Origin of the sequence: Rudanella paleaurantiibacter (assembly GCF_009184635.1) — a bacterium.
Classification (GTDB): domain Bacteria; phylum Bacteroidota; class Bacteroidia; order Cytophagales; family Spirosomataceae; genus Rudanella; species Rudanella paleaurantiibacter.
On sequence record NZ_WELI01000002.1, the window covers coordinates 1 to 57,671 of the forward strand.

Annotated in this window: 39 protein-coding genes and 1 tRNA gene (1 of these 40 running past the window's edge); 27 read left to right on the forward strand and 13 right to left on the reverse strand. The window is 54.9% G+C overall.

Translation table 11 applies throughout. From position 1 onward, the window contains the following. Positions 1-222: 222 nt before the first annotated feature. Positions 223-654, reverse strand: a complete 432-nt coding sequence (locus tag F5984_RS04825; protein WP_152123179.1) for a hypothetical protein — start codon at positions 652-654, stop codon at positions 223-225. A gap of 364 nt (positions 655-1,018) precedes the next feature. On the opposite strand from F5984_RS04825, the gene F5984_RS04830 reads away from it, so the two are divergent. The 5 genes from F5984_RS04830 (at position 1,019) to F5984_RS04850 (ending at position 6,595) form a co-directional block, all read left to right on the forward strand. Next, positions 1,019-1,747 carry a hypothetical protein gene (locus F5984_RS04830; protein WP_152123180.1) on the forward strand — a complete coding sequence of 243 codons (729 nt, stop codon included), beginning with the start codon at positions 1,019-1,021 and terminating at the stop codon, positions 1,745-1,747. A 50-nt stretch (positions 1,748-1,797) separates the two neighbouring features. Next, positions 1,798-2,709: a helix-turn-helix transcriptional regulator gene (locus tag F5984_RS04835; protein ID WP_152123181.1), complete on the forward strand. Its 912-nt coding sequence runs from the start codon at positions 1,798-1,800 to the stop codon at positions 2,707-2,709. A gap of 147 nt (positions 2,710-2,856) precedes the next feature. Continuing rightward, positions 2,857-3,621, forward strand: a complete 765-nt coding sequence (locus tag F5984_RS04840) for an SDR family oxidoreductase (RefSeq protein WP_152123182.1) — start codon at positions 2,857-2,859, stop codon at positions 3,619-3,621. 149 nt (positions 3,622-3,770) lie between these two features. Further along, a complete protein-coding gene (locus F5984_RS04845) occupies positions 3,771-4,499 on the forward strand; it encodes a hypothetical protein (protein WP_152123183.1) in 729 nt (242 codons plus the stop codon). 59 nt (positions 4,500-4,558) lie between these two features. Continuing rightward, the gene (locus tag F5984_RS04850; RefSeq protein WP_152123844.1) at positions 4,559-6,595 is read left to right on the forward strand and encodes a glycosyl hydrolase family 95 catalytic domain-containing protein; all 2,037 of its coding nucleotides are present in this window, start codon (positions 4,559-4,561) and stop codon (positions 6,593-6,595) included. 37 nt (positions 6,596-6,632) lie between these two features. On the opposite strand, the gene F5984_RS04855 is transcribed toward F5984_RS04850, so the two are convergent. After that, the gene (locus tag F5984_RS04855; protein WP_152123184.1) at positions 6,633-8,018 is read right to left on the reverse strand and encodes a DUF4403 family protein; all 1,386 of its coding nucleotides are present in this window, start codon (positions 8,016-8,018) and stop codon (positions 6,633-6,635) included. Between the two features lie 73 nt (positions 8,019-8,091). Then, positions 8,092-9,267 carry an alpha/beta hydrolase family protein gene (locus F5984_RS04860; protein ID WP_152123185.1) on the reverse strand — a complete coding sequence of 392 codons (1,176 nt, stop codon included), beginning with the start codon at positions 9,265-9,267 and terminating at the stop codon, positions 8,092-8,094. 241 nt (positions 9,268-9,508) lie between these two features. Here F5984_RS04860 and F5984_RS04865 point away from each other — a divergent pair, with 241 nt between their 5' ends. The 4 genes from F5984_RS04865 (at position 9,509) to nhaA (ending at position 14,421) form a co-directional block, all read left to right on the forward strand. Beyond that, on the forward strand, positions 9,509-10,411 hold the full coding sequence (locus tag F5984_RS04865; protein ID WP_152123186.1) for an HAEPLYID family protein: 903 nt from the start codon (positions 9,509-9,511) through the stop codon (positions 10,409-10,411). 18 nt (positions 10,412-10,429) lie between these two features. Then, the gene (locus F5984_RS04870) at positions 10,430-11,119 is read left to right on the forward strand and encodes a response regulator transcription factor (RefSeq protein WP_152123187.1); all 690 of its coding nucleotides are present in this window, start codon (positions 10,430-10,432) and stop codon (positions 11,117-11,119) included. After that, positions 11,116-12,486 carry a sensor histidine kinase gene (locus F5984_RS04875; RefSeq protein WP_152123188.1) on the forward strand — a complete coding sequence of 457 codons (1,371 nt, stop codon included), beginning with the start codon at positions 11,116-11,118 and terminating at the stop codon, positions 12,484-12,486. The genes F5984_RS04870 and F5984_RS04875 overlap by 4 nt, the downstream gene beginning before the upstream one ends. 600 nt (positions 12,487-13,086) lie before the next feature. Beyond that, positions 13,087-14,421, forward strand: a complete 1,335-nt coding sequence (gene nhaA / locus F5984_RS04880) for a Na+/H+ antiporter NhaA (RefSeq protein ID WP_185155423.1) — start codon at positions 13,087-13,089, stop codon at positions 14,419-14,421. A 22-nt stretch (positions 14,422-14,443) separates the two neighbouring features. Here nhaA and F5984_RS04885 read toward each other — a convergent pair whose 3' ends face one another. Next, complete coding sequence (locus F5984_RS04885; protein WP_152123189.1) at positions 14,444-14,893, reverse strand: GNAT family N-acetyltransferase; 450 nt, start codon at positions 14,891-14,893, stop codon at positions 14,444-14,446. An 874-nt stretch (positions 14,894-15,767) separates the two neighbouring features. On the opposite strand from F5984_RS04885, the gene F5984_RS04890 reads away from it, so the two are divergent. Beyond that, on the forward strand, positions 15,768-17,072 hold the full coding sequence (locus F5984_RS04890; RefSeq protein WP_152123190.1) for a serine hydrolase: 1,305 nt from the start codon (positions 15,768-15,770) through the stop codon (positions 17,070-17,072). Positions 17,073-17,153: 81 nt separating this feature from the next. On the opposite strand, the gene F5984_RS04895 is transcribed toward F5984_RS04890, so the two are convergent. Both F5984_RS04895 and F5984_RS04900 read right to left on the reverse strand, forming a co-directional pair. Then, a tRNA-Gln gene (locus F5984_RS04895) sits at positions 17,154-17,224 on the reverse strand. A gap of 165 nt (positions 17,225-17,389) precedes the next feature. Beyond that, a complete protein-coding gene (locus F5984_RS04900) occupies positions 17,390-18,622 on the reverse strand; it encodes an ROK family transcriptional regulator (protein ID WP_152123191.1) in 1,233 nt (410 codons plus the stop codon). 331 nt (positions 18,623-18,953) lie between these two features. Here F5984_RS04900 and F5984_RS04905 point away from each other — a divergent pair, with 331 nt between their 5' ends. The 9 genes from F5984_RS04905 (at position 18,954) to F5984_RS04945 (ending at position 36,586) form a co-directional block, all read left to right on the forward strand. Further along, on the forward strand, positions 18,954-21,020 hold the full coding sequence (locus F5984_RS04905; RefSeq protein WP_152123192.1) for an alpha-L-fucosidase: 2,067 nt from the start codon (positions 18,954-18,956) through the stop codon (positions 21,018-21,020). A 48-nt stretch (positions 21,021-21,068) separates the two neighbouring features. Then, complete coding sequence (locus F5984_RS04910; protein WP_152123193.1) at positions 21,069-22,214, forward strand: glycoside hydrolase family 18 protein; 1,146 nt, start codon at positions 21,069-21,071, stop codon at positions 22,212-22,214. A gap of 17 nt (positions 22,215-22,231) precedes the next feature. Then, on the forward strand, positions 22,232-23,200 hold the full coding sequence (locus tag F5984_RS04915) for an ROK family protein (protein WP_152123194.1): 969 nt from the start codon (positions 22,232-22,234) through the stop codon (positions 23,198-23,200). Positions 23,201-23,254: 54 nt separating this feature from the next. Continuing rightward, a complete protein-coding gene (locus F5984_RS04920) occupies positions 23,255-24,916 on the forward strand; it encodes a beta-N-acetylhexosaminidase (RefSeq protein WP_246168832.1) in 1,662 nt (553 codons plus the stop codon). A gap of 540 nt (positions 24,917-25,456) precedes the next feature. Continuing rightward, on the forward strand, positions 25,457-28,561 hold the full coding sequence (locus tag F5984_RS04925; RefSeq protein ID WP_152123195.1) for a SusC/RagA family TonB-linked outer membrane protein: 3,105 nt from the start codon (positions 25,457-25,459) through the stop codon (positions 28,559-28,561). A 7-nt stretch (positions 28,562-28,568) separates the two neighbouring features. After that, entirely contained in the window at positions 28,569-30,164 is a 1,596-nt protein-coding gene (locus F5984_RS04930; RefSeq protein WP_152123196.1) for a SusD/RagB family nutrient-binding outer membrane lipoprotein, read from the forward strand. A 95-nt stretch (positions 30,165-30,259) separates the two neighbouring features. Beyond that, positions 30,260-33,607 (forward strand): VCBS repeat-containing protein, encoded by a 3,348-nt coding sequence (locus F5984_RS04935; RefSeq protein ID WP_246168833.1) that lies wholly within the window; start codon positions 30,260-30,262, stop codon positions 33,605-33,607. Between the two features lie 79 nt (positions 33,608-33,686). Further along, positions 33,687-35,006, forward strand: a complete 1,320-nt coding sequence (locus F5984_RS04940; protein WP_152123197.1) for a vanadium-dependent haloperoxidase — start codon at positions 33,687-33,689, stop codon at positions 35,004-35,006. A gap of 143 nt (positions 35,007-35,149) precedes the next feature. Next, positions 35,150-36,586, forward strand: a complete 1,437-nt coding sequence (locus tag F5984_RS04945; protein ID WP_152123198.1) for an alpha-L-fucosidase — start codon at positions 35,150-35,152, stop codon at positions 36,584-36,586. 207 nt (positions 36,587-36,793) lie between these two features. Here F5984_RS04945 and fabD read toward each other — a convergent pair whose 3' ends face one another. Continuing rightward, a complete protein-coding gene (gene fabD / locus F5984_RS04950; protein WP_152123199.1) occupies positions 36,794-37,678 on the reverse strand; it encodes an ACP S-malonyltransferase in 885 nt (294 codons plus the stop codon). Between the two features lie 368 nt (positions 37,679-38,046). On the opposite strand from fabD, the gene F5984_RS04955 reads away from it, so the two are divergent. The 3 genes from F5984_RS04955 (at position 38,047) to F5984_RS04965 (ending at position 41,566) form a co-directional block, all read left to right on the forward strand. Continuing rightward, a complete protein-coding gene (locus tag F5984_RS04955) occupies positions 38,047-38,745 on the forward strand; it encodes a succinate dehydrogenase cytochrome b subunit (protein ID WP_083940593.1) in 699 nt (232 codons plus the stop codon). A 24-nt stretch (positions 38,746-38,769) separates the two neighbouring features. Next, positions 38,770-40,707 carry a fumarate reductase/succinate dehydrogenase flavoprotein subunit gene (locus F5984_RS04960; RefSeq protein WP_152123200.1) on the forward strand — a complete coding sequence of 646 codons (1,938 nt, stop codon included), beginning with the start codon at positions 38,770-38,772 and terminating at the stop codon, positions 40,705-40,707. 106 nt (positions 40,708-40,813) lie between these two features. Continuing rightward, a complete protein-coding gene (locus F5984_RS04965; protein ID WP_019989658.1) occupies positions 40,814-41,566 on the forward strand; it encodes a succinate dehydrogenase/fumarate reductase iron-sulfur subunit in 753 nt (250 codons plus the stop codon). Positions 41,567-41,671: 105 nt separating this feature from the next. Here the strand turns inward: F5984_RS04965 and F5984_RS04970 are convergent, their stop codons facing one another. The 5 genes from F5984_RS04970 to F5984_RS04990 form a co-directional block, all read right to left on the reverse strand. Continuing rightward, on the reverse strand, positions 41,672-43,756 hold the full coding sequence (locus tag F5984_RS04970) for a glycoside hydrolase family 3 protein (protein ID WP_246168834.1): 2,085 nt from the start codon (positions 43,754-43,756) through the stop codon (positions 41,672-41,674). 139 nt (positions 43,757-43,895) lie between these two features. Continuing rightward, a complete protein-coding gene (locus F5984_RS04975) occupies positions 43,896-45,179 on the reverse strand; it encodes an ABC transporter permease (RefSeq protein ID WP_152123201.1) in 1,284 nt (427 codons plus the stop codon). 2 nt (positions 45,180-45,181) lie between these two features. Further along, a complete protein-coding gene (locus F5984_RS04980; protein ID WP_152123202.1) occupies positions 45,182-45,613 on the reverse strand; it encodes a GNAT family N-acetyltransferase in 432 nt (143 codons plus the stop codon). Positions 45,614-45,625: 12 nt separating this feature from the next. After that, complete coding sequence (hemC, locus tag F5984_RS04985) at positions 45,626-46,549, reverse strand: hydroxymethylbilane synthase (RefSeq protein ID WP_152123203.1); 924 nt, start codon at positions 46,547-46,549, stop codon at positions 45,626-45,628. A 10-nt stretch (positions 46,550-46,559) separates the two neighbouring features. Continuing rightward, a complete protein-coding gene (locus tag F5984_RS04990; RefSeq protein WP_185155424.1) occupies positions 46,560-47,255 on the reverse strand; it encodes a polysaccharide deacetylase family protein in 696 nt (231 codons plus the stop codon). Positions 47,256-47,497: 242 nt separating this feature from the next. Between F5984_RS04990 and F5984_RS04995 the strand changes: the two genes are divergently transcribed. Then, entirely contained in the window at positions 47,498-47,920 is a 423-nt protein-coding gene (locus F5984_RS04995; RefSeq protein ID WP_152123205.1) for an Hsp20/alpha crystallin family protein, read from the forward strand. Positions 47,921-48,025: 105 nt separating this feature from the next. Here F5984_RS04995 and F5984_RS05000 read toward each other — a convergent pair whose 3' ends face one another. Then, complete coding sequence (locus F5984_RS05000; protein ID WP_152123206.1) at positions 48,026-48,844, reverse strand: glycosyltransferase family 2 protein; 819 nt, start codon at positions 48,842-48,844, stop codon at positions 48,026-48,028. A gap of 313 nt (positions 48,845-49,157) precedes the next feature. Here F5984_RS05000 and F5984_RS05005 point away from each other — a divergent pair, with 313 nt between their 5' ends. The 4 genes from F5984_RS05005 to F5984_RS05020 all read left to right on the forward strand — a co-directional run. Next, positions 49,158-50,201, forward strand: a complete 1,044-nt coding sequence (locus tag F5984_RS05005; protein ID WP_152123207.1) for a ribonucleoside-diphosphate reductase small subunit — start codon at positions 49,158-49,160, stop codon at positions 50,199-50,201. A 206-nt stretch (positions 50,202-50,407) separates the two neighbouring features. Then, positions 50,408-52,459, forward strand: coding sequence for an OPT family oligopeptide transporter (locus F5984_RS05010; protein ID WP_152123208.1), 2,052 nt, complete (start codon positions 50,408-50,410; stop codon positions 52,457-52,459). A 77-nt stretch (positions 52,460-52,536) separates the two neighbouring features. Continuing rightward, positions 52,537-53,085: a hypothetical protein gene (locus F5984_RS05015; RefSeq protein WP_152123209.1), complete on the forward strand. Its 549-nt coding sequence runs from the start codon at positions 52,537-52,539 to the stop codon at positions 53,083-53,085. 89 nt (positions 53,086-53,174) lie between these two features. After that, positions 53,175-57,671, forward strand: the 5' portion of a protein-coding gene (locus F5984_RS05020; protein WP_152123210.1) for a LamG-like jellyroll fold domain-containing protein. The gene runs 177 nt beyond the window's last position; only the first 4,497 of its 4,674 coding nucleotides appear in the window; it begins with the start codon at positions 53,175-53,177; the stop codon falls past the right edge of the window.

Below are 57,671 nucleotides of genomic sequence, written 5' to 3' on the forward strand. Positions count from 1 at the left end.
TGCTGTTTGAGGATGGCCACCATTTGCGATTCGGTGAATCGGTTTGCTTTCATTTCCCTTTTGTTTACCGTGAAAATTAAGATTTTTGCTCTATTTTTCACTGGCTCACTTTCAGGGGTTCAAGACAGGTAGGGATGATAAAAATGAGTTGCCGTTTTAACAGAAAAGGGCCTAACGGATAGCCAACTACTGCCCCGTTAGGCCTCTCTTCATCATAGCTGTTTAATGATTATTCATGATGTTTTGAACCTCGTGTACATACGATACTTCTACGGGTTCAATGATTTCGTCAGTTAAAAATACAGGGCGACTAGCCATTGGTAGTTGAGACGGTGTTTGACCTCCTACAAGAATACTAACTTCCTTGTTAGACCATGACAAAGTCCATTTACCCATTTTGAATGTCCAGTTATCTATCCGCTCAAATCCTAACTCATTCAGTATTTCTACAATAGAAGGTTCTGTACTGAGTAGTATGCCGCTTATTGAACTGGATGTTTCTTCTTTCGGCTGGCCGTTCTTTAACACTCGATAAATGTATTTCTCCAAACATCTCCCTGTATTGGAGAGAGAAATTTTTTGCTTTAAAATACCCTTTTCCTTTTGTCCTCTCTCGTCTTCGAATGAAGCCCAATTACCAATTTTAAAAATCATGTGGTTTTTTTATATTAAAAATTACAAATAATTAAATTAACTAATCATAAAATTACAAAATTTTCAACAAAAACAAAATAATGCTCCTTTAAAGATAAAGCTCGCTCGAGCAGGATAATTACATCGTCGGGTAGCTATCAGGATAGAACACCTCTACAGAACACGTACCCCTCCCCTGCCACGGCGCTCACCCGACCGCCCGCACCCGTAAGGGCGCCGTGGCGCAGAAGTAAAAATGGAATTAAATCATCACCGACAGCCCCAACGAGCCGGGTCGGTCTGATTTTTTGATAGTACCTTTCGCGCAGCCTCACCTTCATACAGGGTGAGGCTGTTCGTTTTTACACAAAGCTGCGTTTATTCCATGCAACGTCTCTCGCTGTTCGGTTTGCTTCTCTCGGTGTTCGTTCTGGGGATTGCTCCGGGTACCCTGCACGCTCAGCAAAGCCTTTTCAACGTACCATCGTCTGATATTACTACCCCGCACAAGCTGTTTGTTCAGCAGCAGATCAATTTTAGCGGCATCGTGCAGGCCAATACCACCCTCGATTATGGGCTTCCGAAAAACTGGGAAGTCGGTCTGAATCTCCTGGGTGCCGACTACTCCAAAGCCGATCACCGATTCATTCGGAACGATCAGTTCGACGGCCATTCGCTGGCTCCGCTTCTGCTGCTCAATGCCCAGAAGGGAATTAACTTCAATGAGCACTGGAAAATGGGTTTGGGTACCCAGCAAGGCCTCAACCTTACGCCCAATCAGAAGTCGCACTACGCACAGTTTAGTTATGCCAACGTAGCTTACACCTCGGCCCACGAGCGGGTGCGGCTCAATGGAGGGCTGTACGCAGGTAACGCCGACTACCTGGGCGAGGGCAAACGGGAAGGTGTTATGTTCGGGGCCGATATTGCGCTGGTTCATCACAAAGCCCACCTCATGGGCGACTGGATTCTGGGTAACCATGACCTGGGTGTGGCCGTACTGGGTGCCGTTTACTACCCAACTCCCCACTTCCCCATTTCCCTCGGCTTACAAATCCCGAACGACCCCAAGGGCTCAAAAGCACTCGTTGTGGAGCTTACGTGGGTTCCCTGATGTTTATACCCATGCCTTGGTGCTATATTTGAATTTTACAAGCAACCAGCATGAACATCACGACGCTCGACGATTTTTACCGAGATACCGCAGCCCTGATGCCTGCCGGCATCAATAAAGAGATTGGTCACTTTAATGTGTTCAACATCGCGGATTTGGCCGCTATAAACGCCCGAAAACATGCGATGCAGATGCCTTACAACCGGCGGACATATTATAAAATCAGCCTTATTCGTGGACGTAATCGGGCCGAGTATGCCGATAAGGTGATCGAAATCGACAAGAACGCCCTGCTGTTTGCTTCGCCCAAAATTCCGTACCACTATGTACCGCAGGATGAGCATCAGTCGGGGTTTTTCTGTGTATTTACCGACGAGTTTATGGTGCAGGCCAAAAGTGGCGTTGTGCTGGATGAGCTGCCTATCTTTCTGCCGGGGGGCTACCCTGTTTTCCAGCTCAGCGACGCCGACGCCGAGGAGATTGCGTTCATTTTCAGAAAAATGAACAAAGAGATTGCGTCGGACTACGCCTACAAATACGATCTGCTACGAACGTATGTGCTTGAGCTGATTCACTACGGGCAGAAACTACAACCGGCTGCCTCACTTTACCCAACACACACGGCTTCGGCCCGTATATCTTCTTTGTTTATCGAACTTCTCGAACGCCAGTTCCCCATTGAATCCACTCAGCAAAAGGTTCGTCTGCGTACGGCTAACGATTACGCCCAACAGTTAGCCGTGCATGTAAACCACCTGAATAAGGTGCTTAAAGAACAAACCGGAAAAACAACCACCGATATAATTGGTAGCCGGATTGCGCAGGAAGCCAAGATTCTGCTCAAACAAACTAACTGGAGCGTTTCGGAAATTAGTTACAGCCTTGGCTTCGAAGAGGTCGCGCATTTTTCCAATTTTTTCCGCAAACAGACTAGCGTTTCACCCATGGCTTTCCGAGACTGATTGGACTAATTTGATTTTTGCAAACTTCAGATTGATACACGCAAACAGCCAGCCAGCATTCGGCGGCAACTTTGTGCCGTTAACGAACTCACGCTTTTTCAACGCTGTCCGTTGACCCAAACACATAGTAATCAACCGATCAGTCTAATGTCTGTAAACGCAAAAATCGCCTTAGTGACCGGAGGTAGCCGGGGACTGGGCAAGAATATGGCCATGAGTCTGGCCCAAAAGGGTATCCATGTTATTCTGACGTACAACAGTCAGCGGGACGAAGCCACAGCCGTCGTGTCGGCAATCGAGCAACTTGGCCTCAAAGCAGCGGCTCTGCAGTTGAACACTGGCGACGTAAGTAGTTTCGATGCATTTGTCGGGCAGTTGGATCTCCTTTTAAACGATACGTTCGGAGCAGAGCGCTTCGACTTCCTCATCAACAATGCTGGGATCGCCGGGCATACACCTATTGGTAACACGGATGAAGCGGAGTTCGATCTGCTGACAAATATCCATTTCAAGGGGGTCTTTTTTCTCACTCAGAAGCTGCTTCCTCTACTGAACGATGGTGGCCGGATCATCAACATCTCGACGGGATTAGCCCGCTTTTCGATGCCCGGCTATGCGGTTTATGCCGCTCTGAAAGGAGCCATTGAGGTAGTAAGCCGCTACATGGCCAAAGAGCTCGGGTCACGTGGTATTACGGTAAATGTAGTAGCACCTGGTGCCATCGAAACAGACTTCGGTGGCGGTCATGTTCGGGACAACGCCGACATCAACAAACACGTTGCCGCTATCACAGCGCTAGGGCGAGTTGGCCTCCCCGACGACATTGGGGGCGTGGTGGCCTTTCTGTGTACCGAAGAGGCTCGCTGGATCAACGCCCAGCGAATCGAGGTCTCGGGCGGAATGAATCTGTAACGAACCCAACACCGGGTATCTGGTCAGCCGTTCAGAACCCGGTGTTTTACCCCAAAAGCACCACACAGGCCATGCAGTTACTCCAGCCGGGCCGGAGTAAACCATTTTGCAGTCTGCCAGTTCTATGACCGGTTTAACTGCTCAACGGTATGCTTTCTCTTCGCACGTATCTGTCTGGTATTTTCCTTTGCCTGACGCCCGTTCTGTGCCATGCGCAGGAGACGTTCTTCAACGTATCGGAATCCGAAATTACGGCAAAGAAAAAAGTGATGATCCAGCAACAGATCGACTACACCGACCTGTTCCATTCGAGCACTACGTTTGAATACGGGCTGGGGCGTAACTGGGAAATCGGGGTTAATCTGTACCACGTGAACTACCAGCCCGATCTCGGCCGGTTTGTACGCAACGACACCAGCAGCCAGCAACCCTACGCCCCGCTGCTCCTGCTGAACGCCCAGAAGATTTTTGACCTGACCGACAATCTGCGAATCGGCATTGGCGGGCAGGGCGGAGTCAACCTGACACCCGCACAAGGGCGGTCGGCGCTGGTGGGCTACGGCTATACCAACCTGGCGGGCAGCATCAACGATGAGCACTACAAATGGGCAGCCGGGGCCTACACCAGCCACCCACGGTTCACGGGCGAAGGGGCCAAAGTAGGTTTTCAGGCCGGTTTCGACGCCGGTATCTTCTACGAAAAACTGCATCTGATCGGCGACTGGATTTCGGGGCGGCACGAGATGGGGCAGCTTATTCTGGGGCTGGAAGTATTTCCCCGAAAAAGCCTGCCGCTGGCTATCGGCTGGCAACGAAACAACCAGAACGGCGCGCAGGGGATTGTGATCCAGCTAAGCTACATTCCACAGGCCAATTAGCCCCCGATGTCGTAAAACAGGCGTATTTTTGACGCCTATTTTACAACGGCATCAACATGATGAAGAACCTACTGCTTTTGCTGGCCCTTAGCTGTGGTGTAGCAACGGGGCTACAGGCCCAAACGACCCATGCCGACTGGCAGCTTGTTGGGCAGAATATCAACCCGGCTAATTATTACGGCATTACGGTGGCCAACGGCATGATCGGCCTGGTGTCGTCGCCGGAGCCGATGAAGGTTAAAGACGTGGTCCTCAACGGCGCATTCGACACCTACGGGCGCGGGCGGGTGTCGAACATCCTGAAGGTGTTCAACTTTGCCAACATGAACCTCGACGTAGACGGCACCCGGATTGGCCCGCGCGACATTGCCAACTACCGCCAAACCCTCGACATGCAGAAGGCGGCTCTCACCACTACCTTCGATTACAAAGACAAGGTGAGCGTTCGGCAAACGATGATGGCCCTGCGCCACCTGCCCTTTTCGGCCCTGACCATGGTGGAAATCACGGCCCAAAAAGACTGCGAAATCAGCCCGATGTCGGTCATTGAATCGCCGGAGAATCTTAAAGACGTCAAGAATTTTTATTCGGAAATCGACCGGCCTCACGTTACCATCCGGCTGCTCACCTCCGTAGCCAAAAGCCCCACCGGACGGCATACCGTGGCGGCATCGACCAGCTTTCTGTTCAACGAACCGCACAGGCAGGAACCCGACGTGATTCATGAAGACTGGGATTACAACATGCACCTGGCCAAATTCAAAAAACGGCTCAAAGCGGGTGAAACCTATCGCTTTGGGGTAGTTGGCTCGGTGACCTCAACGGCCCATACCGCCGACGCTCACAACGAAGCCGAGCGACTCACCATTTTTGCCGCCCTCGAACGCAGCGAGCGGCTTCTGGCCCGGCACCATGCCGAGTGGGAAAAACTCTGGCAATCGGACATTGTGATCGAGGGCGACCCCGATGCGCAGCGCGCCGTGCGGTCGGGCCTGTACCATCTGTACTCGTTTGCCCGCGAGGGAACGGCCTATAGCCTCTCGCCCATGGGCCTGTCGGGGCTGGGATACAATGGCCACGTATTCTGGGACACCGAACTCTGGATGTACCCCGCCCTGCTGATGCTGAAACCGCAGATGGCCAAATCGTTACTCGAATACCGCTTTGAGCGGATGGCGATGGCCCGCCAGAATGCTTTTAGCCACGGCTACACGGGCGTCATGTTCCCGTGGGAATCTGACGCCGACGGGCAGGAGGCTACACCCGTTTGGGCTTTGACGGGGCCATTTCAGCACCATATTACGGGTTGTGTAGGCTGGTCGTTCTGGAAATACTATCAGGTAACGAAAGACAAAGAGTGGCTTCGCACCCGGGGTTATCCGACGCTGAAAGAAGTGGCCGATTTCTGGGTGAGCCGGGTCGAGAAAGGGACTGACGGACAATTGCACATCAACAACGTGATCGGGGCCAACGAGTGGCAGGAAAACATCGACGACAACGCGTTTACCAACGGCATGGCTAAAACGGTGCTGGGCTTTGCCACGCAAGCCGCTCAGGAGCTGGGTCTGGAACCCAACCCTCGTTGGAATGCCGTAGCGGCTCAGATTCCGATTCTGAAATTCCCGGATGGTGTCACGAAAGAAAACCGGACGTACGATGGGGTGCCCATCAAGCAGGCCGATGTGAACCTGCTGGCCTACCCGCTCACTCTTGTCAACGACCCGGCTCAGGTTCGGAAAGACCTGGCCTACTATGCCCCCCGCTACGCACCCGATGGCCCGGCCATGGGCTGGTCGGTGCTGTCGACTTTGTACACCCGCATGGGTGACCCCGAAAAAGGCTACGAGTGGTTTGTGAAGAGCTACAAACCTAACGAGGTACCGCCGTTTGGGGTGCTGGCCGAAACAGCGGGTGGTACCAACCCGTATTTCGCCACAGGCGCAGGCGGTATGCTACAGGCGGTACTGAGCGGCTTTGGTGGCCTCGACCTTACCGATAACGGTATCGTGCAACTCAAAACGAAGCTCCCTAAAAAATGGAAGTCACTCACCATTAAAGGCTTCGGAGCCGATGGCAAGACCATAACGATCCGGTAAACGATGTGGAGTTGTAAGGGGCGGGTCCGACCACCTCTTACAACTCCCGCACTTGCAGGGCCACTCGGGACTGTACCCGGATGAGCGCCTGAATTTCGTCGGGGCGAATGGCGACCTGTTCCGGGCGAAACCGAAATTCGCCAATGGCCAGGTCCGTTTTTTTGGCGGCTTTACCCCGATCGAACGCCTGACTTATTTTGGCCGGGAACTGCGCAATTTCGTCGCCCAGCGAGATGGTCAGCATCTGCGACAGGAGCTTTACCATGCCTTTGTGAATCACCGACCCAATCAGCTTCGGCATCACGTCGGCGGTGCCGGTATCGAAGTCCAGATTCTGAATCATGAGCGTGTTGGTGAGCGTATCGAACATGGGCCGCCCGCGCAGGTAAACCGTTCCATTGAGCAGGCCACTCACATCCGTTTTCACAATCAGCGACCGCTGCCCGCCGTAAACCGTTACTTTCTTTATCCGCAACGTACCCAGCGCCAGTTTTTTAGCGTCTTCGCTCAGGGCTTTGTCGAGCACCCGGTTAATATCGGCGTAGGGAATGGCACTCATCAGCCGCAAATCCGACACCTCCGACAGCGTATCCCGTTTCTGCAACCGGGGCAACGCCGTGGGCGCGTATGCAGGTTTCTGAAGGCTCAGCTTAGTTTTTGTCTCGAAGGTGATGCGCAGGTGCGAGACAATCTCGGTCCGACTACCCGTAATCGGGCTGGCTTCTACGGCTACTGGTTTGGGCAGTAGCCACAAGCCGTACGTTCGGTCGATGAGCAGCGGTTTCTGAATATTTTTCCAGATTGGAGCCACAAACTTGTCGAGCCGCAACTCATTATAAATCGCCGTATCGACCGCCGACTCAATGGCGGGCTTGTACCGTTCGAGCATATCTTCGGCCAAATTGGCGAGGGAGATTTCCTGCCCCAACAGCCGAATTTCGGGTTTGATTACCCATTCGTAATCGGTGAATTTGATCTGGCTCGCCAACCGCCAGTTGGGCGTCACGGTCAGGGGGCTTTGAAACCGAACATCGAGCGAACAAAACGGCCGCTCGGGTGGCGTTTTATCATTGCTAAACGGCTTGACAATCCAGAGTTGCAGGGGTGTCGAGAGCCGTAGTTGCCCGTTGGCGTACAGGATCTTGACCCGCCCCGACCGGGCTACCCGAAACGGAAACAGGCCGCCTTTTTTACCGCCGGGGTCGCGTTTGCCCACCAGCACGGGGTCGAGCTCGCTGTTAATTTTGTCTTCCAGCTCGCTCAGTTCAAAACCGAGCGGCCCCGCCACATACGATTTGGCGGGCATCAGCGCGTTATCGAAACCTTCGGGTTTGGGCGGCTGCGGGTTGATGCTCTGGCAACTGGCAAGCCACCCAAGAGCCAGTAGCCCCAGGCTACAGCGAGTGAGAAGTAAGCGTTTCATACGTGAGTGAATGGAATACGATACACGCTAAACTCTCCCGCTGGCAGATGGTTGCACGACCTTGTCGAACGGCCTACCGGTCGACAAGGCTCATCACGGCCTCGTTGCCGACAACAGCCTGGGCCGGACGCGGGTGCTCGGCCGTAAATACGCGCAAAGCCTCCCGGTCGAGCATCTGATTGGGCGATTCATCGACCTCCCCATTTTTGAGCACCCGGTCGAGGTTCAGGTTCAGGTGTTTGGCCAGAAACCGGTAGGCAGCCGCCCGTTTGCTGGGGCCGTAGTCGTGTCCCTCGTCGGGCAGGTGCACATTGGCCACGTTGCCCTCAGCCCCGTAAAGCCGGTACACGCCCTGCATATACGGAAACTCCACGGTGGGCGTGTTGCGCGTCCAGTCTTTCCCGTCCGATACCAGCAGCATAGGCCGGGGCGCTGCCAAGGCCGCAATTTCGGCATTGGTGGTCTCGTGAGTCGGGCGCTTATGAATAGGCATACCACTCTCGCAGGCGCATCCCCCGAAAAAATGAGCCGACACCATCACCACCGGCACCGATACCGTAACGCGAGGGTCAAGCGCGGTGAGCAGAAACGTTTGAGTGCCGCCCCCCGACTCACCCGTGACGGCCACCCGCTTGCGGTCGGTATTAGGCAGGCTCAGCAGGAAATCGAGCGCCCGAATACTGTTGAGCGTCTGGAGTTTAAGCGTTTTGGGAAGCTTGTGCTCACACTGTTTAGCGTCGCCATAACCAGCCATGTCATAGGCGAAGACAATAGCCCCCATGCGGGCCAGCGTAGCGCACCGTTGCTGGGCGGTTTCGAGCGTTCGGCCTTCGAGCGAGCCCGAATGGCCGTGCGGGCAAAGCACCACCGGATGGTTACCCTTGAGGTTGGTGGGCACGTACAGGTTACCCGTTACAAAGTAGCCGGGTACGCTCTCAAACGCTACGTTCTCTACAGTGTAACCCGCCATTTGCCGTTTGCCGTGCCGGATGGGTTTGAGGGGGGCAAATTGGGGTTTCTGAGGCAGCTCCATCCCGTCGCGGATGCCTTGCCGGATAAGTTCGGCCCGTTTTTCCCAGGCCGCGCGCGAGGTGTAGGTCCGGGCGGTATCGGCCAATCGGCGGGCTGCTTCGGGTTCGGCGAAGTAGGCTCCCTGCCGCAGGTCGGGCCGGGCGGGGTTGGGCTGGGCCAATGTAGCCGAGGTAATGCCCAGGCAGAGCAGCAGGGCCGGAGTAAACGAGCGGAGCATGGTTTAAAGAGCGAAAAAGTGAATTGGGTCCGCACTCTTTCACCTTTCAAAGCCCCTCCCATCCACCATCTACCGAATCGGGTTGGTGGCGGATTTATAATTTTTTTCTAATCGAATCGCGGGCCTCCGGCCGGGCGGGTGGCACTACCTTTGCCCTCGCAGTAGGAGACCTTTTAGCCTAATAGAACGGCATTTAGGCCTATATTTCAACCAATTACCAACTATCCATCGAACTCAACGAATGATACGTACTACCTTACATTGGCTATTCCTCGTAGCCCTCACGGCAAGCGGGTGGCTTAGTGTACCCGCCTACGGGCAAAGCCCCGCCGACACCCTGCGCCTGTCGGATACCCAGCTCGACAGCCTGTTTATCGACGAGGTTCAGGACCACCAAACGCCCGACAAAGTCCTCCACGCGGAACCCCTCTACATTGACCTGATTCGGGACCTGGGTGCGCGCAAAGGTGAACGCGAATGGAACGTGGGCCTCAGCCTCACCGACAACCTGCGCTACGACACCTACCAGGCCCTCGTCGAATACGAGTGGGCACCCGCCAACCGGCTGGGGATGGAAATAGAGCTACCTTTCTCGTTCCATCAGGTTACCAATCGGGAGCCGGGACCATCGGCACCCAGCAGTGGGCTCGACGGGCTGAAAACGGCCGTGCAATGGTCTTTTTACGTGTCGGAGCGCCATAAAACCACCCTCGCGCTGGGCTACATTAATGAACTTAAGCTAAACACCCATGGGCAGTGGGCCACCGGTCCGTGGCTCAAAGGCAACCAGTTTAACCCGTTTCTGGTAGCGGCCCGTCGGTGGGGTAACCGGTTTCATACTCTCATCTACACAGGGCCACGCTTTACCCGTTATTTTGCCCAGAACGGGTGGAAACACCAGTTCGACATCAACACCAACCTACACTACATGATACCCGGCACCCGCAATTTTGTAGGTCTCGAATTGAACAAAGAGATTCAGGCATCGGGTTTTACAATGGTGGCTCGCCCTCAGTTGCGGGTCGGCATTACCGATCAGTTGCTGGTGGGTATTGTGACCGGGATTCCGTTCAACCGCGATCAGCAGCGGCTCAGCTCATTTCTGCGGCTTATCTACGAACCGGGCCACCGGCACCGAAGCTGATGCCCCGCCATCCATCCCATGAAAAATATTCTGATTGTTGAAGACGAACAGCGCCTGGCCCGCAACATCAGCCAAACCCTGATGGACGAAGGCTACCGAACCGCCATTGCCTACGATGGCGACTCGGGTTTGCAGCGTAGCCTCGAAGAACCGTTCGATCTGGTTATTCTGGACATCAACCTGCCCGGCATAAACGGCTACGAGGTGTGCCGCCAATTACGGGCGGCCAATGAGCAATTACTCGTTATTATGCTGACGGCTCTGGGCGAGGTGGAAGACAAGTTGCAAGGCTTTGAGCGCGGGGCCGACGACTACATGGTGAAGCCCTTCGATCTGCGCGAGCTGACCGCCCGGGTGGCTACCTGCCTCCGCCGGACAGCTCCCCGGCCTGAGGTACATGAGCCCGAAGAAATACTGCAACTGGCCGACCTGACTTTGAACCGCAAAACCCGGCAGGTACTACGCGGAGGGCACACGATTGTGCTCACAGCCAAGGAGTTTTCGCTACTCGAATACATGCTTCAAAACCCCGACCGGGTGCTCTCGAAGCAGGAACTAACCGAGCGCGTGTGGCAGTTGCGGTTCGATCCCGGCACCAATGTGGTAGAGGTGTACATCAATTACCTGCGGAAGAAAATCGACAAAGATTACACGCCCAAACTGATCCATACACGGTCGGGGCAGGGCTATGTTCTGGCCATCGAATGACCATCAGGAACCAGATATCGGGGCAGTTTTCGTTTATCGTAGCTTCTATCCTGACCGTTTTTTCGCTGACGGTCTACATCATTTCGGCCGATTTCCGGGAGGAGGAGTTTTACGACCGACTCAAGCAGCAGGCCCGCACCACCGCCCGGCTCCTGATTGAGGTGCAGGAGGTAGACATTCCCCTGCTCAAGATCATTGACCAGAACAAAGTGTCGGCGCTGGTCAATGAGCAGGTGCTGGTGTTCGACCAAACCGATCAGCTCGTGTACAGCAGTATCGACGACACCCTTACGCATTACCAACCCGAATGGCTGGCCCAGATTCGGGAAGAAGGCGAGTGGGAGAGCCATACGGGCGATGCCGAACTGATTGGGCTGGTGATTCGGCAGGGCGACAAAGCCTATACCGTGATGGCCTCGGCCTACGATCAGTTTGGCCGGAGCAAACTGCGCTATCTCGCTTTTACGCTGTTTTGGGGCTGGCTGGCGGGTATCGGCGTAACGGTGGTGCTCGGGTTTTTCTTCGCGGGTCGGTCGTTGCGCCCCATTGCCCGGATCAACCAGCAGATTCAGACCATCACGGCTCAGGATTTGCGCCAACGACTCGACGAAGGACGCCGGCAGGATGAGATCGACCAGTTGGCGGTCAACTTCAATCAGGTACTGGCCCGGCTCGAACTGGCCTTTGAGCAGCAACGCAGCTTTGTGTCGCACGCCAGCCATGAGCTACGAACGCCCCTGGCTACGCTCAAATCAGACGTGCAACTGGCCCTACGCCGAACCCGGTCGGCCGACGAACTCCGGGCCGTTTTGCAAACGATGCTGCCTGACATCGACCGGCTCAGTGCGCTGACCAACAGCCTTCTGATGCTCGCCCGAACCCTCGAAAATGGCTCGTCGATGCTTATTTCGACCGTTCGGATTGATGAGGTGGTGTTTGCCGCGCAGGAAGAACTATTACAGGCTTACCCCACGTACCAGGTTGATGTTCAATACCTCCGCCTTCCAGAGGCCGAAGCCGACACCGAAGTACTGGGCAACGAATCGCTCTTGAAACGGGTGGTCTACAACCTGCTCGACAATGCCTGCAAATACTCGGCCGACCACCGGGCCGAGGTGCAGATCAGCTACGACCAACGGCGGGTGCAGCTGGCCGTTCGGGACGAGGGTATTGGGATTCCACCCGAAGAAGAGGAGCGTATTTTCGACCTATTTTACCGCACCGACCAATCGCGTAACTATGAGGGCTTTGGTATTGGGTTGTCTATTTGCCGACGCATCATCGAACTGCATCAGGGGCGGCTTACGCTACAGAGTACGCCCGGTCTGGGTAGCACGTTCACGGTACAATTGCCCCGGCAGCTCTGATGGCCTGACAGCTAACCCGTACGTGAATGAATACTATAAAATGCATTTCAGTACTGGACATTCGGACTTCAGACACTGGACATTAGACTTACTGGCTTTATATAGGACTCAGTACTGGACATTTGTACAGTGAAGCGGTGCCGGTCGGCGCTCCGATTCGCCCAGCCGTAAGGCTAAAATTGGCCTATCGGCCCAACCGAGCACCGCTCGATTGTACATTTTGTCCAGTACTGAGTATATAGGAAGGTCTAATGTCCAGTGTCTGAGAAAACGAATAATTGTATTGCCTGCTGATAATCAGCTATTTCATTGTACATTTTACATTGTTCATTATACATTCAACTCAGTCTGACTACTCACATTCTAAGTTTTTTCTAATGGCTACGAGCGGGATAGTACCGTTTAAAGCACCCATCTTTGACTTGTATTTGTCCATCATGCGAATACAGGTCAGCGCTCCTTCAGGTTGGAGCATTCCGATAGCCATTTGTCGCTGACAGGTGGCTATTTCATTGGCGGATGGCCAAAAACTAAACACCAACCGGGGAGTTTGCTGTATAGCTACCCTAACCGCATCAGGCAACACCCTGTTCTTACCCTATGGCTAAACGAATTACCTCTCTGGTCCGACCGTTGATCCGGCCCTTTACCGAGTTTTTCCAGACCGAATCGTCGAGTGGGCTCATCCTGCTGGGCATGAGTGTGCTGGCGCTTGTTCTGGCCAATACCGACACCGGATTTGCCCGGTATTTCCCGGCCATTTGGGACAGTACCCTCACCCTGTCCGTCAATGAGTTCAGGCTCGAAAAGACGATTGCGCACTGGATCAACGACGGACTAATGGCCCTGTTTTTTCTGGTGGTGGGGCTCGAAATAAAACGCGAGGTGCTGGAGGGCGAACTATCGAGTATCCGGCAGGCGGCCTTACCTCTTTTGTGTGCGTTGGGTGGTATGCTGGTTCCGGCCCTGCTGTTCTGGGTGTTTAACCATAACACCGTTACCGCCGACGGTTGGGGCATTCCGATGGCCACCGACATTGCCTTCGCTCTGGCGATTCTGTTTCTGCTCGGCGACCGGGCACCCCTCCCCCTCAAAATTTTTCTGACCGCCCTTGCTATCGCCGACGACCTCGGTGCGGTGGTCGTAATTGCCCTGTTTTACACCCAGGAAATTCAGCTCACCTACCTGGCCTGGGCGGGAGGTATCTGGGCCGGTTTACTGTTGCTCAACTACCTCAATGTCCGTATTTTATCGGTGTACCTGTTGCTGGGCGTGGTGCTGTGGTACTGCACGCTGAAGTCGGGTATTCATGCCACTATTGCCGGGGTACTACTCGCAGCGGCCATTCCGTTTCGGATTCGGTACAGCCCGCAACAACTCCTGCACCTGATTCAGGAGCGGCTGCAGGTAATCAACGCGGCCATCGACACGAGCGATATTCAACCCCGCGACATCAGCGAAGAGCTCGAAGACATCAATATGCGCATCAGCTCGCCCGCCCAACGGCTCGAAGAAGCACTGCACGCGCCGGTGTCGTTTTTTATCATTCCGCTGTTTGCGTTTTGTAACACCAGCATTACCGTCGAAATAGGTTTGCTGAACCAGCTTGGCGGTCCGCTATCACTCGGTATCATTGCCGGGCTACTACTGGGCAAGCCATTGGGCATCAGCTTATTTGCCTGGCTCGCTACCCGTCTGGGCTGGGCTACCCTACCCGACGGCATCCGCTGGCGTCAACTGATTGGCGTATCGTTTCTGGCGGGTATCGGGTTTACTATGTCTATTTTCGTCACATTGCTCGCCTTTGAGCGGCAACCCGACTATCAGGGGGTGGCCAAACTTGCTATTCTGCTGGCCTCGCTGGCGTCGGGCCTGATCGGGTACGTTATGCTGAGCAAAGCCGCTCATGTTCCGGCTAAGTCAGATGCCGACTAACCCCTCCCCGAGTGCTAACCCTCTAAAGTCCCAGTTGCATATGCAGGAGCGGAAACGGTTTGCCGAGCCCGTCGAGGGGTGAGCGGCCTGTGATCACAAAGCCGGCCTTCTGGTAAAAGCCGAGGGCCCCTTCGTTTTGCTCGTTGACGTCGAGGGCCCGCGCCCCTAACTCGGTCACGGCGTACCGTAACAATCGGCCGCCGACACCCTGCCCCCGCCAATCGGGATCAACAAACAGCATTTCGAGCTTGCCATCGGCTACACCGGCAAACCCCAGTACCGTCTGCGTGGTATCGTGAGCACAAACGAGTTGCCGCCCCGACCCAAAAGCCTCGCGCACCAGAGGCCTGAAAAATTCAATGTCGGCTTCTGTCAGGAAATGATGGGTGGCCCGTACCGACCTTTCCCAAACGGCAAGCATCGGGGCGTATTCGGTTGGCTGGGCAGTCTGGATGGATAGCGCTGTTTTCATGAGGGTAAAGGTAAAATGGGGAAGTTTAGGCAAAAAGCCACTTCAGCACGCATTTCTTCCGTTTGGCCTAATCCGTTCTTTCAGAGCCCTCTACCCAGCTGCAACTTTGTCATCGTAAACAACATTAAGCATTCAGCTTCGATGACAATTACATTACCTCAACCAAATCGAAACGGTAGCAGCGAAACGCTCATTTTCAAGGGCATCGTGCAGGAATCCAACGGCAACCTGATTTTCAGCGAAAACACTGCAGCATCCGGCAGTGACACATCCACTGGCTGTAGGATGAGGTATTTACGGCAATTAGCGGTAAGATCGGCTACCAGATTCAGAGACAACCCAAACAATTTGCCGGGCCGGGCGATATCGTTGTATTTGAACGGGGGTACGGCACCGCTTCTGGAACGCTGGCCCCGAAACGTTACAATGTCAGGGGACTTGAATGCTCCAACACGATTGCCTTTTTTCTCTCAGCGATTTTTGCGGTACAGCAGAAATCGGGTAAACCCCAGACCGAACTATTCGACGGGGCTTACCTGCTCACCCGATATACAAGCGAGTACCTGCTCTAGTACGTTCTTACTATCCGGCGAGTAACAGATGATGCCCCGCCAATACACGGCTATATGGTCGGTGTTGGTAAACAGAGTTTTCCGGACTGGTATACCAATGGCACTCAAGTACCCTCCATTATTGACCCAAATGACGGTGTCACGGTTCATCTCAAACGTCACCCGCTACCCGTTGGGTTAATATCCACTTCTTTTTTACGCCCAGTCCGAATCCGATAAAACGAGAAAGCCGCCCGTGCAGCCGCTCCATGTGCGCCCCCCCTGCGTTTGGTAATATGCGGCTTGGGGTGCATCTTCACCCTATGTCCTCGCTCCTGACTCGATTTCTGCTGGTGTTGATAGCCAGCCTGAGCACACTCACCGGCTATAGCCAGGCCCGCACCGACGCTTTCCTGCGCGACCTCATTCTGAAAAATCCGCATCCCGTGGTGCAGTCGGTGATGCGTCAGCCAGAAACCCACCGGCTACAAATTATTTACACCCAAATCGACCGCGACCGGGCCAACAAACCCACCTTTACCCACTATACGTTTCGGGTCGATAGCCTGGAGTATTTCAACCCGGCCTCCACGGTGAAGCTACCCTTGGCACTGCTCGCCCTCGAAAAGATCAACCGGCTCAACATCCCCGGCCTGACTCGCGAAACGGCCATGCAGTTCGACAGTGCGTATGCCCGGCAAACCCGGCTCCGCACCGACTCAACGGCTCAGTTGGGCTACCCGTCTGTCGCACATCTGATTAAGAAAACATTGCTCGTGAGCGAAAATGAGCCCTACAACCGCCTGTACGAGTTTGTGGGGCAGCAGGCCATCAACCGGTCGTTGTGGGCACAGGGGTACACCGATACGCGCATCACGCACCGGTTTGTGCGCATGTCGGCCGACGAGAACCGTCACACCAATCCGGTGCAGTTTCTGAGCCCAACCGGCCGGGTCATTTACAGCCAACCGGCCGCGTACAACCCCGATTCGATCCGGGCAGGTCGGCGGGATACCCTGGGGCGGGGCTATCTCGACGCCAACGACAGCCTCGTGACTAAGCCGTTCGATTTCAGCAGTCGCAACAAGCTATCGCTGCGGTCGTTGCAACAGATTTTGCAGGCAACTCTGTTTCCCGAGTCGGTACCGGCGCGGCAGCGGTTCGGGCTCAAGCCCGACGACTACCGGTTCATGTACCAGTATCTTTCGCAGTTTCCGGGCGAGACCAATTACCCCAAATACGACGCGGAGACGTTTTACGACAGCTACGCCAAGTTCTTTTTCATGGATAGCCTGCACCACCAACTGCCCGAGGGCGTGCGGGTTTTCAACAAGGTGGGGTGGGCGTATGGCTTCATGACCGATGTGTCGTACGTGGCCGATTTTACCAATAAGGTCGAGTTTATGCTCACGGCCACAATCTACGTGAACCGCGACGGGATTCTGAACGATAACCGGTACGAATACGACGCCATCGGGATTCCGTTTATGTACCAGTTGGGACAAACGATTTACACCTACGAACGGCAACGCACCCGCACCCACCAGCCTAACCTCGACCAGTTTCGGATTCGGTACGAAACCCGGCTACCCGACAGCCGCCCAGTTATCAAAGCGGTAGACAATTAAGCCTGGCTGTTTCGGTACGCAGGCCCTAAAACCAGAAGCCGCCTAATCGGCTTTTTCAGCTAATTAGGCGGCTTTTCTGTGTAGCCCGACCAGGATTCGAACCTAGACAAACAGAACCAAAATCTGTCGTACTACCCTTATACTATCGGGCTATCTTGCGATTGCGAGTGCAAATATAAGGGGCCAGAAGCCCGAAATGCAAGCATTGTCCCGAAAATTTGTTGCGCAATCGTTCCACAAACGTACAGTTTGCTCATTCCCAAACGCTTACACAACGCCAAAAAAAAGCTTTTTTTTCGAGTGTGTGTTCGGCACGCTTAAATACTGGCAAATAGGTTCTCCATCACGTAGGCGTGGGTACCCAGCCACTTGGCCGCACCGTTCAGCTGTGTAGCCTCAACGGTCAGGTCGTTGCGGAAACCGCTCAGGCAGTACTTGGTGATGGCCTGTTCAATGGGATTGATGATAAACGTCGACGCCTGAGCCAGTACCCCATCCACGATAATTATCTCGGGATTAAACAGGTTAATGGCCACCGAAAGGCCCTTACCGAGCTGATACCCCGTGTCGTGGAGCATATCGATAGCAAACGAGTCGCCGGCGTAGGCCGCTTCAATCACGTGGTTGATCGTAATCTGACTTACATCATTCTGATAAACGGCCAGTTTCGACATGCAGCCTTCCTGTACGGCTCGTTGCACCCGCCGGACCAGCGACGAGGCCGACGTGATCGTGTCCAGACACCCCACTTTACCACAATAGCACAACTCGCCTTCGGGGTCTACCTGAATGTGGCCCAGCTCACCCGCAAAGCCCGATGCCCCCTGGAATACCTCGCCGTTGAGAATAATACCAAGGCCCACGCCCCAGTCAATATTGATAGACAGGGCGTGTTTTTTGCCCTGACCGCCCCCAAACCGGTTTTCGCCCAGGGCGGTGGCTTTACTATCGTTGATCAGGTACACCGGAAACCCCAGTTGCTCTTCAAGACAGGTCGTGAGCGGTTCGTTGGGCGCGCTCAGGTTGGGATAGGTGAGGTTTATACCCCGGCGGGCATCAATCAACCCCGGAATAGCCAGCCCCAGCCCAATAATATCGTCTTTATTTACGGCTGCTTCCTCAATAGACTCCTGCACAAACGATAGCAGGAATGCTACAAACTGGGCGTTATTTTCAAGATGCGTATCAACGCACCGCCGAAATACCACCTGCCGAAGCGGGTTGACCAGCATGAAGCAGGTGTCGTGGGTGCTGCTATCCAGTACAATTACATAATGCCCGTTGGGATTGAGGCTGAACAGCACCGGGCGCCGGCCATTATTGCCCGTGGCCGTTCCGGTTGTACGTACCCATCCACTTTCAACCAGTTCCTCAACAACGCCCGTAATCGACGGAACGCTGGTGTACAGCGTTTCGGCCAACTGTGCCAGCGTGCAGGTTTCTTCCTGATACAAATGCGATAGCACTCCTCGTAGCTTCTGGTTCTTTTTGTAAACAACCACAGAGCGTTTGGGCGCAACGTCGTCTCCGAGGGGGGGTGAAGCGATCATAGTTAGCAAATAATTATTTGTATGAGTTTGTCACTCATCCATTTTACTCATTGGACGGATTATATTTGGCTAAACGCACTTTTGAAAAAATTTTATAAACTTTGGATTGGGTCAGATATTTTTTAAAATTGTATTCAATTTCTTATTTTACCAAATACCTCAAGGCATTTATTTACAAAAAATAGGGTACCTACCCGTAACCCATGTTGGTTAGTTGGCGTCCCTTGGGCATATGGAGCGTAGTCAGCTTACAACCGAGCCGAAAAAGCGGGAGTAGTCGGCTTCCGAATTGCGTCTTTACCCTTCAAACAAAGCCTTAAGCACCGTTCTCATGCGTTTCGCTCTTCTGTTTTCGCTTCTTCTTAGCTTACTCAGCCCGGTATGGGCTCAGGCACCGGCCCCGTATGGTGCACTTCCATCGGCCCGGCAGTTGCAATGGCACAAGCTCAAGTATTATGCGTTTGTCCATTTCAACATGAATACCTTCACCGATGAGGAATGGGGACACGGCACCGAAACGCCCGACACCTTCAACCCTTCGCAACTCGATTGTCGGCAGTGGGCGCGGGTGGCCAAACAGGCGGGTATGGAAGGCATTGTAATTACGGCTAAACACCACGATGGGTTCTGTCTGTGGCCGTCGGAATACACCAAACACTCGGTCAAAAACAGCAAATGGCGCAACGGTAAGGGCGATGTGCTGAAAGACCTCTCAGCCGCCTGTAAGGAGTACGGTCTCAAATTCGGGGTGTATCTGTCGCCCTGGGACCGCAACCATCCGGCCTATGGTACGCCCGAATACAACGAGATTTTCAAGAAAACCCTGAAAGAAGTACTGACTCAGTACGGTGAGGTGTTTGAGGTGTGGTTCGACGGGGCCAACGGCGAAGGCCCCAATGGCAAAAAGCAAGTCTACGACTGGCCGGGCTTTATTGCCACGGTGCGTCAGTACCAGCCTAATGCGGTTATTTTCAGCGATGCCGGTCCCGATATACGTTGGGTTGGTAATGAGAACGGTTACGCGGGCGAAACGAACTGGGGCACCCTCAATCGCGACAAAGTGTACCCCGGCTACCCCGATTACTGGGAGCTGACGCCCGGCCACGAAGACGGCACGCACTGGGTTCCCACCGAAGTCAACTGCTCCATTCGGCCGGGTTGGTACTACCATGCCAGCGAAGACAACAAAGTGAAGTCGCTGGAACACCTGGTCGATATTTATTACAGCTCAATTGGGCGCAACGGTAACTGGCTGCTCAATCTGCCCGTTGACCGGCGGGGGCTGGTTCACGAAAACGACGTGAAAGCCCTTATGGACCTGAAAGCCTACACCGACAAAGCCACCGTTAATCTGGCGAGCAACAAACCTGTTACGGCCAGTAGCGTGTTCGGAAAAACGACCCGGTTTGCCCCCCGCAACGTGCTCGACGCCAGCCGCGACACCTACTGGGCCGCAGCCGAAGGCAGCAAACAGGCCACCCTTGATATTGACTTGGGCAGCCCCACCACGCTCAACCGACTCCTGATTGAAGAATACCTGCCGCTGGGCCAACGGGTGAAAAAGTTCTCGGTAGCCGCTTTCCAGAATGGCCGCTACCAGACTATTGCGCAGGGTACCACCATTGGTAACCGCCGGATTTTGCGTTTCCCAACCCTGACTACGGCCCGCATCCGGGTCAGTATCGACGAGGCCAAAGCCACCCCGCTTATTCGGCATATCGAACTGTACAATGCCCCCGAACTGATTGTACCACCCGTAATCAGCCGCAGTAAAGAGGGGTTGGTTCGGATTGCCTGCCCCCGCACTACCGACCCCGTCATCACGTACACTACGGATGGGTCGGAGCCGACGGCCCAAAGCCCGCGTTTCGGGGAGCCCTTTGCCTTACCGCAGGGGGGCGTAGTGAAAGCCCGTGCCTTTGTGAACAACATGACCAAAGCCAGCACACCCGTAACGGCTCAGTTCGACATTAGCCCGGCTAAATGGACGGTTGTATCGGCCGGCACAGCTACCACCGGCAACAACCTCAGCCGCCTGATCGACGGGAACCCCGAAAGCCTCTGGCAACAGCGCAAAAACGCCGATGGCCCCACATCGGTAGTGCTCGACCTGGGCGAGTCGCTCAACCTGCACGGATTCACGTACCTGCCCCGACAAGATGGACGCACCGAGGGAATTGTGTACCGGTATGCCGTTTGGGTGAGTCAGGATGGCAAAACCTGGTCGGCACCAGCGGCCGGGGGCACGTTTAGCAACATCAACAATAACCCCACGCAACAGGCCGTCCGGTTCGAGAAACCGCAAGCCGCCCGATACCTGAAGTTCGACGCGCTGGAAACCACCAAAGCCGATGATCCGGGCGTGTCGGTGGCTGAGTTGGGGATACTTACCCGGTAAACCAGACTCTAACAACGTTTTTTTGATCAATCAACAACTACCAACTATATGAAACAGCTTTTCCGCTTTTCCATAGTCGCGCTGTTCACAGGTTTATTTCTCTACCCGGCTTCAGCACAAACCCGTAAAAATTCGTACGTCGTTATCGGCTACGTAACTGGCGACGGCTGGACCAAAGAACAGATTCAGGCCCGGCGGCTCACCCACATCAACTACGCCTTTACAGTGCCCGCCGAAAATGGGGAGCTGGCCCCGATCTCGGCGAAAGATTCGGCCAACCTGGCGGCTCTGACTTCGCTGCGATCGGAGAACAAAGACCTCAAAATTCTTATCTCCGTGGGGGGCTGGGGTGGCTGCAAGTACTTTTCGGATGCGGCTGTGAGCGAGACCGCCCGCCGGAAATTTGCCAACAGCGCGGTGGCGTTTCTGAAAAAACATAAGCTCGACGGTGTAGATATTGACTGGGAGTACCCGGCACAAATTGGGGCGGGCAACATTTACCGGCCCGAAGACAAGCAAAACTTCACCCTGTTTCTGAAAGCCATCCGCGAGCAACTCGACGTGCAGGGCCGCCTGGATAAACGCACCGGCAAAAACCACTACCTGCTGACGGCCGCAACCGGGGGCGACACCGCGTTTGTGAGCCATACCGAACTCGACAAGGCGCAGCGGTATCTGGACTACGTCAATATCATGACGTATGACCTCTACCACGGCAACGACAAGGTAACGGGCCACCACAGCCCGCTCGACCAATCGAAAAAAGGAGACCAATCGCGGAACAGCTCCATGTCGGCCGTAGATGGGCACATCCGGGCGGGTGTCCCGGCCAGCAAAATCGTGCTGGGCATTCCGTTTTATGGCCGGGGTTGGGAAGATGTACGCCCGCAGGATAACGGTCTCTATCAGCCCGCAGCCGGTAAGCACCATTTCATTGGCTACGATGGGTTGCTCGATAACTACATCAATAAAAACGGCTTTGTCCGCTACTGGGATGCCGACGCCAAGGCCCCTTACCTCTGGAACGCCGAGAAGCGCATGTTTATCACCTACGCCGACGAGGAGTCGTTTACGCACAAAGTGGCGTATGTAAAAGCGAAAAAGCTGGCGGGCGTTATGTTTTGGGAGTACATCTACGACCTGAAGCACAAGAGCCCGCTGTTCAACAAACTCGTGAGCGACCTCAACGAATAACCCCCACCCATCAGACTATGAAACACGTTGTTGCTGGTATCGATATTGGGGGCACCACCACCACAGTTGGCCTGGTTGATGCCACGGGGCATATTCATGCCAAACAAACCTACCACTCCGGGCAAATTACCACCCTGCCCGACTATCTGGCCCAGCTTCGGCGCGTGGTGACCACGCTGGCCCACCAACACGGAGCCGAAATCGAAGCGGTTGGCGTAGGCGCTCCGGCGGCCAATCACCGCACGGGCACCATCCGGGCTTCGAACCTCAAATGGGCCTACGGGATTCCATTCGCTGAGGCCCTTGCCGAGGACTACCACCTACCTATTGCCCTCGACAACGACGCCAATGCCACCGCCATCGGCGAAATGCATTTCGGGGCCGCCCAGTCGTACCGCGATTTTATTCTGGTCACGCTCGGGACGGGCTTAGGCAGCGGCATTGTCTCAAACGGGGAAGTGATTTACGGGCACGATGGTCTGGCCGGCGAGCTGGGCCACATCTGCGTGGATCGCAACGGGCGCGACTGCGGCTGTGGCCGCAAAGGCTGCCTGGAAACCTATGTATCGGCCAACGGTCTCAAACGAACAGTGTTTGAACTACTGGCCCACCGCACCACGCCCAGCCCGCTGCGCGACGTGAGCTACTCAGCCCTGAGCGCCCGGCAGGTGAGCGAGGCCGCCAAAGCTGGCGACGCCATTGCGCTCGAAGCGTTTGAGCAGGTGGGCGAGCTGCTCGGCCTAAAACTGGCCGATGCCGTAGCCCATACCAGCCCGCAGGCTATCATCCTCTTTGGCGGGCTGGCCAACGCGGGCAGGTTGCTGTTTGAGCCCACAATCCGCTCGCTTCGGAAACATCAGCTGTTTTTGTACAACCCCGATTTGCCCATTCTGCCCTCGGCCCTGCCTCAGGCCGATGCCGCCGTATTGGGTGCAGCCGCTATTGCTTGGCAAAAGATCCGAAAAAGCGACCATGTGCTGCTTTAAGAAGCCTCAGCGTAACAACGATAAACCACAAACGATAACCCTGTTTTCAACGCCATGCGCATTCTGCGAGTCTGTTTGTTGCTGCTGGTATTCAGCACGCAACTGCTGATGGCCCAATCGGCCAAATACGCCATTTTACCCCGCCCCGCCCTGCTCACCGAGCAGCCGGGCACGTACACCCTACCCGCAACGGTTTCTATTCTGCTGCCCAATACGAACGCCGAAATTCGGGGCGTAGCGGGTCTGCTGGCCGACCAACTGACGCGGGCTACGGGCCGTACGCCCAAAATTGGCCAGGGTCAATCGGGCAAGCAAGCCATTGTGTTTGCGCTGGGCAAAGGCCCCAAACTGGGTGCCGAAGGGTACAGCCTGCGCGTAACGCCCAAGCAAATCACGATTACAGCCGAGGAGCCCAAAGGGTTTTTCTACGGCGCGCAATCACTGTTGCAATTATTCCCGGCCGAGGTATTTAGCCCGTCGATAGTGAAGGGCATCAGCTGGGCCGCACCGTGCTGCTACGTCGAAGATCAGCCGCGTTACACCTACCGGGGTCTCCACCTCGACGTGGGTCGGCATTTTTTCCCGGTGAGCTTTATCAAGAAGTACATCGACCTGATTGCCCTGCATAAGCAGAACACCTTCCACTGGCACCTGACCGAAGATCAGGGCTGGCGAATCGAAATCAAGAAATACCCCAAACTGACCCAAATCGGTTCGCAGCGGAAAGAAACCATGCTCGGCCGCTACGGCGACAATAAGTACGATGGCAAACCGTACGGTGGTTTCTATACGCAGGACGAAATTCGGGAGGTGGTGAAGTACGCACAATCGCGTTTCGTGACGGTTATTCCCGAAATCGAACTGCCGGGCCACTCAATGGCCGTATTGGCGGCTTACCCGGAACTGGGCAGCAATCCCGACAAAATTGTACCGGTTGGGACCAAGTGGGGCGTTTTCGACGATGTGTTGTTCCCCCGCGAAGAGACGTTTACCTTTTTGCAGGACGTACTGACCGAGGTGATGGCCCTGTTTCCGAGCCAGTATATCCACATCGGGGGCGATGAGTGCCCCAAGAAACAGTGGAAAGAGAGCCGGTTTTGCCAGGAGCTGATGAAGAAAGAAGGCCTGAAAGACGAGCACGAATTACAGAGCTACTTTATCCGGCGCATTGACCAGTTTATCACGTCGAAAGGACGCAAAATGATTGGTTGGGATGAGATTCTGGAAGGGGGCCTCTCGCCCAATGCCATTGTCATGAGCTGGCGCGGCACCGAGGGCGGCATTGCGGCCGCCAAGCAAAAGCACGACGCCATCATGACGCCGGGCAACTTCTGCTACCTCGACCACTATCAGGCCGACGCCAAAACCCAGCCCATTGCCATTGGTGGTTTTACACCAGTAGAGGAATCGTACGGCTACGAGCCCACCCCCGAAACCCTCACCCCCGACGAAGCGAAGCACATTATCGGGGTACAGGGCAACGTATGGACCGAGTACATGCGTACGCCCGAGTACGTTGAATACATGGTTTGGCCACGCGCCATTGCCCTTGCCGAAGTAGGCTGGACGCCCAAAGACCGCAAAAACATCGACGACTTCCTGCAGCGGCTTGCCGTGCATAAAAAGCGGCTCGATTACCTCAATGTGAATTATTTCGGGGCCCCGATTAACAATAAGTTCGAATACCAGTGGCCTGCTCCAACGGCCAAGCGGTAACCCCGCGGCCCCGCCCTTACCGGGTCTGGCTGGTTGGTTAAGTTAACTTACCGTCAGAGTTGAGTACGCCTAACGTGAGTTATGAATAAAGTATTTTGCGAATAATTGGTTTGTAAATGGTTGCTGACGCGTAGGGCTTCGACAGGCTCAGCCTGACTGGATGCTCCCAAGGTTGTGGTCAGGCTGAGCCTGTCGAAGCCCTACGCGTCAGCCATCTTTCATAACTCATGTTACTTTTGCCATTACATAGACCGACTTTTGAGTAACTATGCTTAAGCGTTTATGATAGAGGGTTAGGAATTGCTTCACAAGCAAACCCTATTCATAATCTTTATAATTCTATTTTTTCCGTATTTATTCTTATTTTAGACCAAAATACCTGCTTCGAAAAGAAAATTTTTTTTATAAATATTAAGGGTATTTTAAAAATTTTTATTAATTTTCAATAAGTTTGCCAAATGGGAATTTAAGCCAAATTCTGTATTGAGTTTGGAGGCCCTTGCCAATTACTATTCTCTAACAAATCATTTCAATAATTCTATGAAGCTAAAACTACCTGGGGCATTACTACCTAAGGTTTTGCTCTGCCTGGGAGCCTGGCTTATGCTGGGCTTGTCTGTCTCGTTGGCCGTTGATAAGGAAATCACGGGTAAAGTAACCGACGAGAAAGGGAGTGAAGTGGCCGGTGCCACCGTGACCGTAAAGGGCACAACACGGGGTACTAACACAGACGGAAGCGGTCGGTACCGCATCACCGTAGCCGACGACAACGCCGTTCTGGTGTTTTCATACATTGGCTACACCAAGCAGGAGATTCAGGTGGGCAACCGCTCGGTGATCGACGTGAAACTCGTTCCCGGCGAATCAGTACTGCAAGAAGTAGTCGTAACCGCTCTCGGTATCTCGAAAGATGCCCGCAAAGTGGGTTATGCCGTAACCACTATCGACGCAACGGCGTTTACCCAGGCTCGGGAAACCAACGTGGGTAACTCGCTGGCAGGCCGGGTATCGGGTCTGACCGTAAAAGGAACCAACAGCGGTCCCGGCGGTACGTCGAAACTGTTGCTGCGCGGTATGCCCAGCATGAACTCGGCCGGTTCGCCCCTGATCGTTATCAACGGTGTACCCATGGACAACACCCAGCGCGGTAGCGCCGGTGAGTGGGGTGGTGCCGACGGTGGCGACGGTTTGGGTAACCTCAACCCCGACGACATCGACAAGATCACGGTTCTGAAAGGTCAGTCGGCTTCGGCTCTGTACGGCGCCCGGGCCTCAAACGGGGTTATTCTGGTAACCACCAAGCAAGGCCGTAAGGGTGATTTCTCGGTGGATTACAACATGAACCTGACCACCGACCAGCCGGTTAACTTCACCGATTTCCAGTATGAATACGGTCAGGGTATCGGCGGTGTGAAGCCCGCTACGCAGGCATTGGCTCAGCAAACGGGCCGGATGAGCTGGGGTGGTCGGCTCGACGGATCGCAGGCGATCCAGTTCGATGGAAAGCAGTACCCCTACTCAGCCCAGCGCGACAACATCCGCAACTTCTACCGCAATGGTACTAACTTCACCAACACAGTATCGGTTGGTAAGGGTGGTGATAACGGCTCGTTCCGTTTGTCGCTGTCCAATCTCGATGCCAAGTCGGTGCTGCCAAACAGCGGTCTGGGTCGGAAAACGATCAACCTGACTCTCCAGCAAAACATTACGTCGAAACTGAGCTTCGACGTGCTGGCCAACTATATCGACGAGCGCGTGAAGAACAAGCCAATCCTGAGCGATGGCCCGCTGAACGCCAACAACGGCTACCTGCTGGCTACCAACATCGATCAGCGGATTCTGGCACCGGGCTTTGACCCAGTAACGGGCCGGGAGATCATCTTCAGCGAAGACGAGTACGTTACGAACCCGTACTTCGTGGTGAATCAGTTTGTAAATAACGTAGACCGGAAGCGCCTGATCTCGATGGCCTCGACCAAGTATCAGTTTGCTGACTGGATTTACGCCTTGGCCCGGATTGGTTACGATAACTCGAACGACCGCAACTTCCGGGTAACGCCCTGGGGAACGGCCTACTCGAACGGTGCCCGCGGTGGTCTGGACGAACTCTCGAACGCCCAGCGTACCGAACTGAACATCGACGGTTTGATCGGTATCAACAAGTCGATCAACGAAGACTTCACGGTTGACGCTATCCTGGGTGCCAACCTGCGGAAGAACAAGTACGAGAAACTGAACATCAACGGTGGTCCGTTTGTACTGCCCTACCTCTACAGCTGGAACAACGTTGTTAACTTCAACCGGGGTTACGAAGTAGCCAACACGGAGGTACAATCAGCGTACTACAACGTGGATCTGGGTTATAAGGGTATCCTGAACCTGAGCACCACGGGCCGTTACGACACGTACTCGACCCTGCCCAGCTCGGCCCGTTCAATCTTCACACCATCTGTAACGGGTGCGTTCATCTTCCAGGACCTCATCCGGATTCCGAACCTGAGCTTTGGTAAACTGCGGGCTGCTTACGCCATGACCAGCGGTGAGCCTACCACAGCCTACGGCACGAGCGTATACTACGGCGTAGGTAACGCCATCAACGGCACGGCTACGGGTAACTTTAGCTCACAGCTGCCCAACCTGTTCCTGAAGCCCTTCACCAAGAGCGAAGTGGAAGTAGGTCTGGAACTGCGTTTCTTCGGCAACCGCCTTGGTCTGGACGTAGCGTACTACACCCAGAAAACCAACAACGAGATCATGCCCGCCAACTACAGCTGGGCAACGGGCTACTCAGCCGGTATCGTAGGTACAGGTTCGACCCAGAACAAAGGGGTTGAAGTTCAGATCAACGGTAACCCGCTGAAAACCTCACGGCTGAACTGGAACGTGTCGTTGAACCTGACGTCGGTACAGAACAAGATCCTGCAAACGGATGTGAACAACAACCCCATCGGTCTGGGCTCAAACCGGGCTACACTGGGTAACGCCATTACGGCTTTCGTAGTAGGCGAAGCAGGTCCGCAAATCCGGGCGTATGACTACAAGTACGGTGCCAACGGACAGATTGTGGTGGATGCATCGGGCCTGCCGGTTCGGGGCGACCTGATCAACATGGGTACGGTATTGCCAACCCTGTTTGGTGGTCTGAACAACGACTTCTCGTTCAGCAACTTCAACCTGTCGTTCCTGGTTGACTACAACTATGGCAACAAGATCCTGTCGGCTACCGAAAACTTCGCGTACCGTCGGGGCTTGCACAAAGAGACACTGGTAGGCCGCGATGGCGGTGTTCGGACGGGTGTTTCAGAAACAGGTGCTCCCAACACGGTTACGGCTACGCCACAGGCTTACTACACAGCACTGGCTAACAACGTAACCAAGATCAGCGTCGAAGATGGCGATTTCATCAAGTTGCGTCAGCTCACGTTTGGCTACAACCTCCCGGCTCAACTGCTGAAGAATGTGCCACTGATTCGGGGCGTTAATGTCTCATTTGTTGCTCGGAACCTCTTCTACTTCATGAAGAAAACCGACAATATTGACCCAGAAGCTTCGTTTGGAGCGAACCTGCGTTATGCGGGTATCGAAGGTGCCAACCTGCCCTCTACCCGGAATTATGGTGTTAACGTGAACATTAAGTTTAAATAACCGAATTATGAAGAAGAAATTAATCGCGTTGAGCTTTTTGGTGGGCGCCATGCAGTTGTCCTGCACCGAAGATCTCGACCAACTCAATACCGACCCAACCCAGGCCTCAGCCACTACGTTTGATCCAAACCTGTTGCTGCCTTCGGCCCAGTGGAACTACGTAAGTTCAATTGCAGGCTACAACGGCCCCATTCTGTTCCAGAGCATGTGGGTACAAGTGTTGTCTTCGACTACATCGGGGGCAGCCAACTACTACTCGAACGCGGATAAGTACGTTCAGTCGAGCAATACGGCTAACTATCAGCAGGGTACCTGGAACGTAGGGTATCAGGGCGCCAGCTATGCATACGAAATGGAGCAGTTGGCCAAAGGAAAGCCCGCCCTGGCAAACCTGGCAAACATTGCCGTTATCATGCAGGTGCAGGCCCTCTCGTCGATTGCCGATACCTACGGCGATATTCCGTACACGCAGGCTCTGCAAGCCAAAGGTGGCACTACCCTCCCTACGTATGATACGCAGGAGAGCGTGTACAAGTCGCTGCTGACCCGGCTCGAAACGGCTACGGCTGCCCTGAACGCATCGAGCCCCGCGCCAACCAACGACGCGTTTGCGTACAAAGGCAACATTGCTCAGTGGAAAAAGTATGGCTACTCGCTCATGCTGAAACTGGCTATGCGTCTGGTGAAATCCGATGCCGCTACGGCTAAGACCTTCGCCGAAAAAGCCGCTGCCGGTGGTGTATTCAGCAGCGTAGGCGACGATGCTTATATCATGGCCGACGACTCGAAAGGCTTTGGCAACGGTAACGGGGCCGCTTTGAGCACCCTGGCCGACGTGTATCAGGTTCGCTGGAGCAAGACGATGATCGACTTCCTGAAATCGACCAACGACCCCCGTCTGAGCCGGGTAGCGGAAGTTCCTGCCGATGGTTTGACCGCGAATCAGGACATGGCGAGCGCCGGTAACACAACACCAGCCGCTCAGTTGGGTCTGCCTAACGGCTATGACCTGAACGGTGGTGCTACCGACATCTCGAAGTCTCCGGGCTATCCTGGTGGCACTGGTACCGGTGCTAACGCAACGCCGATTGGCAAGTACTCACGCCCGACCATGATGTACCGCAACCGCAACGCGCCTTTGTTTGTGCTGACCTACGCCGAAGTTGAGCTGTTGCTCGCCGAAGCCGTAGTACGTGGCTTCAACGTGGGTGGCACGGCCGCTGGTCACTATAAGAATGGTGTGGTTGCCGGTATTCAGTCGCTGGCGAAATACGGTGCCACGATCGACGCGGCTACTGCTACGGCCTATGCCGACGCCAACCCGCTCGTGACGGCCAACGCCCTGAAGCAAATCAACGAGCAATACTGGGCTACTACTGGTTTGCTGATGAACTTCTCAGAAGCCTGGAACAACTGGAAGCGCTCGGGCTTCCCCGTGCTGACTCCGGTCAACTACGTGGGTAACTTCTCAGGTGGCCAGATTCCCCGTCGGCAGCCTTACCCAACCGGCGAGGCTACGCTCAACTCGGCCAACTACAAGGCGGCCGTAAGCAAGCTGTCGGGTGGTGATAACTGGGTTGCCCGCAGCTGGTGGGATAAATAACCGGCTACAGCGGGTGAAAAGTAGGGGGCCTGGCGGCCCCCTACTTTTTTTTGCTATTTTTATGTATTTCTACCTGTCGTTGCAACATGTGCGCTATGCATAAACTGTTTTCTTTTCAACGGGTCACCCTTCGGCGATACCGCCAGAGCCGTTTCGACGGGTGGCTCCTTCTGGTTATCGGTGGCTGGTTACTCTCGCTGACCGCCCATGCACAGTTATTTAAACCCCTGAACCCCCTCCAGACGGGCATTACCTTCCGCAACGACATCGACGAAACCGAAAGCCTCAACGTACTGGCCTACGAGTACTTCTTCAACGGGGCCGGGGTGGCCGTCGGCGATTTTAACAACGATGGTCTCCAGGACATTTTCTTCACGGCCAACCTCGGACCGAACAAGCTCTACCAGAATGAAGGTAAACTCAACTTCAAAGACGTAACCGCCGAAGCCGGCGAGGGCCTGGCCGGTCGCGAAGGCGGCTGGAAAACCGGCGTCAGCCTGGCCGATGTCAATGGCGACGGATGGCTGGATATTTACATCTGCTACTCCGGCAAAAACGACGCTACCCGCCGGAACCAGCTCTTCATCAACGAAACAGGCGGCAAAGACAAACCCCTGCGGTTTGTGGAACGCGCTAAAGAATACCGCCTGGACGATCCGGGCTATAACACCCAGGCCGTCTTTTTCGACTACGACAAAGATGGCGACCTCGACGTGTTTCTGCTTCATCACAACGTCCGGAAATACGACAATATGGAGCTGGCCCGACTCCACGAAGAAACCGACGAACTGGCCGGTAACCGCCTGCTCGAAAACATGAAAGGGCGCTTCATCAACGCTACCCAGCGGGCGGGCATCCACCAGTACCCGCTTACCTTCGGGCTGGGTGTGGCCGTGGCCGATGTGAACCTGGACGGCTGGCCCGACATCTACGTCACCAATGACTACAACGAACCCGATTACCTCTACATCAATCAGAAAGACGGTACCTTCCGCGACGATACCGAACACTGTTTCCGGCACCTAGCGCAGTTTTCGATGGGCGTGGATATTGCTGATTTCAACAACGATGGCCTGCCCGACGTGATGTCGCTGGATATGCTGCCCGAAGACAACCGGCGGCAAAAGCTGCTTCAACTTCAGGAAAATTACGAGTCGTTTGAGCTGATGACCCAGCAGGGGCTTCAGCGGCAGTACATGCGCAACATGCTGCAACTGAACAACGGCGACGGTACCTTCAGCGAAATTGCCCAAACGGCGGGCGTATCCAACACCGACTGGAGCTGGGCTCCGCTGCTGGCCGATTTCGACAACGACGGCTACAAGGACCTGTTCATCACCAACGGCTACCTCCGCGATTACACCAACAAAGACTTTCTACGCTACTGGGGCGACTATAAAATTAAGAAGGCCATCAACCGCGAGCCGGTGCAACTAATGGATCTGGTGCGGGCCATGCCCTCCACCAAAGTGCCCAATTATATTTTCAGCAACAACCGCGACCTGACCTTTACCAACCGACAGCAGGACTGGGGCTTCACCACGCCCACCATTTCGAGCGGGGCCGCCTACGCCGATCTGGACAACGACGGCGACCTCGAACTCATCATCAACAACATCAACGAAACGGCTTACGTGTACCAGAATATGGCCCGTGAGCAGGCTCAGAATACCTTTTTGCAAGTACGACTGGTGCCAACGGCTGGTAACAAACAAGCCGTGGGGGCACAAGTACGGGTTTACGCCGGGGGGCAGCAGCAGTACCAGGAGTTGAGCCCCGTGCGCGGCTACCTCTCTACCCAGCCACTCCCCCTGCACTTTGGCCTGGGCAAAGCCACCCTCGCCGATTCAGTACGCGTTACCTGGCCCGATGGCTCAATGCAAAAACTGACGCGGGTAGCGGCCAATCAGTTGCTGGAGATTCAGCAGTCGGCGGCCAAACCCGAAGCACCGGTAAGTCCTAAAGCCCCTGCCCCGCTGTTGGCCAAGGTAACGTCGGCATTTTCGTACACGCACACGGGCATTACCGACAACGACTTTAAGCGCCAGCCGCTCATGCTCTGGATGTACTCGCACACCGGCCCGGTGCTGGCCAAAGGCGACGTGAACCGCGACGGACTGGAAGACCTGTTTGTGAGTGGCGATAGCCAGAAAAAAGGCGGTATCTGGCTGCAGCAGAAAGACGGCTCGTTCCGGCAGGCGGCCGGTATGGCCATTGGTGACGAAACAACGTCGGCGGTTGTGGCAGCCGTGTTTTTTGATGCCAACGGCGACGGAGCAGACGACCTGTACGTGGCCAAAGGCGGGTACTCGCTGTTTGAACCCCTCTCGCCTTCGTTGCAGGACGAACTCTACCTGAACGACGGGAAGGGCAACCTGCGATTGTCAGCCGCGTCGCTGCCCAATCTGAGCGCCAGCAGCAAATCCTGCGTGCGCCCCGCCGATTTCGATGGCGATGGCGATATTGACCTGTTTGTGGGCGGCCGGGTAGTGCCGGGTCGCTACCCCGAGGCTCCGCAGTCGTATTTGCTCCAGAATATGGGCAAAGGCCAGTTTAAGGTAGTGCCTTCGCCGTTTGCGACGGTGGGGATGGTGACCGATGCCCAATGGGCCGACCTCGACGGCGACAAGCGCCCCGAGCTGCTGTTGACCGGCGAGTTTATGCCCATCAAGGTTTACCAGAACACCAAAACCGGCTTTGTCGATAAAACCACTACCTACTTCCCCGAACCCGATAATGGTTTCTGGCAGTCGCTGCTGATTACCGACCTGAACGGCGACGGCCGGAAAGACATCGTGGCTGGCAACCTGGGCACCAACTCACAGCTTAAGTTTTCGGCTAAAGAGCCGGCCGAGCTGTACTACGCCGATTTCGACAAGAACGGCTCCATCGATCCTTTCTTCTGCTTTTACGTGCAGAGGGTATCGTACCCCTTTGTGAGCCGCGACGAGCTGAACGACCAGATTTACGCCATGCGGAAGCGGTTCGGGTTTTACAAAGACTATGCCGACGCGCCCCTGACCAAAATCCTGACACCCGAAGAGCTGAAACTGGCCCGCAAACTGACGGTGACCGAGAACCAGACAAGCGTTTTTCTGAATCAGAATGGGCGTTTTGTGAAGCAGGCACTCCCAATTCAGGCCCAACTGGCCCCGGTTACCCAACTCATAGCCGACGATTTCAACGGCGACGGTCACCCCGACCTGCTGCTGCTGGGGAATAAATCGGACAACCGGCTGAAACTGGGCAGTATGGATGCCAACTACGGCTGCCTGCTGACCGGCGACGGCAAAGGCAATTTTACGTACGTGAGCCAGCCAACCTCGGGCTTGTCGGTGCGGGGCGATGTCAAATCGGCCATTTCGGTGCGGATTGGTCAGGTACCGTATCTGATGATTGGAGCTTTCAACCAGCCCATTCAGGCCTACAAACGGGAAAAATGACGAGACTAAACTTGCAAGGTCTTTCAAAACAAACCTGCAAGGTCTTGGAGACCTTACAGGTTTAAAAAGGGAATAAATAATGAAGCGATTTTTGATGGTCTGCCTGCTTTTGAGTGTTTGGACTGGCCCGGTCAGAGCCGCCCGGCCCGACCTGAACGCCCGCCTGCAGCCGACGGTTTTTGCCCTTACGATGGTGATGATTCATGATGTAGTGAATCCGCCCGCAGCCAGCCGGTTTTACACCTACTGCTTGCTGGGAGCCCACGAGATTGTGGCCCAACACCAACCTAACGGCATTTCGCCCGCCCGTCTGGTACGTAGTTTTAAGCCGCCCACGCTCGACAAAAGTAAGCCTTACGACTACCAGTTGGCTGCCCTCTACTGCATGCTTGAAACCGGCCGACTCATCCTGCCCTCCGGCTATATGCTGGCCGACGAACAGACCAAATTTCTGGCCGAGCTAAAGGGCCACTACCCCGAAGCCGTCGTAAACGGGTCGGTGAGTGTGGCACAGGCGGTTGCCAAACAGGTGCTGGCCTATGCGGCTGTGGACAACTACTCAAAGCTGAGTGCCCGCTTGCGGTACCGCCCCACCAAAACCGATGGCTACTGGTACCCCACCCCGCCGGGCTACATGGAGGCTATCGAACCCCACTGGCGCACCATCCGGCCGATGCTGCTCGACTCCTGCGGACAGTTTAAACCCAAGCCGCCCGTAGCATTCAGCCGGGATACAACGAGCGCTTTTCATAAACTGATGCAGGAAGTGTATCAGACAACCAAATCCCTCACCGACGAACAACGCTTCATTGCCTCGTACTGGGATTGCAACCCGTTTGCCATCAACACCTCGGGCCATATGTCCATCGGCTTCAAGAAAATCAGCCCCGGCGGTCACTGGATGAACATCGCCAGTCTGGTATCCACCAAAGCCCAGATACCGTTCGATCAGGCCGTGATGGTGCAGTCGGTGGTGGCGATGACCCTAATGGACTCCTTTATCAGCTGCTGGGACGAAAAATACCGCAGCAACCGCATCCGACCCGAAACGGCCATCAACCGCTACCTCAATCCGCGCTGGCAACCCCTGCTGCAAACGCCCCCCTTCCCAGAATACACCAGCGGGCATAGCGTGATTTCGAGCGCCGTGGCCGAAGTGCTTTCGTACCTGATTGGCGACCAGTTTTCGTTTACCGACACCACCGAAACCATTTTCGAACTCCCCGAACGCAACTTCACCTCGTTCCGGCAGGCAGCCGAAGAAGCTTCTATTTCACGGCTGTACGGCGGTATTCACTACCGCGACGCCATCGAAAACGGACAAGAACAAGGCCGGGCCATCGGGACGTTTGTGGTCGAAAAGCTCCGCAAAGCCGGGGTGAAGCCGCCGGTGGAATAGATTAATTTTTGTCATTCCGACGAAGGAGGAATCTTAGTCCTATTTAGACAAACTGACCAATAAGGATGTAAGATTCCTCCTTCGTCGGAATGACAAACGTACACTTGGCGTACCAACCCAACTACAACCTAAAACGTACACGTATGAAACGCATCTCCCTCTCGCTGCTCCTGCTCCTGGCCCTCACCGGAGTGACTGTGGCGCAGCAACATTCTGAGCAGAATCACTCCAAATACGTACCGCCCAAAGACCCGCTGGTGCAGCAAAAGCTGAGTCAGTGGCAGGATATTAAATTCGGGCTCCTGATGCACTGGGGTACCTACAGCCAATGGGGCATCGTCGAATCCTGGTCGCTCTGCCCCGAAGATGAAGGCTGGTGCGAACGGCGCGGCCCCCATGCCGCCAACTGGTACGAATACAAAAAAGCGTATGAGAATCTGCAAACTACCTTTAACCCCACCCGCTTCAACCCCGAACGCTGGGCCGATGCCGCCAAAAACGCGGGCATGAAATACGTGGTTTTCACCACCAAACACCACGACGGGTTCTGTATGTTCGACAGCAAGCAGACCGACTACAAAATCACCAGCGCGAAATCCCCGTTTTCGAGCAACCCGCGCAGCAACGTGACCAAAGAGGTATTCAACGCCTTCCGGAATCAGAATTTCATGGTCGGAGCCTACTTCTCCAAGCCCGACTGGAACACGCCTACCTACTGGGACCCGTACTTTCCGCCCAAAGACCGAAACGTAAGCTACTCGCCCGTACGCTACCCCGACCGCTGGCAGAAATTCAAAGACTTTACCTACAACCAGATCGAAGAGCTCATGACCGGCTACGGCAAGGTCGATATTCTCTGGCTCGATGGCGGCTGGGTGCGGCCCTTCAGTACCATCGACTCGACCATTAGCTGGCAAAAAACCATCCCTTACGATCAGGACATAGACATGGCGCGGATTGCCCGAATGGGCCGCAGCCATCAGCCCGGCCTGCTGGTGGTAGACCGGACGGTGACGGGTGAGTTTGAGAACTACGTTACCCCCGAGCAATCCATTCCCGATCAGTATATGCCCATTCCCTGGGAGTCGTGCATGACCATGGGCGATTCGTGGTCGTACATTCCGAAAGAGAATTTTAAATCGACCCGAAAACTGATTCACACGCTGGTAGATATTGTGGCCAAAAACGGCAACCTGCTGCTGAACATAGCCCCCGGCCCCGATGGCGAATGGCACGAAGAAGCCTACAGCCGTTTAGAGGAAATTGGTAAGTGGATGACCATCAACGGCGAATCTATTTACGGCACCAAACCGGTGACCCCCTACCGTAAAGAGCAATGGGCCTTTACCGGTAAAGGCTCGTCGGTGTATATGACCTACCTGCCCAAAGAGGGCGAAACATTACCGGCAAGCCTGCCGCTCACCGACATCTCAATGGAAAAAGGTAAGACTGTAACCATGTTAGGCTATAACAAGCCCCTGAAAGTAGTAAAAACCACCAACGGCCTCACCGTGCAGATTCCCGAAGCGGCCCGCAAGCAACTGGCAAGCCAACCCGCCTGGGTATTCCGGGTGAGCTAACGCGCTCATAGCGATTCGACTATATCCCCCAAAAACTGCTGACGCGAGGGCCTTCGACAGACTCAGGCTGACAGGCAGCTTTCAAGTCTACAGTCAGCCTGAGCCTGTCGAAGGCCCTCGCGTCAGCAGTTTTCAATACTTTACGTTATAACGACAACGGCCCCGTCCTAATGACGGGGCCGTTGTCGTTCGTGTAAGTCCGGGAAATTACACGCCTGCCACCTCGGCAGCTGGCGCAATTTTCTTCACCAGGCCCTGCAATACCTTGCCGGGGCCGCACTCGACAAACAACGTAGCCCCATCGGCAACCATTGCCTCGACAGACTGCGTCCAGCGTACCGGGGCCGTGAGTTGGGCAATCAGGTTTGCCTTAATTGTCTGGATGGCCGTGGCAGGCTGAGCATTAACGTTCTGATAGATAGGGCAACGTGGCTCAAAGAAAGGCGTCTCGGCAATGGCTTTCGCCAATTCTTCGCGGGCGGGTTCCATCAAGGGTGAGTGAAACGCACCACCAACGGGCAACGGCAACACACGTTTAGCACCCGCTTCTTTTAGTTTTTCGCCCGCCAACCGGATACCCTCGTGAGTCCCCGAAATGACCACCTGACCGGGGCAGTTGAAATTAGCAGCTACCACCACTTCTCCGCTCGCTGCTACGTCGGCACAAATCTGCTCGATAGTAGCATCGGGCAACGCTAGTACAGCCGCCATCGTCGACGGATTCAGTTCGCAGGCCCGCTGCATGGCTTCGGCCCGCTGCGACACCAGCCGGAGGCCATCTTCAAATGACAGGGCCCCGGCGGCTACCAGCGCCGAGAACTCACCCAATGAGTGACCCGCCACCATCGCCGGCTCAAAATCAGCGACCGTCTGCGCCAGAGCCACTGAATGCAGGAAAATAGCGGGTTGGGTTACGTTGGTTTGCTTCAGTTCCTCGTCGGTCCCTTCAAACATTACTTTGGTCAGGCTAAAGCCCAGAATCCGGTCGGCCTGTTCGAACATCTGCTTAACAGCTGGTGAGCCATTCTGGTATAAGTCGAGGCCCATGCCTTTGAACTGCGATCCCTGACCGGGGAAAACGTATGCTTTCATAAAGAGCGAAAGAGTGAAAGAGTATAAGAGCGCGAACCGGGGTCAGCAGAGAGTGACCTTTTGCGCCCTTAACCACGTTACAAAGGAACGGTATTTGGCCTATTCGGTCCAAAAGTCGGGTTGACTTGTTGCGCTTCAGGGCCGAAAAGAGCGTGCAGTTTTTGTTGAAGAAGACAAACAAAAAACTTAAACAGTATGTTGGTAAAACAGGTGACATAGCCTATTTGAACTGGTTCAAAATTGAACAACACCCCCCGAAAAAACTACCCTGATTTTGGACGCGTGGGGTTTGTGATTTAGTTTTGACCCCTAGTCTAATCAGGCTGTTAATCATACAAATTTTACGCATAATCGGTGCACTACACGGTATGTCTTGGGTAACACAAACGCTTTCCAGCTCACTCGGCCGAAAAGTCATCATGTCGCTGACTGGGTTGTTTTTAAGTACATTTCTGGTCGTCCATATGGCCGGAAATCTTCAGTTGTTCAAGGGCGATGAAGGAAGAGCTTTCAATGAGTACACGTACTTCATGACTCACAACCCGCTCATCATTACAGTTTCTTATCTGCTCTACACGTCGATTCTGGTTCACGCGCTGATGGCTTTCGTGCTGACGCGCCACAATCAGGCGTCACGCCCTGTCGATTACGCGTTCAAGCGGCCCGAAGCCAACAGCGCCTGGTCGTCGCGTAACATGGGGATTCTCGGCACAGTGCTGCTGATTTTCATCATTCTGCACATGCGCACATTCTGGTACGAAATGCACTTCGGTTCGGTACCGATGGCCGAGTACGACGGTAAGCAGTACAAAGACCTGTACACGGTTGTTGTGGCGGCTTTCTCGCAGTGGTGGTACGTGCTGATTTACGTCGTATCAATGGTAGCCCTGGGCTATCACCTCGTTCACGGATTCCAGAGTGGTTTCCAGACCCTCGGTCTCCGTCATAAAAAGTACACTCCGCTTATCGAAGCGCTGGGTACATATGTGTTCGCCATTTTGATTCCGGCCCTGTTTGCGGCCATGCCGATTTACATCTTCCTTAAGGCGAACAACTTCATTGGGTAAATGGCATCTAACCAACTGTTAACTATGAAATTAGAGGCAAAGATTCCTGAAGGCCCGCTCGCAGAAAAGTGGGCACGTCATAAGTTTGGCCTGAAGCTCGTAAACCCGGCCAACAAGCGTAAGTACGACATCATTGTGGTCGGAACGGGCCTTGCTGGTGCCTCAGCGGCCGCTTCGCTGGCCGAGTTGGGTTACAACGTCAAAGCATTCTGCTTCCAGGATAGCCCCCGCCGGGCCCACTCAATTGCGGCTCAGGGTGGTATCAACGCAGCCAAAAACTATCAGAACGACGGCGACTCGGTGTTCCGTCTGTTCTATGACACCATCAAAGGTGGCGACTACCGCGCCCGCGAAGGAAACGTCTACCGTCTGGCTGAGGTGAGTGTTAACATCATTGACCAATGCGTAGCGCAGGGGGTACCATTTGCCCGCGAATACGGCGGCTTGCTGGCCAACCGTTCGTTTGGTGGTGCGCAGGTATCACGCACGTTCTACGCCCGGGGCCAAACCGGTCAGCAGCTGTTGTTGGGAGCCTATTCGGCCCTGAGCCGGCAGGTGGCCAACGGCAAGGTGAAGCTCTACCCACGTACCGAAATGCTCGACCTCGTGGTAGAGGGCGGCAAGGCGCGGGGTATCATCACCCGCAACCTCGTAACGGGTAAAATTGAGTCGCACTCAGCCCACGCGGTACTGCTTTGCACGGGTGGTTACGGCAACGTGTTCTACCTCTCAACCAACGCCATGGGCTCCAACGTAACGGCGGCTTGGCGTGCCCACAAGCACGGTGCCCTGTTTGCGAACCCCTGCTTCACCCAGATTCACCCGACCTGTATTCCCGTAAAAGGTGATTACCAGTCGAAACTGACCCTGATGTCGGAGTCGTTGCGGAACGATGGCCGCGTGTGGGTTCCCAAGCGCAAAGAGGATTCAGAGAAGATTCGGAAGGGCCTCATGAAGCCGACCGATCTGAAAGAAGAAGACCGCGATTACTTCCTGGAGCGTCGCTATCCGTCATTCGGTAACTTGGTTCCCCGCGACGTGGCTTCGCGCAACGCGAAATACGTGTGCGACGAAGGCCGTGGAGTGAGTAAAACGGGTCTGGCCGTATATCTTGATTTTGCCGATGCTATCAAGCGCGACGGTCGGAAAACAATCGAAGCGAAGTACGGTAACCTGTTCGAGATGTACGAGAAAATCGTAGACGACAACCCGTACGAAACACCGATGATGATTTACCCGGCTGTACACTACACCATGGGTGGTCTGTGGGTTGATTACAACCTGATGACGACGATTCCGGGTCTGTACGCTCTGGGTGAAGCTAACTTCTCTGACCACGGTGCCAACCGTCTGGGTGCTTCGGCCCTGATGCAGGGCCTGGCCGACGGCTACTTCGTAATCCCTTACACTGTAGGTGATTATCTGGCTACCATCGGCCCCGCCGATAAGGTATCTGTCGACTCACCGGTGTTCAAGCAGGCCGAGCAGCGGGTTCAGGATCAGATTCAGCGCCTGCTGTCGATCAACGGAACCACGCCGGTTGATGAGTACCACCGCAAACTGGGACTCATTATGTGGGACTACTGCGGTATGTCGCGCACGGAAGAGGGCCTTAAGAAAGCGAAGAAGATGATTCAGGAGTTGAAAGCTGAGTTCTGGAGCAACGTGAAGGTAACCGGCGACAACGAAGAGATGAATCAGACGCTGGAGCAGGCTGGCCGTGTGGCTGACTTTATCGAGCTCGGCGAGCTGATGGTCGACGATGCCCTGAACCGGAACGAGTCGTGCGGAGGTCACTTCCGTGAGGAGTACTCAACCGAAGACGGCGAGGCTAAGCGCGACGATGAGAACTACGCTTACGTGGCTGCCTGGGAGTACAAAGGCGAGAACCAACCCGCTGTACTGCACAAGGAAGACCTGGTGTTTGAAAATGTGAAGTTGACCCAACGTAGCTACAAATAAGTTTGCAGTTTACAGTATACAGTTTGCAGTGGCCCACGCACACGTACCGAGGCTCGGCAATTGAAAACTGAAAACTGAAAACCGGAAACTGAGAACTTTAGAAATAATGAAAGTCAATCTCAAAGTCTGGAGACAGAAAAATAACAATACAGCGGGTAAATTAGTCGAGTACAGCCTCGACAACATCTCGCCCGATATGTCTTTCCTGGAGATGTTCGACGTACTGAACGCCGAGCTGATTCGGAAAGGTGATGAGCCCGTTGCCTTCGATCACGACTGCCGCGAGGGTATCTGCGGTATGTGCTCGATGTACATCAACGGCCGGGCCCACGGCCCCCAAACGGGTGCTACTACTTGTCAGCTTCACATGCGTTCGTTCAGCGATGGCGACACGATTGTGGTTGAACCCTGGCGGGCACGGGCATTCCCGGTAATCAAAGACCTGATGGTCGACCGGACGGCCTTTGACCGGGTAGTGCAGGCAGGTGGTTACGTATCGGTTAACACCGGTTCGGCCCCCGATGCCAACGAAATTGCCATTCCCCGGACTATTGCCGACGAAGCCATGGACGCGGCTCAGTGCATCGGTTGTGGTGCCTGCGTAGCGGCTTGTAAAAACGCTTCGGCTATGCTGTTTGTGTCGGCTAAGGTGTCGCACATGGCGGTGTTGCCCCAGGGTCAGGCTGAGCGCAAGATTCGGGCAGAGCGGATGGTGGCGCAAATGGATGCCGAAGGCTTCGGTGCCTGCTCATTCACGGGTGCCTGCTCGGTAGAATGCCCCAAGTCGATTTCACTCGACCACATTGCGCGTATGAACCGCGAGTATCTGGGTGCCAAGCTGACATCGGAGAACGTCTAATAGCTCCCACTTATAGTTTACCAAAACGGCCCGCTGATAGTCAGCGGGCCGTTTTGATGTAGAAACGTAGTGATACTGGTACTTTCAGGGCAGTACCGGAGCCCCTCAATACGTCAGGCCTTCACCGTATTTGAATAAGGCGTAGCCCGGCCCTTCAAGATAACCGGGAACATCCTCTTTTCCGTTTTTGACCGCCTGAGCCGATATTGGTGTTGTGAACGGCATCTTACCGGTTGGCTTAAATTGCCCGGTAACTATATCGAGCACGGCTTCTGCTGTCGTTCCAAACGTGGCCAGTACACCCATCACATTGCCTTTGGCAGCCGGGTTGTAAATCTCATCGATCACCCACGGGTTCGTGTAGTTGATGGCCAAAACGGTTGGCTTTTTGGCCATGAGGCCGTTGATGTACTGTACATCCACCGCATTTTTAGACAGAGACAGTTCGAGTGGGCTCCCATCCGAAGCAAATAACGAGCGCGAACCGGGGGCAATCCAGAGCAGAATTACATCAGCCTCATCGGGCGTTTTTACAAACTCCACCGGCAGGTTCGGATTTTTTGTGGTAAACACATCGCCCGGCCCCGATGCAGGTGCACCCGCCCGCTTCTGATACGTTTCGAAGTACACCTTGGTACGAGCTTTCAGAGGCAGTGTTTTATTCTCGTTTCGCAATAACACAATGGATTTCCGCTGGGCCAGGTCGGCGCGGGCCTGAAACGATTGATTACCCACAATTTGCTCGGCGGCACTTTCGTCTACATACGGATTTTCGAACAGGCCTAATTCAAACTTTTCATTGAGCAACCGCACCACCGACTCATCAATCAGCTTCATATCCACCATGCCACTTTTCACCGTTTCGAGCAGGCTCGCGGGGTCGGCCGTGCCCGAGTAGAGGTTTACGCCCGCTTCGAGTGTGCGCTTGTACCGCTCGGGAATAGTCAGGTTTTCGGCACCCCAGGGCATCATTTCAATAGGGCCAGTATCGGAGTTGATAATACCCTTGAAACCGAGCTTAGTGCGCAACAGATCGTGAATGACAGCCCGGTTGTACGCGTAGGCAATAGGCTCATACGCAGTCCCAACAGGCATGGAATAATACGGCATAATGGCCGACGTACCCGCTTTGATGGCCGCTTTAAAGGGAATCAGGTTGTTTTCGAACATACCGCCCGGAAACACCTCTGTTTTACCCCAGTCGAAGTGGGGGTCTTGCCCTTCTTTACCAGCCCCACCACCCGGAAAATGCTTGGTCGTCATAGCTACCGAGATGGGGCTCAATTTTGGCCCCTGAAAACCAAGCACCACCTGCGTAATCATCTGCGCGGCCCAGTCGGCATTTTCACCAAAGGTGCCATCTACCCGTTGCCAGCGTGGCTCCGTAGCCAGATCGGCCATGTACATATAGCCTTTGCGGAGCCCGACAGCGGCCCACTCCTGCCGGGCAATGTCGGCAAATTCGCGGGTTAGTTTTAGGTCGCGCATGGCAGCCAGGCCCAGCTCGCCGGGCCACGACGAAAACACGGTTTTACCGACGCTCGTACCAATAGCGGCCGAAGCTGTAATGTGGTTGCGTGGGTTCGAGGCCACAATGGCCGGAATACCCAGCGGTTGACTCTCGCAGAGGGCCTGTAACTTATTGGCCCACTCGGCCGTAGTACGGGCGCTCACATTGGCCCGTAAAATGAAGTGTCGAAGCCCAAACCGGGTTACGGCCTTAGTGGTACCAGCCGCATTCATAATAGGCGTGGGTAAGGGCTTTTTGGTGAACATGTTCATGGTCGCCACCAGATCGTCCTCGTTGAAATCGCTCGTGATAGGCTCTTTGCCTCTGGGGGCTTCAAACGACCAATCGTTTTTCAGGCGGGTGGTGCTGATGAGCATAAACCCAACCTTTTGCTCTACCGACATCTGCCGCAACAAGTCACGGCTGCGGGTCTCGGCCGGTAATCGCCAGTCCTCGTAGGGGTCAAGTTGACCGTTGCGGTTCAGGTCTTTAAACGTGAACTGACCTACCTGCAGGGTTTTCACCGACCGGGTGCCCAGTTTCGGCTGAACCGGCTTTCGGGACTGCGCTACCCCCACAGTACTCAGGCCAAGCAGGGCCAGTACCCCCAGGCGGGCGAAATAGATTCCGGGTCGGGAGGGCGCCGGCCGTTGGTTGCTTTTCCACTTTTCAAGATTCATACATGTACGATGGTTTGGGACCGCACCGGGTTGTGCCGACCTTATGGGGCATAAGTCGTTTTGTGCGGCATCTTACCCAAACAAAAAGGCTCTCCCTATCAACGGGAGAGCCTTCGACAACCACAAACATGGTTTGGGTTTATTCCTCCGCCAGCGTCCGCGAGATATTCATGCGGTAAACGCCGAGCGCCGGCAACGCGGCCGCCACCAGCCCGATCAGTACAGCAGCCCCCAGGATGTACCATTCCTCGGGTAGAATATTGAAACTGGTCAAGTCATAATGATAGTTGCCCTGCACGTAGCCCGAAATAGCCCAAAGGCTCAGGCGACTTATCAGTAATCCGGCCACAAAGCCAATCAGAGCCAGCACGAGCCCTTCGAGCAGAAGCATCAGAAACAGTTGCGTGCGGGTAGCCCCCATCGACAGCATCAACGCCATTTCGTACCGACGCTCTTTCAGCGAGTTATACAACGACACAAACACACTGATACCGGCCACCAGAATAATTGCCAGTGCCAGATACCGCAGCGTTTCAACACCCACACCCAGCAACTCAAACAACCGGTTTACCTCAATGTTGGGCATAGCCGCCTGTAGTTTCGAGTTGGTGTTGATGCCGCGCGCCAGCATCATACCCATCGGGTTCCGAAACTTGATGAGCATGCTCGTAATCTCGCGCTCTTCCTCATGGGCCTCCCCTTCTTCGTGGTCGTGGCCTTCATGGTCGTGGTCGTGTTCTTCTTCCACGGCCGCTCCACCAGCGGTTGCCTCGGCCTCGTGCTCATCGGCGTGTTCTTCGTGCCCGTGTTCGTCATGAATCGACCACACGCTTTCCACCGGGGTCAGAATCAGCTGATCGGCAACCGTATTGCTGGGATTCAGAATTCCTACCACCTTGTATTTGGCATCCTCGTGGGCCTCACCGGCTTCGTCGAGGCCATGCGACCCGGCAAACGTATCGCCGATTTTCAGCCCCGTCGCCCCAGCCACACGCGGACCAATAACGCACTCCAGCGGCTGGGCAAACAGCTTACCCTGCCCTACTGTGGCCTCGTAGTGATCGAGGTATTGCTTGTCGGTTCCCACAATCCGAAACGAGCGGTAGTTGTCGCCCAGAGCCAACGGAATAGCCGTTTTGATCATCGGGTTGCGGGTAAGCCGCTCGGCTTCGGCCAGCGGAATATTGCCCACCGGCGAGTCAATCTGATAAATGCTCGACAGAATCAGTTGCAGCGGGCTTCCTTTGGCGCCCAGCACCATATCAATTCCCCGGATGTTTTTCCGAAACTGCTCGTCGAGCTGCTTGTTGAGCAGCAGGAGCAACGAAATAATCGCGATGCCGAGGGTCATGAGCAAACCGCTCAAAAAACTGCTCAGGGGCTTGTCGCGGAGGTTACTCCAACTGATTTTGAAGAGATTCATGGCTACAAGGATAGTGAAAAATGATGGCTGCTGATCCGAAACCGCTTATTCAGGTACAGTCGATGGGCGTCAGCGCGGTCGGGGCCGTGCCCTGAGTCGAGCGAAACGGTTTTACACCCGAGCTGACGAGCCTGTTCGATCACAAAATCGAGCAAGGCCCCGGCGTACCCATTGCCACGGGCTTCGGGCAACGTGGTCAGGTCATCGATATAAATTGTTCTGCCCGAAACGAGCAAGGTCAATTGCCGGTAGGTAATTACGGCCGGGGCCGGTGCATCGCCCCCGTCGACAAAGGCCACCGAAAACCGCTCGTGTGCCTGTTGGTCCTGCAGCGACGCCAGCACGGCTTCAGCCTCCAGCTGAGGGCGCAGGCACAGCAGGGCGGGCAAACAGGCACGGAGGTCGGCTTCGGTTTGGGCAATGCGAATGGTCATGGCTGGGCTTGGTTACAGATTGGCACGAATACTAAGCAGGATCTCGGCTCCACCCAGCCCCAGAATATGCTCGGCCAGTTGATTGCCCAACTGCTCGGCTTCGGCGGGTGGCCCCGCGAAGGTTTCGCGGAGTATCTGGGTGCCATCCAGGCTGATGATTCCGCCGGTCAGGCTCACGTTTTGGCCCGCCCAGGTTGCCAACCCAAACACCGGAATGCTACAACCACCTTCGAGCCGACGCAGGTAAGCCCGCTCGGCTTTCAGGCAGGCTTCGGTAGGTTCGTGGTTGGTCAGTCGGCGAACGGCCTCCAGCTTGTCGAGGGGTAAGGTATGAGCTGCTTCGATGGCAATGCTCCCCTGCCCCACGGCGGGCGTAAAGTCGGCCACAGGCAGGTGTTCGGCAATCAGGTCGTCGTACTGCATCCGGTGCACACCCGCAAAGGCCAGCAGCAGCGCATCGCACTGCCCCTCGTCGAGTTTCCGAAGCCGGGTTTGAAGGTTTCCGCGCATGTCGACCACTTTGATGTGCGGGCAATAATGGCGGAGCATTGCTACCCGCCGGGTCGACGAGGTACCAATCACAAACGGTTGCCCACTCGTGAGTGACAGGGCGTTGTTGCGGCTCACCAGTACATCGGCTACCTGCTCGCGCTCCGTAAAGGCGATAATGCCCAGATCAGCCGGCAACGACGATTGTAAATCTTTGGCACTGTGAACGGCGATGTCGATGGTACCCGCCCGGAGCTGATCTTCCAGTTCCTGTGTAAATACGCCTTTGCTGCCGATCTTGGCCAGCGACCGATCCAGAATCTGATCACCTTTGGTTTCGATCAAAACCAGCTCCGACGTAAGCCCTCCGGCCTCCAGTAGTCGTTGAATATGTTCGGCCTGCCAGAGCGCCAATCGGCTCGCGCGTGTTCCTATTTTAATGTGCATGATGTCTGTTTTATACCAGTTTACCCCATTTCACCTTCCGCCGAAACCGGGCAAACGATTCGGAACCGCGTACGTCGATCCGGTTCAGCTCGTAGAGGTCGCGCAGGGGCAACGGGTTAATCCGGTTTCCAATCCGAAACGCCAGTTTAATCCCCAGCCGCGCCATTGTTTCCCGCATCAGCTGCCGGTCGGCCGGATTTTTGGGCCGACCGCCGTACGAATACGAAAACGCTGGTGCCATCGGCAAACCCATCCGGTTGGCTTCAACATGGCTCTGCTCCAGATCGGCACGGATACGCGCACCTGTTTCGTTTTTGAAGTTCAGATGCTCGTGCGTATGGTACGCCAGGGCTATGCCCGCTTCGCTTAAACCTTTGAGCTGTTCGACGGTCAAAAGAGCGTCGGAACCTTCATCCCAGACGTTGGTTTTCCCGACGTAGGCGGTGGGCACAAAAATAGTAGCTGGCACAGACAGTTCGTGCAGAATCGGCACGGCGTAGGTCAGGTTATTTTCGTATCCATCATCGAAGGTGAGTAGCACGGCCCGGCGCGGCAGGGCCGTAGCGGGGGTAGCAACGGAGCCGAGCACCTGGTTCAGCGTTACAAACTGGTAACCCGACGTTTGCAGGTAAGTGATGTGCTGACGCAGTTGTTCGGTCGTCACGGTAAGCGAGCCAGGCGTGAGCGGGTCAACTTTATGGTACATCAAAACCCGCAGGCTGGGGCGGTGGCTGTGGAAGTTTAACCACAGAAGCACCCCAAAAAGCAACACGATAAAAATCCACACAGTACAGTTACGCGTAAGTTATAGTACAAGAAACGGTTAAAAATACGCCAAAACGGCCGAAAAAGGCTTTTTGAGCTAAAAAAGTCGGACAGCTTGTCGCTCTTTGAGCGAAGGCACGATAGTTGAATAATACTCTTTCGAACAGTAAACAACACATACCGATGAGAGCGATAGACAATGTGTTCAGCGGAACGGGAGGTCAGATTGACCTTCTCAATACGCTCTACGGCGGTTCGAGCATGACGACGATGAACGTGGACCGGGAAGACGACCGGTTGGTCATTACGTTGTCGGCCCCTGGCGTCAGTGCCACTTCTTTCAATGTTCTGATTGAAGGCAATAAACTGGTTTTGTACACACTGCTCGTTGGCGAATCGGCCCGGCAGGACTACGATATTCTTGATCCCGACGCGCAACCACAGCGTTTGGCTGTGCCGATGTTCCTGCGGGTGCTGGATATTCCCACGTTTGTGGATGCAGAGCAAATTGAGGCCGTGCATGAAGACGGCCGGGTGATGGTGTACCTGCCGCTCAACAGCGAAGATCAGTTGCACCGTCGGATCGACATCAAAGATCTTTTTTAAGGCGTTTGTGGGCGCTTAGCTGCTGTCATGGGTCGTGTGCGGTATATGTTTCCCCATTCTCCTCACAACTACCTCCGACTCCCGCCGAGCCCTACTCGGGACTACCTAATGGGTCCTGTTTTCATACATGCGTACAGGTCGTTCCTCCGGGGACGGCCTTTTTTGTTGAAGCTCGTGCAGCTTGGCGTATTTCACCACCGGGTACATGGCCGAAAACAACGACCACACAAAACCTGGGTACCCGTTGAGTATGTTCTTTTTCAGCAGGTATTCTTTCAGGAACGTTAGCGGCAACCGAAATACGACCTGAGCCGTGGAGGCTTTGCGGCCTCGCCGGTCGAGCTCACGAGCGCCCGCCGTGGTGTAGCGGTTCAGCTTTTCGAAGTACTCGTGCATCGACCCGTAGCTGTCGTGTAGCATATGGTCTTTCAGCGTAAGCACCCGCCCCCCGCTTAACTCCACATCCTCGTGCACATGACTCAGATTATACGTACCAAACGTCCGGTTAAACAACCGAAGGTGCGGCATCTTGTACTCACTACCGTAGCGCATGAGTCGCTCCATAAAAATAAGCGAAATCGGTACGTTGTAACCCACTACCCCTTCTTCACGGCCTACCCGGTTCTGGATTTCGGCCCGTAGCTCGGGGGTCACTACTTCATCGGCGTCAACCACGAGCACCCAATCGTGCACGGCCTGCGCCACCGCGAAACGTTTCTGGGGACCAAACCCATCGAAGTCGCGATGCAACACCCGGGCACCCCGTTCGCGGGCGATCTGAAGGGTGCTATCGGTACTGCCCGAATCAACTACCACAATCTCAGCGCACCATTGCAGGGCATCGAGAACGGAGCCCAGCAAACGCTCGGAATTGAGGGTGATCAGAACGGCACTAATCGGCGTCGCCACAGAGGGTGTATTCATACCGCAAAAATAGAATGCTTAAGTAAAAGTGTATAGTGCTAAGCACTATACATAATCATAATTAATTGAAAATCAATCTCAATCAAAAATCTTTTGGACTATTCTAAGAGGTACCCCTCTATCAAAAAAGGCAATTGCCTGATTCCGTTCGGGTTAGTAAAATGGGGTTCTGCACACCCACATAAAGTAAAGTTTTTGCGGGTTGATCGTCTTCCCGAAACGGTTAACTTTGGGAACAATACGACTTGAACAGGAACTTCCGGCTACCCGCCGGTTACCTTATTCATCACGCCTTAAAACGATATACGCCCCCATGGCAGAGTTAACCGCAATTGAGCCAATTTTAGAAGAAGACAAGGGCCGCTTTGTACTTTTTCCGATCAAACACTGGGACATTTGGGAGTTTTACAAAACCCACGAGGCTTCATTCTGGACCGCTGAGGAAATCGACCTTGGTCAGGATCTGAAAGACTGGGCTAATCTTAACGACAACGAACGCCATTTTATCTCACACGTACTGGCCTTTTTTGCCGCCAGCGACGGAATCGTGAACGAAAACCTGGCCGTTAACTTCCTGTCGGAGGTGCAGTATGCCGAAGCCAAGTGTTTCTACGGTTTCCAGATCATGATGGAGAACATCCACTCGGAAACCTACTCCCTGCTGATCGACACGTACATTAAGGATGCTGCGGAGAAAGACCGGTTGCTCAACGCCATCGATACGATTCCGTGCGTGCAGAAAAAGGCCGAGTGGGCACTGCGCTGGATCAGCAACGGTTCGTTTGCGGAGCGGATTATTGCCTTCGCAGCTGTAGAAGGTATTTTCTTCTCGGGTTCATTCTGCTCGATTTTCTGGCTCAAGAAGCGGGGCCTCATGCCGGGTCTGTCGTTCTCCAACGAGCTTATCTCGCGCGACGAAGGCTTACACCGCGATTTTGCCTGTCTGCTTTATACAGACCACATTCAGCACAAACTGCCCGAAGAGCAGGTGTACACCATCATTAAGGATGCCGTCGCGATTGAGCAGGAATTCGTAACCGATGCACTGCCGGTATCGTTGATCGGTATGAACGCCGACCTGATGAATCAGTACATCGAGTTTGTCGCCGATCACCTGCTGGTTTCGCTTGGGCTGCGCAAGGTGTACAACGTATCGAATCCGTTCGATTTCATGGATATGATTTCGCTGCAAGGCAAAACTAACTTCTTCGAGAAGCGGGTTGGCGAATATCAGCGGGGCGAGGTAATGGCTAAATTCCGGGCCATGAAAGCCAAGGCGACTCAACCCGAAGCTGGCGAAGCCGCCCCGGTTGAAGTAGTTGAAGAAAAGAAATTCTCTATGGAAGAAGATTTTTAAGTGGCTTGCTCGACCCCAATAGCATCGAATTAGCCATTGCTTGATATCACCTAAACCCTTGTGGGCCGAAGCCAATCTGGCTTCGGCTTCTTTTATGCCTTTACAGGCAAAATCTGTTTGGATAGTGCAGCTCGGCCCACCGACGGAAAACCCCGAAAAACGTATAACTTGCCCTCAGCAAGTCATTTACCCTTATCCTCTCGTGTATGTCCGACTTTAAACCCTTTATCTCCGATAACGAATCACCGGCTGAGTTTACGCTCAAAGCCATTATCACAGGTGCCCTTTTTGGCGTCTTGTTCGGGGCCGCCACCGTTTATCTGTCGCTCAAAGCCGGTTTGTCGGTATCGGCTTCGATTCCGATTGCCGTGCTGGCCATTTCGTTTGGCCGCCGGTTTCTGAACACGACGATTCTCGAAAACAACATTATCCAGACCACCGGCTCAGCGGGCGAGAGTATTGCCTCCGGAGTGGTATTTACCCTGCCGGGCTTTCTGTTTCTAACCGGGGGCGTAGGAGCCGATTTTTTTAATTACTGGACCATTCTGACCCTGGCCATCCTGGGCGGCCTGGTTGGTACATTAATGATGATTCCGCTCCGCCGGTCGCTCATTGTGCAGGAACATGGTACCCTTCCCTACCCCGAGGGCACGGCTTGCGCGTCGGTACTGATAGCGGGCGAGCGCGGGGGCGACTTTGCCAAAACGGCCTATCAGGGTCTGGGCATAGCTCTGGTGTATGCCTTGCTGCAAAAAGTACTGCACCTGATTGCCGAAGTACCCGTATGGGCGACCAAACAGACCAACCGCTATTTCCCGTCGGCGCAGGTCTCGGGCGAAATCACCCCCGAATACCTCGGCGTGGGGTACATTATCGGCTTCCGCATTTCGGCCGTACTGGTGGGCGGGGGTATTCTGGCCTGGCTGGGTCTTATTCCGCTGCTGGCATCGCTGGTGCCGGGCGAAGTCATTGCCGCACAACTCATCAAGCTGGGTTACCTCACCGATCTGCAAACGGCGGGCGGGCCCGGCGGGTGGAATCCGCAAACCAAAACCTTTACCGATACGGCCGCGGCTATTTACCGGGCCTACATCCGGCAGATTGGAGCCGGGGCCGTAACCGCCGGCGGGTTCATGACCCTTATCAAAACCATCCCAACCATTATTTCGTCGTTTCGGTCCAGCTTCGGTGGGGGTACTTCCCTTGCTTTAGGGACAGGGGAAGGGGGCACCCGCCGAACTGAGCAGGATTTAAGCATCAAAATCGTGGTGTTCGGAAGCCTCGCTCTGGTGGCCCTGATGCTCATTTTACCCCAGATCCCCGGCGATTCGCTGCTGACCAAGCTGCTCATCGGCGTACTGGTAGTGGTGTTCGGCTTCTTTTTTGTGACCGTAGCCAGCCGAATTGTTGGCTTAATCGGGTCGTCGTCGTCGCCGGTTTCGGGCATGACCATTGCCACCATCATGGGCACCTCACTTGTTTTCATTGCCTTCGGGCTCACGGGACAAGCCTACGAGCCCGCCGTACTCGTAGTGGGGGGTATGATCTGCGTGGCGGCTGCTACGGCCGGGGCCACCTCTCAGGACCTTAAAACAGGGTACATTGTCGGGGCAACACCCAAGTATCAGCAAATAGCCCTGTTTATCGGGGTTATTGTTTCGTCGCTGGTGATTGGAGCTACAGTTAAAGTCCTCGATACACCCACCCCCGATCTGGTGGCGCAGGGCATCAATCATGCTATTGGTTCCGACAAGTTTCCGGCCCCGCAAGGCACCCTGATGGCTACCCTCATCAAAGGATTGCTCTCGTTCAACCTCGACTGGCAGTTTGTGTTGGTGGGCGCGTTTTTGGCCTTTGTATTCGAGCTGGTTGGGGTGAGCGCCCTGGCTTTTGCGGTTGGTCTGTACCTGCCGCTCTCCACTACCCTCCCCATTTTTGCAGGTGGGCTTGTTAAGGCTTTCACCGACTGGAACAACCGGCGCCGGAACCAGGGCGCAGCAGATCATAACGACGAACCGGAAGACCTCGGTAAAGGCAACCTGTTTGCCACCGGCCTTGTAGCGGGTGGCGCCCTTGCGGGGGTGGCAGTAGCGCTGTTATCGGTCAACGAAACCGTGTATAATGTGCTGGCGGGCCTATCGCTCGAACCGGCGCTGGCCGAAACGCTCGGCGAAGGTGGCTATATGCTCTTGGGGGCGCTGGCTTTTGCAGGACTGGCCGTGGTGCTGGGCCGGGTTGCAGGTCAACGACACACCTAAACAGGCCAACAGAATCAGATGGGGCTGGTGCGTGGCACCAGCCCCTTTTATGGTATCGTCAAAAACTCCTTTCGGCTATGCTCCAGACTCTATCTGCTTTTTTGTACCGGACTGCCTCTCGCAAAACCCTTTGGCTGGCTACCCTGCTCTACCTCCCTTTTCCGACCTTATTTTTCAGGAATCTGGAAGAGAAAATGAATAAACTGGCCGGTCAGCCCATTGGTCCCATTGACCTTTTGTTTGGCTATAACCCCGACCGAATCATGCAGATGGTGGCCGCTTACGGACCCGAGGGACGCGCGATCTATGCTCAGGGGGAGCTAACCATCGATCTGATTTACCCGATTGTTTACACGTTTTTATTGGCTACGGTGCTATCTCTGCTTTTCCGAAAACGGCCGTATGCACCTTTCGCTCAGGTCAATTTGCTGCCCCTGAGTGTTCTGTTTTTTGACTTTTGCGAAAACGCCTGCATTGTGTACTTGCTCAAGAGCTACCCAGCTACCTCGCCGACCGTTGCTGCCCTGTGTTCAGTTCTGACAACCCTGAAATGGCTGGCTGCGGCTGCGGTGCTGGGCCTCATCGTCTATGGCGTCATTCGGCGGGCAACCGGACGCGGGCGATAACAGCCCGTTAGCTGGTCATCAGCTCCCAACCCGTTTGTTTCCCTATTACCACCGTACCTATTTATCAATAAAGTTCTCTACCATTTCCAATGATTGTTTTCATTCGGCTTATTGGTCGCAGCTACATCGCCCTGATGCTGCTGACGGCCCTGTCGGTTGGAGCTGCTATAGCTCAGGAACTCCCCCCTATCAAGTACACCAAGACCGATCACTCCACTACCGACTGGTATCTTGAAACGCTGAAGCCCACGCCCAACTACTACAAGGTCAGAAAGCTGTACGACGAATTTTTTAGTACGCATGGGTTAGAGAAAAGCCCTCAGCGAAATATTGTTTTGCGATGGCTCCAAGTATACCGCAATTACCTGAACGCCAACGGCGAAGTGGTCGTTGATGCCGTGCCTCCTACCGAAACGCAGGCGCTCATGCAGCGGAATACGCCCAAAGCCAATGCCCGGCAAGCCGGGGTTTCACCCTACCCGGCCTGGAATGATCAGGTGGGTACGTGGCGGATGATTGGGCCGTATCATGGCAAAGACAAGAGTTGCTACAACCAGCCGTACATGTCGGGCGGATTCAACGATCGGGTGTATATCAACCCCTACAACACCCAGAATCTGTACGCTGGGCAATCGTACGGGGGGCTATGGGTAAGTCAGGATCAGGGCGCGACCTGGAAACTGACCGATGCCGAGTTTCCGAATGGGAAAAACACCTACGCCAACCGCGATGTGTATTACGGCGACATCAAAGCTTCCAGAGCAAATCCTAACCTCGTGTTTGCGGCCACCGAAGCGGGTCTGCTCAAATCGACCAATGCAGGCAATAGTTGGTCGCTGGTGAGTGGGCTGAACTACGTAGAGAAACCCACCGAACGGGCGTATTTCGTAGCCCCCTCAAACCACGACACCAACCTGTTGCTGGCCAGTTACGGGCAAAAAATCTACCGAACAACCGACGGTGGAGCAACCTGGGCAATCGTATTTAACAACGCAACGGGCGGGTCGAACTATAGCCAGAACCAGCATTCTACCAATGGCTTGTATGGTCGTAAATACAACTTTGCGGGCCTGAGTTTTCACCCCACCAACAACAATGTGGTATATCTGGCCGCCCGCGAAGCCACCACCAACCGCATCACGGTGCAGGTTTCCACCGACTTTGGTCAAACCTGGTCGGTGCTGATTCCGGGGAGCCGGGTGGTGAATGGCGTCACCCAGACCACTACCAACGGACCGGTAAAAATGGAGATTTCACCCGCGGCCCCCGACAAAATCTATCTGTTCAACCTGTTTCAGGATTTGAGTTCAAGCACCACCATTGGCGCCACCAAAGACATAGTCAAATACAACACAAACGGCGATCTGGTCCAGGCCATTCCCTACCCGGTGACGGGGCATCTGCTCGACGATTGTACGGTATCGCAAACCGACTCAACGGTGCTGTATCTGGGTGGCTATGCGTCGGGCGAGGTGCATAAATCGACCAACGGTGGGTTGACTTTTTTCACCAACAACCCCGGTTACACGAGTTGCGTCAACTACGTACACGCCGACGTGCGCTGCCTGTCGAGTGTGGGCAACCTGCTGCTGATTGCTTCGGACGGGGGTAATCACATCTCCAAAGACGGTATGGCCACCATTCAGCCCACGGGCGAATGGATCAGTGCTATTGATCTGTGGGGCTTTAGTGCGGCTTTTAAGGGTGATGTGGTAGCCTCCGGCGACGATCACGGCCCTACGGAAGTGCGCTGGTTCGACGGGGATCAGGGTTGGGAACACGACGGTGGAGCCGACTCAAAAGACCTGACCATTAACCCTGTACAGCCTCGCTGGATTTACGCGATGGACGTGTACCGGAAATACTGGATGGTGACCAAAGAAGCCGCCTTCGACAAATCGTACCCCATCGACAACAACTCAATTTCGTCGCTCAAGTACCATGCCGTTCACCCCAATATTTACGGTAAGTCGTACCCTTTCAAAGACAACAAACTGCTGGTTTCCAACGACAATATGGCCTCGCTGGCAGGCACGCTTTACACGTTCCCCGAAAACATCACGCGGGTGAAACAACCGCTACGAAACCCGTCTGTTTTCTTCGTACTGACCAACAACAAAGACGTTTACAAAAGCACCGACGGAGCCGCTACCTTCACCAAACTGACGCCCGGCACAACCATTACCGGCGGCCGAACCAACATTTCCGATATTGAAGTTAGCCAGGACGGCTCGGTGGTATGGCTGAGCTACGGGCAGGTGCAAACCACCTGCAAAGTCGTCAAATCGACCGATGGCGGAACCACCTGGACCAACTACAGCACGGGTTTACCCTCGCCTGCTGCCTCTAACATCACTATGCAGCGGGGCACCAATGGTGGGGTGTACGTAAGCACCGATGGCGGAGGTGTGTGGTACCGAGACAACAGCATGAGCGCGTGGGCCATGCTGGGTACGGGCTTGCCCATGCTGGGATACGTTACGTCGGCCTATGTGGTACCAGACAAAAAAGCCTACCGCATGGGTACGTCGAGAGGGGCGTTTGAGCATGAACTGGCGTTTTCGTCAGCCGCCGACGCGCTCATTGCCGTTGACAAAAACACCGCCGGTACGTGCCGCGATACGCTTTATTTCCGGGATTACTCGGCCTACGAAGGCACAACTGATACTCGGTTCGCCTGGACATTTGAAGGAGGCACACCCGCTACCTCAACCGCCGAAAACCCAAAAGTGGTGTACGCTAACCCCGGCACGTATGACGTATCGCTCACCGTGACCGATGCCAACGGTGTTAGCTCAACCCACACGCTGACCGACTTTATTTCGGTGACAGCGGCTTATTGTGGCCCCGACACTCTACGCGGCAAAGCAATGCAGATTACCGCGCAGAACAGCTACGTACAGGGCCCCGTTCCGAACGTGGCCAACACCAACACGTACACCATGATGGCCTGGGTGAAACTAAACGGCGCCCAGGTCGACTACGCGGGTATGCTCTCGCTGAGCACAACCACCGGCTTGGTCCACCTGAACCTTCGGGATGTGAACCCCGACAGTACACAGCTTGGGTATCATCATCCTAATGGGCAGTGGTGGTACAACTCAGGGCTTTACCTGAAACCCAACGTCTGGGCACACATAGCCCTGGTAGTACAACCCAATGCTATTTCGGTGCTGAAAGACGGGGTTCGGGCTACACACACAAACCGAACCGTAGTACCGGCTTCGTTTGTCGGTAATGTAACCATCGGTACAATGGCCGGGGGCCCCGAGTGGTACCGGACATTTATTGGCGACATCGACGAGGTAGCCATCTACAAACGCGCTCTGACCGACGATGAAATCAGGCGAATGATGCACCTGACAAAAAATAACCCGCAATACCCCGTTCAGGCCGACCCTGATCTGATGAGCTATTATCAGTTCAACGAATCGGGTACACTGATCTTCGACCGGGTTGGCACACGCGATGCCAGTTTTGTGGGCGGTGCCGTAAGCCGGATCGAATCGACGGGGCCGTTTAGCGGGGGGCTTAGCGAGACGATGGCCTCGGTTGCATCGGCGGGTCCCAAATCCTTTACGGGCGCCGGGCTGACGCTCAACCTGCCCGCTTCGGGTACGTATGCGGCCGGTGCCGTTACGGCCTACCGACTGCTCGAAAAACCGTATCTGCCGCCTTCGGCTTCGGTAGCGGGGAATTATTGGATCGTCCGCAACTGGGGCACCAGCAAAACGTTCTCACCCCTGGTTTCGCTCATCGTCAATGGTATGCCCATTGCCCCATCTGACCTCGATACGCCCGGCAGTCAGCGGCTGTATGCGCGCCCGCAGAACAGCCACCTAACCAACTGGTTTCTGAGCGACGTACCCGCCAGCGCGGTTACGGGCTCGCCAACAGGCAGTGTGCAGTTTCCCGGCAGTGGCCTTACCACCTTTGGCCAACTGGTGCTGACACGCACGGATGCCCCCGCCCTGATTGCCACCACGCCCGTCAACGCGGCTACTGGCGTTTCGCCCGCCACCAGTCTGACACTCGTGTTTGACCAGTCGGTTACAAAGGGTACCGGCAATCTGCTACTGGTGCGTACCTCAGACAACACAACGGTAGAAACGATTGCGGTAAGCAGTTCGCAGGTATCGGGCACGGCTACAATCTGGGTGGTTACGCCCGCTCAGCCACTTTCGGCCAACACAGGCTATGCACTCCGGGCCGACGCTGGTACATTCAGCAACAGTTCAGGGGGGCAATTTCCGGGCCTGCTTACCAACGCGCCGTTTAGCTTTACCACCGGCTGCGGCTCGTACAGCGTGGCGCTATCGGCCAGCCCCGGCACTACCCTTACCTGCGCCCAAACCAGCCTAACCCTGACGGCCAACGAAACGGGCGCGGGCGCAACCAGCAGCTACGTATTTGCCGGGCCGGGCGTGGTGAGCCAAAGCCCAGCGTCGAGCTCGGTGGTGGTCAGTACGGCCGGTACGTATTCGGTTACAGCAACCAGCAACGGCTGCTCAGCTACCGGTACGATAACGATTAGCTCAAATACCGCCAACTGCGGAGGCACAGTCAGCAGCGTCAAACACGGCTTG

Excerpts from the sequence above, each read along its gene's own strand:
- F5984_RS04825 (WP_152123179.1), bottom strand. The coding sequence starts at position 654 with ATGATTTTTAAAATTGGTAATTGGGCTTCATTCGAAGACGAGAGAGGA.
- F5984_RS04830 (WP_152123180.1), top strand. The coding sequence starts at position 1,019 with ATGCAACGTCTCTCGCTGTTCGGTTTGCTTCTCTCGGTGTTCGTTCTG.
- F5984_RS04835 (WP_152123181.1), top strand. The coding sequence starts at position 1,798 with ATGAACATCACGACGCTCGACGATTTTTACCGAGATACCGCAGCCCTG.
- F5984_RS04840 (WP_152123182.1), top strand. The coding sequence starts at position 2,857 with ATGTCTGTAAACGCAAAAATCGCCTTAGTGACCGGAGGTAGCCGGGGA.
- F5984_RS04845 (WP_152123183.1), top strand. The coding sequence starts at position 3,771 with ATGCTTTCTCTTCGCACGTATCTGTCTGGTATTTTCCTTTGCCTGACG.
- F5984_RS04850 (WP_152123844.1), top strand. The coding sequence starts at position 4,559 with ATGAAGAACCTACTGCTTTTGCTGGCCCTTAGCTGTGGTGTAGCAACG.
- F5984_RS04855 (WP_152123184.1), bottom strand. The coding sequence starts at position 8,018 with ATGAAACGCTTACTTCTCACTCGCTGTAGCCTGGGGCTACTGGCTCTT.
- F5984_RS04860 (WP_152123185.1), bottom strand. The coding sequence starts at position 9,267 with ATGCTCCGCTCGTTTACTCCGGCCCTGCTGCTCTGCCTGGGCATTACC.
- F5984_RS04865 (WP_152123186.1), top strand. The coding sequence starts at position 9,509 with ATGATACGTACTACCTTACATTGGCTATTCCTCGTAGCCCTCACGGCA.
- F5984_RS04870 (WP_152123187.1), top strand. The coding sequence starts at position 10,430 with ATGAAAAATATTCTGATTGTTGAAGACGAACAGCGCCTGGCCCGCAAC.
- F5984_RS04875 (WP_152123188.1), top strand. The coding sequence starts at position 11,116 with ATGACCATCAGGAACCAGATATCGGGGCAGTTTTCGTTTATCGTAGCT.
- nhaA (WP_185155423.1), top strand. The coding sequence starts at position 13,087 with ATGGCTAAACGAATTACCTCTCTGGTCCGACCGTTGATCCGGCCCTTT.
- F5984_RS04885 (WP_152123189.1), bottom strand. The coding sequence starts at position 14,893 with ATGAAAACAGCGCTATCCATCCAGACTGCCCAGCCAACCGAATACGCC.
- F5984_RS04890 (WP_152123190.1), top strand. The coding sequence starts at position 15,768 with ATGTCCTCGCTCCTGACTCGATTTCTGCTGGTGTTGATAGCCAGCCTG.
- F5984_RS04900 (WP_152123191.1), bottom strand. The coding sequence starts at position 18,622 with ATGATCGCTTCACCCCCCCTCGGAGACGACGTTGCGCCCAAACGCTCT.
- F5984_RS04905 (WP_152123192.1), top strand. The coding sequence starts at position 18,954 with ATGCGTTTCGCTCTTCTGTTTTCGCTTCTTCTTAGCTTACTCAGCCCG.
- F5984_RS04910 (WP_152123193.1), top strand. The coding sequence starts at position 21,069 with ATGAAACAGCTTTTCCGCTTTTCCATAGTCGCGCTGTTCACAGGTTTA.
- F5984_RS04915 (WP_152123194.1), top strand. The coding sequence starts at position 22,232 with ATGAAACACGTTGTTGCTGGTATCGATATTGGGGGCACCACCACCACA.
- F5984_RS04920 (WP_246168832.1), top strand. The coding sequence starts at position 23,255 with ATGCGCATTCTGCGAGTCTGTTTGTTGCTGCTGGTATTCAGCACGCAA.
- F5984_RS04925 (WP_152123195.1), top strand. The coding sequence starts at position 25,457 with ATGAAGCTAAAACTACCTGGGGCATTACTACCTAAGGTTTTGCTCTGC.
- F5984_RS04930 (WP_152123196.1), top strand. The coding sequence starts at position 28,569 with ATGAAGAAGAAATTAATCGCGTTGAGCTTTTTGGTGGGCGCCATGCAG.
- F5984_RS04935 (WP_246168833.1), top strand. The coding sequence starts at position 30,260 with ATGCATAAACTGTTTTCTTTTCAACGGGTCACCCTTCGGCGATACCGC.
- F5984_RS04940 (WP_152123197.1), top strand. The coding sequence starts at position 33,687 with ATGAAGCGATTTTTGATGGTCTGCCTGCTTTTGAGTGTTTGGACTGGC.
- F5984_RS04945 (WP_152123198.1), top strand. The coding sequence starts at position 35,150 with ATGAAACGCATCTCCCTCTCGCTGCTCCTGCTCCTGGCCCTCACCGGA.
- fabD (WP_152123199.1), bottom strand. The coding sequence starts at position 37,678 with ATGAAAGCATACGTTTTCCCCGGTCAGGGATCGCAGTTCAAAGGCATG.
- F5984_RS04955 (WP_083940593.1), top strand. The coding sequence starts at position 38,047 with ATGTCTTGGGTAACACAAACGCTTTCCAGCTCACTCGGCCGAAAAGTC.
- F5984_RS04960 (WP_152123200.1), top strand. The coding sequence starts at position 38,770 with ATGAAATTAGAGGCAAAGATTCCTGAAGGCCCGCTCGCAGAAAAGTGG.
- F5984_RS04965 (WP_019989658.1), top strand. The coding sequence starts at position 40,814 with ATGAAAGTCAATCTCAAAGTCTGGAGACAGAAAAATAACAATACAGCG.
- F5984_RS04970 (WP_246168834.1), bottom strand. The coding sequence starts at position 43,756 with ATGAATCTTGAAAAGTGGAAAAGCAACCAACGGCCGGCGCCCTCCCGA.
- F5984_RS04975 (WP_152123201.1), bottom strand. The coding sequence starts at position 45,179 with ATGAATCTCTTCAAAATCAGTTGGAGTAACCTCCGCGACAAGCCCCTG.
- F5984_RS04980 (WP_152123202.1), bottom strand. The coding sequence starts at position 45,613 with ATGACCATTCGCATTGCCCAAACCGAAGCCGACCTCCGTGCCTGTTTG.
- hemC (WP_152123203.1), bottom strand. The coding sequence starts at position 46,549 with ATGCACATTAAAATAGGAACACGCGCGAGCCGATTGGCGCTCTGGCAG.
- F5984_RS04990 (WP_185155424.1), bottom strand. The coding sequence starts at position 47,255 with ATGTACCATAAAGTTGACCCGCTCACGCCTGGCTCGCTTACCGTGACG.
- F5984_RS04995 (WP_152123205.1), top strand. The coding sequence starts at position 47,498 with ATGAGAGCGATAGACAATGTGTTCAGCGGAACGGGAGGTCAGATTGAC.
- F5984_RS05000 (WP_152123206.1), bottom strand. The coding sequence starts at position 48,844 with ATGAATACACCCTCTGTGGCGACGCCGATTAGTGCCGTTCTGATCACC.
- F5984_RS05005 (WP_152123207.1), top strand. The coding sequence starts at position 49,158 with ATGGCAGAGTTAACCGCAATTGAGCCAATTTTAGAAGAAGACAAGGGC.
- F5984_RS05010 (WP_152123208.1), top strand. The coding sequence starts at position 50,408 with ATGTCCGACTTTAAACCCTTTATCTCCGATAACGAATCACCGGCTGAG.
- F5984_RS05015 (WP_152123209.1), top strand. The coding sequence starts at position 52,537 with ATGCTCCAGACTCTATCTGCTTTTTTGTACCGGACTGCCTCTCGCAAA.